Below are 57,254 nucleotides of genomic sequence, written 5' to 3' on the forward strand. Positions count from 1 at the left end.
AGCGGGTGACCAGCGGCAGGCTCTCGTGCACCTCGACGACGGGCAGTGCCTCCAACGCGCGTACGCCCTTGACCTGGAGCACCGCTGGGCCGCCGAGCCGGGCGGCCCAGCGCGGGGCCGCGACCAGCACATGTTCCTCGTCGCACAGCGGGGTGGCGGCCAGCAGCCGCCCCCGGGGCCGGGCGGTGGTGATGGCCAGGTCGTGATGGCCGGCGCCCAGCCCCTCGAACAGCTCCTCGGCGCTGCCGAAGGCGCAGCGCACCGCCAGGCCCTGGGTGACCAGGGTGGTCAGCGCGGGCAGGGCGCGCAGCGCGGTGAACTCCGGGGGGCCCGCGAGATGCAGGGTGCGCAGCGCCGAGCGGTCGTCCAGACCCGCCTCGGCGATCTCCACCAGGGCGTCGAGGTGCGGCGCGGCCTTGTGGGCGAGTTCGTCCCCGACGGTGGTGGGGATGACGCCGCGCGCCGTACGGAGGAACAGGGGGCGGCCGAGCTGCCGCTCCAGGGTGCGTATCTGGCCGGTGACGGCGGGCTGGGAGAGCCCGAGCAGTCCGGCGGCGCGGGTGAAGGACCCGGCGCGGTGAACCGCGACAAAGGTGCGTAAGAGGGCCAGATCCATGCGGTTCCCCTCGCCTCGTCGAGCCCCGAACGCATGCCAACTATAAATATGCCGATAGGTCCATGTCGCTACTGTGATTGGACACTGACGCTGAGTCAACTAGCCTTGTTCGAGCGGTTCTCCACGAGAAGAACCGGGGCGTCTCAAGCCACGAGGGGGGAGGCTTGAGACGCCCGCACAGGCATACCCGCCCGCTTTCAGCCACCCGCCCCGGTGCTTGCCGTGCCCGATGCGGCGTCCGTGGCCCTGCCCGTGCCCGATGCCGCGTCCGTGTCGGATGCCGTGTCGAGCGCCCGCAGCACATCCGCGATCAGATCATCCGCGTCCTCCGCGCCCACCGAGAACCGGATGAAGCCCTCGGGTACCGCGTCGCCGCCCCACCGGCCGCGCCGCTCCGCCGTGGAGCGCACCCCGCCGAAGCTGGTGGCGTCGTCCACCAGCCGCAGCGCGGTCAGAAAGCGCTCCGCGTGCTCCTTGTCCGGCAGGGTGAAGGAGACCACGCAGCCGAAGCGCCCGCCGCGCATCTGCCCGGCCGCCACCCGGTGGGAGGGATCGGTCGGCAGACCGGGGTGGCGCAGTCCGGTGACCTCGGGGCGGTCGCGCAGCGCCTCGGCGAGTGCCAGGGCGGTCTCCGCCTGGCGGTCGACGCGCAGCTGGAGGGTGGCCAGGGAGCGGTGGGCGAGCCATGCCTCCATGGGGCCGGGGATCGCGCCCACCGTCTTGCGCCAGGCCCGCACCTCAGCGGCGAGCCGTGGATCGCGGCAGGTCACATAGCCGAGCAGTACATCGCCATGGCCGGTGAGCGCCTTGGTGCCGCTCGCCACGGCGAAGTCCGCGCCGAGCTCCAGCGGGCGCTGGCCGAGCGGGGTGGCGAGGGTGTTGTCGACGGCGACCAGTGCGCCCCGGGCGTGCGCGGCCTCGGCGAGCCGGCGGATGTCGCAGACGTCCAGTCCGGGATTGGACGGGGTTTCCAGCCACAGCAGCTTCGTCCGGTCGCCCATGGCGTCCAGGGGGGCCAGCTGGGCGTCCTCGCCGGTCGGGGCGGTGCGCACGGTGACCCCGTAGCCCGTCAGCCGCTCGATCAGCGCCGGGAGCAGCTGATAGCCGTCGGACGGCAGGACGGCCGCGTCGCCCTGGCGCAGCTGCGACAGCAGTACGGCCGAGATCGCGCCCATGCCGGACGAGAAGACGACTGTCTCGGCGTCGGTGCCCGGCGACTCCAGTTCGCTGATCGCCCGCTCCAGCAGGGACCAGGTGGGGTTGGCGTCCCGGCCGTAGGTGTAGGGGCCGACGGCGTCGCCGGGGAGGTGGTAGTGGGCGGCGAAGACCGGGCCCGGCAGCGTCGGCTCGTACGCCTCGGCCTCGGGCAGTCCGGCCCGTACGGTGCGGGTGCCGTCGCCGGTCATGTGGATTCCTTCCCCGCGTCCGGGCCGTCGGCGGCCGACGCGTTCTCGGCAGTGGCGCTCTCCGCGGCCTTCCCTGCGTTCTCCACGCCCTTCTCCGCGCCCGTCCCCGAGGCGTCGACGGCCCTGGCGACCGCGTCCAGCAGCCCGCCGCTCGCGGCCTCGATCATCTCCAGGCACTCCTCGAAGTCGTCCAGCCCGCCGAAGTAGGGGTCCGGCACATCGAGGCCGCCCAGCGCGTCGTGGTCCGCGTCCGGGTCGTAGCTCCGCAGCAGCCGCACCTTCGCGGCGTCGTGCGGGGTCGGCGCGAGCGCGCGCAGCTCGTGCAGGTGGCCGCTGTCCAGGGCGATCACCAGATCGAGGTGATCGAACCACTCGACCCGGAACTGGCGCGCGATGTGATCCTGTTCATAGTCATGGGCGGTCAGTACGTCGATGGCGCGGCGGTCGGCCCCGTCGCCCTCGTGCCAGGGTCCGGTGCCCGCGCTGTCCACCTCGACGAGGCCGTCCAGCCCGGCCTCCACGGCATGGGCGCGGAAGACGGATTCGGCCATCGGCGAGCGGCATATGTTGCCGGTGCAGACAAAGCAGACGCGGTAGGGCGACGGGTCTCTCATGCCTTCCATCATCTCCGGCCGTGATCAGTCCTTGTCATCGGGCAGCACGACATGCAGGGCCCACGCGACTATGGAGACGATCAGGCCACCGAGCACCGCCGTGCCGAAGCCGTCGACATCGAAGCTCAGGTCCAGCTTTCCGGCCAGCCAGGAGGTCAACAACAGCATCAAGGCGTTGATCACCAGCGTGATCAGCCCGAGGGTCAGGATGAACAGCGGGAAGGCCAGCAGTTTGACGATCGGCTTGACCACCACGTTCACCACGCCGAAGACCAGTGCCACGAGAATGAGGGTGAGCGCTTGGCGGCCGGTGTTGTCACCGGTCAGCGTGATGTCCTTGAGCAGCCAGATGGCGACGCCGAGGGCACCGGCGTTCGCGATCGTCTTGACGAGAAAATTCTTCATGGTTGAGATCGTCGCAGACAGGCCCCGGCGCAGGCAGGGGCACCGTAGGCATGGGTCAGGCAGGGGTGGAGAGGCGAATGAAGGCGTTCCGGCTGGATGAGCTGGAGGCGGAGCGGGCCGCGAACGACGGCGCGTATTTGCAGTTCCTGCGGGAGCGGAACATGTCCGTGGGGCTGTACGCGCTGAACGCGGGCCAGGCCGATCCGCAGTCGCCGCACGGCCAGGACGAGGTGTACGTCGTGATGAGCGGCCGGGCGTCGGTCACGGTGGGGATGGAGACGACACAGGTGGCGCGGGGCAGTGTGGTGTACGTCCCGGCGGGCACGGCGCACAAGTTCCACCACATCACCGAGGACCTGAGGGTGCTGGTGGTGTTCTCGCCGCCGGAGGGCTGAGCCGTCCGGCCGGTCCCGTAGGGGTCCGGTCAGGGGAGGACGGGGGGCGCGGGCCACCCGCGCGCCTCCGTCCCGTCCTAGCATCGACGGCAGGGAAGACCGGCCGTCGGCGTCCGGACCCACGGCTCGGAGAGAAAGCAGGGAGTCACGTGACCACGAAGGGGATATTCCAGGGCTTGCCGTGGTGGGTGACCTGGATCGCGATACCGGTCCTCGTCCTCGCCGTGTTCGGCGGCCTGATCATGAGTGTGATCGGGTTCGTGGTGAGCCTCGTCTTCAAGGCGCTGCTGCTGGTGGTGCTGATCGCCGGGCTGATCTACGTCGTACGGAAGTTCACTTCCTGACCCGCCGCGCGGCGCCCGCCGCGTCCCCCGGGGCCTGACGCGTCCCCCGGCGCCCGGCGCCTCACCCGGGGCCTGACGCGTCCCCCGGCGCCCGGCGCCTCACCCGGGGCTGACGCGTCCCCGCAGGCCCTGAGGGGCCCTTCCGTGCGCGGATACGCCGCGCGAGGGATACCGCCGGGGCGGGAGCACCGCCCGGCGCCACCCCTGCCGTTACAGTGCGAGTCCTCGGCGTTCTTCCTTCGGCGTCCGCCTCGCAACAACCCCCCGGGGGTGCCTGTTGACGACAGCGATCTTCGATACGGCCGGTGCGCCGGCCCCGATCTCCCGCCCACCGGGCCCGCGCCGTCCGCGCCGCCCGGCCCCGCGGGTCTCCTCACGGCAACACTGGCCATTTTCGTTCCCTCACACGAGGCAAACCGACTCCGCAGCGCAATCGAGTCGCTACGCTCCAGAGTCGGCGAAGCGCAAACAACCCGGGGCGGCGAACGATGCGTGAGATGCGTGACACAGTTCAGGCGGAAGTGACGATGACCTTCCTGGTCTCGCAGGATCTCTCCTTCCGGATCCCGGTCGAGCTGTCCTACGACAGCAGCGACCCCTATGCCGTGGAGATCACCTTCCATTTGCCCGGTGACGCGCCGGTGAGCTGGGCCTTCGCGCGGGAGCTGTTGCTGGACGGGTTGAGCAAACCCACCGGCGAGGGGGATGTGCGGATCGCCCCCGCCTCCCCCGAGGGGCTCTCGGATGTCTTCATCAGACTCCAAGTCGGTTGTGAACGGGCCCTGTTCCGAGCCGGGGCCGCTCCGCTGGTGGCCTTCCTCGACCGGACGGACCGGGTGGTGCCTTTCGGCCAGGAGCCGGCGGCCTGTGACCCGGTCGGCGATCTCGACGCCGAACTCCACCGCATCCTGGCCGAGGACCGGTACGCGGGCTGAGGGCCGGCTGCGCGGCGGGCCGAGGCCCGGTGTTGCGCCATGGCCGAGCTGACGGGCGGCATGCCCGTCGCCTCAGCGCCGCCTCGCGTCGGCGCCCCGCTGGCTCTGCGCTCCGTCGCCTCAGCGCCCCTTCGCCCGGCGGCGCCGCCCGCGTCCGCCCCGGCCGGTCCGGGGCGCCTGGGTCACCTGCGGCGCTTGTCGCGCTTGTGGCGCCTTTGGCGCCTGGGAGCCACCCGTGTCGGCCACCCGCTCCGCGCCGCCGTCCGCCGCCGGGGTGCGGTCCGCGGAGACCACGAGTACCGCCAGCGCGGTGGTCACCGGCACCGAGGCGACGAGCCCGATGCTGCCCACCAGCGTCCGTACGATCTCCTCCGCGACGATCTCGCTCGTGGCGACCGTCCCCACCCCGCTGTCCGCGATGGAGAACAACAGCAGCAGCGGAAGCGACGCGCCCGCGTACGCCAGCACCAGGGTGTTCACGACGGAGGCGATGTGGTCCCGCCCGATCCGCATCGCCGCCCCGTAGAGCTTGCGCCGGGACGTGGTCGGGTCCGCGTCCCTCAGCTCCCACACCGCCGAGGTCTGGGTGACCGTCACATCGTCCAGCACGCCCAACGACCCGATGATCACGCCCGCGAGCAGCAGCCCTCGTATCTCGATGTTCGGATAGAGGCCGTGCACCAGCCCGGTCTGGTCGTCCGTGTTGCCGGTCAGGCTCGCCCAGCCGATGAACAGCGAGCCCAGCACCCCGATCAGCAGCAGTGACACCAGTGTGCCGAGCACGGCGACCGACGTACGCGCCGTCAGCCCATGGCACATGTACAGCGCGAGAAGCATGATCGCGCTGCCCCCGACGACCGCGACCACCAGCGGATTGGAACCCTGGAGTATCGCCGGGAGGATGAACAGGGTCAGCACCCCGAAGCTGATCGCCAGCGCCACCAGCGCGAACACCCCGCGCAGCCGCCCCACCACGACGACCGCGAGTGCGAACAGCCCCGCCAGCAGCGCCATCGGCATGGACCGGTCGACGTCGGACACGGAGTACTGGAGTTCCTTGGGCGCCTTGGGGGCGTACGCCAGCTTCAGCTCCTGCCCGGCGCTGAAGTGGCGCGAGGCGTTGGGCTGGACGATTTCGGGGAAGGTGCGGCCTTTGTCCTTGCCCGAGGTGACCTCGATCGTGGCCTTCTCGCAGACGCTCTTCTTCCCGCCCTGCCCAGAGGACCCGGAGCTCCCGCCCTGCCCGGGGGCGCCGCTCTGGGCGGCGCCGTCCTGGCCGGGCTCGGTGGGCGCCTGCGGCTGGGCGTTCACATCGGCGCAGTTCACCTCCTCGACCCTCACCACCCGTCCGGCCACGGTCGTCTGGTCGAAGCCGAGACCGCTGCGGCCGTGCGCCTTGTGGTCGGGCGTGCCGCCCGGCCAGAGCACGATCAGACCGGCCACGACGGCGACGGTGAACGGGATGAGCACCGCCGCGATGATCTTGCGGAGGTGCGCGGAGACAGGGGTGGCGGGGCCATGGCCGTGGGAGTGGCCATGGGAATGTCCGTGGCCGTGGCCCTGTGCCTGCTCGGAGGGGTGGGGCTGCTCGGGCGGGTGGTCCTGCTGGATGGCGGTCACCGTCGCATCATCGCAAGAGATGTGGGCCCCCTGTTCAGCGCTGTGGATAAACCGTTAGCGTGGTGACGAACCTTTGCAATCGCGGGAGCTCGGAGCACCGGGCTGAGAGGGCGCTGACGCTGATAGCTGCGCCGACCGCTGAACCTGTTACCGGGTAATGCCGGCGTAGGGAGTGGGTCTCATGACTCAGCAGGATGCACCATCGCGCGCCGAGACGGCCGAATTCGGCTGGCATAAGGGATATGTCACGGGTTCGCGCCCGGACCTCCAGGTCCCGGTCCGCCGCGTGCACCTCACCAACGGCCAGGATGTGACGCTGTACGACACCTCCGGCCCGTACACCGACCCCACCATCGAAACGGATGTCCGCCGCGGCCTGGCGCCGCTGCGGCAGAACTGGATCGTCGCCCGCGGCGACACCGAGGAATACGCGGGCCGTCCCGTCCGCCCCGAGGACGACGGGATCAAGCACACCTCGCCCCGCGGGGGGCTGCGCAACCTCGACGCGGTCTTCCCCGGCCGTCCGCGCCAGCCGCGGCGCGGCCGTCCGGGTGCCCCCGTGACCCAACTCGCCTATGCGCGGCGGGGCGAGATCACGGCGGAGATGGAGTACGTGGCGATCCGCGAGAACGTCTCCCCCGAGGTGGTCCGGGAGGAGATCGCGGCGGGCCGCGCCGTCCTCCCGGCCAATGTGAACCACCCGGAGATCGAGCCGATGATCATCGGCAAGCGATTCCTGGTGAAGGTCAACGCCAACATCGGCAACTCCGCCGTCACCTCCTCCATCGAGGAGGAGGTCGAGAAGATGACCTGGGCGACCCGCTGGGGCGCCGACACGGTCATGGACCTCTCGACCGGCCGCAACATCCACACCACCCGCGAATGGGTGCTGCGCAACTCCCCGGTCCCCATCGGCACCGTGCCGCTCTATCAGGCGCTGGAGAAGGTCGACGGCAGGGCCGAGGAGCTGACCTGGGAGATCTACAAGGACACGGTCATCGAACAGGCCGAGCAGGGCGTCGACTACATGACCGTCCACGCCGGCGTCCGACTGCCGTACGTCCCGCTGACCGCCCGCCGCAAGACCGGCATCGTCTCGCGCGGCGGCTCCATCATGGCGGCGTGGTGCCTCGCCCACCACCAGGAGTCCTTCCTCTACACCCACTTCGAGGAGCTGTGCGAGATCCTCGCGGCGTACGACGTCACCTACTCGCTGGGCGACGGACTGCGCCCGGGGTCGATCGCCGACGCCAACGACGAGGCACAGTTCGCGGAGTTGCGCACCCTCGGTGAGCTCAACCGCATCGCCAAGGAGCACGGCGTCCAGACGATGATCGAGGGCCCGGGCCATGTCCCGATGCACAAGATCAAGGAGAACATCGACCTCCAGCAGGAGGTCTGCGAGGAGGCCCCCTTCTACACCCTGGGCCCCCTCACCACCGACATCGCCCCCGCCTACGACCACATCACCTCGGGCATCGGCGCCGCGATGATCGCCTGGTGGGGCACGGCGATGCTCTGCTACGTCACCCCCAAGGAGCACCTGGGCCTGCCGGACCGCGATGACGTCAAGACCGGCGTCATCACCTACAAGATCGCCGCCCACGCGGCCGACCTGGCCAAGGGCCATCCGGACGCCCAGGCATGGGACGACGCGCTCTCCGACGCGCGCTTCGAATTCCGCTGGGAGGACCAGTTCAACCTGGCCCTCGACCCGGACACGGCCCGCTCCTTCCACGACCAGACCCTCCCGGCGGAACCGGCCAAGACGGCACACTTCTGCTCGATGTGCGGGCCCAAGTTCTGCTCGATGAAGATCTCCCAGGACATCCGCCGCGAACACGGCGGCGCGATGGACGCGGTGGAGGCGGAGGCGGAGGCCGGTATGGCCCAGAAGTCCAAGGAGTTCGCGGAGGCGGGGAACCGCGTGTATCTGCCGATCGCTGACTGAGGCGCGCACGCGTAGGCCGGAATCGCGGATGAAACCCGGCAAAGTGGCGCCTGCGGATTGAACCAGGCGATACGCTACGGGGTGGGTCCGAAGCCGCAACTTCTGTTTGCGACTTCGGACCCTCTTCATGCCGCTACGCGGGCGGAAGCTCAGCCACGTAGACCGGGTTGCCGCCGTCTGTCAGCCCGTTCTGACGGATGCAGCGGTGTTCCTGGAGAAACCGCAGACAGTCGTGCACCCGCTGCCGGGTGAGCCCCGTCTTGTCCGCGAGCGTCTCCAGTGAGTGGCCGACCCGGCCGGCTTCCGCCAGCGTGGGAAGGATGTAGACGGCCACCGCCCAGACGTCCTCGGTGATGCTCAGCCGGGCCTTCCACTGTGCGAACAGGTCCTCCGTCCTGAGCCTCAGCTCCCGCTTGTCCGCCTCGGGCTCCGCGCCCGGTCGGCAGCCCAGGGCGTCGAGGATCCGTGACCATGCCTGCTCGGACCGGTGCAGGGAATCCAGTACCTCTGTGTGGAAGCGTTCGGTCCGCATCTCCAGTCGGACGATCGCGTCCATGAGCTCGCTCGGTGGCGTGGGGCGGGAGACCTCGGAGACCTCCAGCGCGTATGAGCCCTCGCGTTGGACGGTGGCGATCACCCTTGAGACCCACTGTTTGAAGGGCAGGCACGCGGGCTTGGTGCAGCCGTTCACCAGGAGGATAAGTCCTTCGAGATCGACGAGCTGCAAGTCTCGGCGCCATTCCCTACCTGCGGGAATGCTGAGACTGTGACTTCCAGTCACAGTCTCGAGAGACTCTCGCCGCTCCTCCGGCACATGGTCGAGCAGAGCCTTTCGCGTCGTGGTGTAGCCGAGCTCTCGGCACACATCGGCGGCGGGGAACCAGTGCTCTCCGTTGGGCAGGGTCAACCTTCGGACCCGGGCCCCCGTGGCCGCGTAGACGAAGTCGTTGACGTCCATGGCGTCGTGCCGGGCAGACGGGCCCGGCGGTGTGTTGTGTTTGCGCATCGCGCATCACCTCCACCAATGGACGCTAAACATCACCACCCCTCAATTCCCCCGAATAGGCGGAAATTCCCTCGATCGGTGGATAATTATCCGATGAGTGCGGCGACGACCCGGTTGGTCATCTCCTCCTGTGTGGTCAGGGGCGTCGGGGTGTAGGACAGGACGAAGCGGAGGTCCAGGTCGCGGGTGGCGAACATGCGGGTGCGGTAGCCGGGGGTCTCGCCGGTCTTGCCCCAGAACATCACGCCGTCCACCGTGGCCGTCTGGAGGCCCAGGCTGTAGCGGGCGGGGCTGCCGTCCAGCATGCGTACGGAGTCCGGGGGCAGGGTGAAGAGCTTGTCCAGGGCGTGGGGCGGCAGCAATGCGCCGGAGAACAGGGCGTGCTGGAAGCGGAACAGGTCGTCGACGGTCGAGACCAGCTCGCCTTCGCCCCAGGCGGAGGACTGGTTGTACACGGTGACATCGCGCAGTGAGCCATCCGTCATCCGTAGATAGCCGTGTACATGCGGGCCGCGGAGGCGGGGGTCCTGGCCCGGCAGCAGGGTTCTGGTGAGGCCCAGCGGGTGCAGGACGCGGGACGCGATGGCCTGGCCGTAGGGGCGGGCGGTCAGCTTTTCGATGAGCAGGGCGAGCAGTACGTAGTTGATGCCCCGGTACTCCTGTTTGGTGCCCGGGGCGAACTTGAGCGGATCGTGCGTCACCGTCTCGACCCACTCCCGCGGTGTCCACCGGTCCCATCGATGCTCCAGGACCGCTTCCGGAGTGCTGTCGTCCGGAATTCCCCGGTGGTCGGGGAGTCCGCTGGTGTGGTTGAGCAGCTGGGCCACGGTGATGCGGCGGGCGAAGGCGGCGGGCAGCAGGTCCGGGACGTAGCGCCCGATGGGGGCGTCGAGCTCCACCCGTCGTTCGGCCCACAGCTGGAGGACCACGGTGGCCACGAACGCCTTGGTGACGCTGCCCGCGCGGAACCGGTCATCCGGGCGCACGGCCCGTCCGCTGTCGATGTCGGCCGTCCCCGCCGTGCCGTACCAGCCGTCTCCCCGGCGGTCGACGCGCAGTTGGGCCGAGGTGGCGGGCGGGTGGGAGAGATCGCTGATCGCGGCCTGGAGGGCGGCGTCGTCGGACGCGGTCGTCGATGCGGTCGTCGATGCCGTGGTCGATGCCGTGGTCGATGCGGTGGTCCTCGTCGCCGCGCGGGCGCCGGTGCCTCCGGCCACGGCCAGCAGCGTCCCGGCCGCGCAACCGCCGATGAGGGTACGTCGGGTCAAGGAAGTCATGGTCAGCCATGCTGTCGAGGCCGCCGCGCCCGGCCATCCGGGATGACCCGCACCCGTACCCCTATCGCACCCGCACGGTGCCCGGACTCGCACCCGGGCCCGGCCCCTGGCTAGTCCGGCTGGTGCTCCGGCCCGCCGTAGTCGGGGCTGGTGTAGTCCGGGCTGCTGTAGCGGGGGCGGGCCTTGGGGCCTTCGCCGTCGGTGCTGAAGCCGGGGCGGCTGTAGCCGAGGTGGGGGGTGCGGTTGATCGCCTCGGGGTTGACCGGGACGTACGCGGAGGGCGACGGGGCCGAGGGGTTGGCCAGGGCCTCGCGGAGGAACGGCAGGATGCCGCGCTCCAGCAGGGCATCGCGCCAGACCTCTCTGGCGCGGTCCACCTCCTCCAGCCGCTCGCTGCGCGCCTCGCCGCGGATCGCGCTGGAGCCGTTGCGCAGCGCGGTCAGGAGCAGTCCGACGGCGGCGATCAGGATGGCCGCGGCGGTCAGCGCGGCGAAGAACCAGCCCGCGGTGACCATCGGCTGGGCGATGGACGGGGTCGGATCCAGGACGTTGAGGACGTAGCCGACGATGAGGAAGATGATCGCGGCGGTGCCGGCGAGCACCGGGGCCAGCACCGCGAGCATGGCGACGAGCCCAGCCCCCGCGGCGTCCTGCATCGCGCCGGCGAGCCCCACCGCGCCGTCCGGCTGCTCGCGCTCGGCCACGTCCCCGGCGAGCGGGAAGAGCGGGGCGGGCTCGCGCAGTTTGGCGCGTGTCTCGCGGTAGGTCTGGTACTCGTCGGCCGCGCATGCCGCTATCGCGGCCGATGCCCCGAGCGCCATCGTGCGCAGCTGCTCGGCAGTGAGCCGCTGCCCGAGACCGCTGAGGTCCGGGCGACGGTCCGCGGTGCGCAGTGCCTCGTCGAGAACCCGCTCGAACTCCGGGCGGTCCTCGGTCAGCAGGTGCGGAGCGCTTTTCATGGTGCATCCCCCGATGCTCCGTAGGGCCGTGACGACCGGCTTTCGCCGGGCGGTCAGGCGGAAACGGAGGAGAGCCTGCGACGGATAAGCCGATGGTAGAGCCGATCCGGCGCGGGGTGACAGCAAGTTTCCCGAATTGCTTCCGCGCCGGTGAAACCCTCTATCTGCCCCAAGCGGCGTCCGCTGAATCCTCAGTTCGCCAGGGGAAGTTGAACGACCAGCAGTTTTCCGGCCATGGTGATGCCGCCGTCCATGGCCACGGCGAGATTGTCCGCGTAGACGTGCGGGCCCTCGACCGCGGGCGAGCCGCCGTCCTCGCCGTCCTCGGAGCCGACCTCGCCGAGCAGATACGGGATGGGGCTGTGGCCGTGGACGATGCGCTCCCCGCCGTACGTGTCGAGCAATTCGCGGGCCGCCGTGGGCCCGGCGTCCTCGTCGCGGAAGGCGAACCGCTTGGTGAATTTGCGGAACAGATCCCAGCACTCGTCGGCGTCGCTGCGCTGGAGCGTCTCGGTGACGGTGTCGTTGACGGCCTCGATCGAGTCGCCGTACTCCAGATAGGCGGTGGTGTCGGAGTGGACCAGCAGATGGCCGTCCTCCTCCGCCATCGCGTCCAGCCGGGACATCCACTGGAGGTGGTGGTCCTCGAGCCGCTCCATATCGCTGCGCTGGCCGCCGTTGAGCAGCCAGGCCGCCTGGAAGGAGGCCGTTCCGGCACCGGAGTTGACCGGCGTGTCACCGAACCGCTTGGCGCCGATCAGCAGCAGCTCGTGATTGCCCATCAGCGCCTTGCAGTAGCCGCCCGCGGCGGCTGCCTCGGCGGAGAGCTGCATGACCAGGTCGATGACGCCGATGCCGTCCGGGCCGCGGTCGGTGAAGTCGCCGAGGAACCACAACCGGGCGTTCCCCGCGGACCAGTTGCCCTTGGCGTCGATCAGGCCCTCGGCGGCCAGCGCCTCGCGCAGCTCCTCGTGGTAGCCGTGGACATCGCCCACGACGTACAGCGGGCCGGGGCCCTCGTCCTGGGCCAGCGGGCCGTCCTCGGGCTCGGGCACCGGGGTGAGCGCCACGGTGGGACGGTCCTGCGGCGGGACGAGCTGGGTGTCCTTGATGGTGTGCCCCGGGCCCAGGATCGGGAGCCGCTCGGTCGGGGTGTACTCGGCCGGCAGGGGCGTGGGTGCGTCCGGCGCCCGGAGCGGGTGCGCCGGGAGCCGGTGCGCCCGGAGCGGGTGCGCCGGGCGCGGGCTCCTCCGGCGCGGGAGCGGGCTGCGGCACCGGCGCGGCGGTGCCCGGCGCTCCGGGCGCGGACCCGGGCTCCACGGCTCCGGGCGCGACCATGCCGGGCGGGGTGTACGCCCCGTACGCGAGCACAGGAGGGATCGCAGCCGTGGTCCCTGCCGTGGCTTCCAGACCGGCCCCCTGAGTCATCGACCCCTCCACCATCACGCCGCCGTGCCACCTTGTGGACCTTGCCTGGTCGACGGCGGTCCGCGGTGTCGTCCGCCCATCATAGGAATGACCGTGAGGGCTTGTGACGCACCAGGGTGCCGTCAATCGCAGCTCGCTCCTGCTTCGTCGGACTTTTATCCCGGATTGGCCCAGTAGGGGAAGCCCATTGGCCTCAGGTCCTCCTCGGGTCATCCTTGAGTCGCCCTCAGGTCAGCCTCCAGCGCGGCTGCGCGGGGCGCTGACCGTCGTACGCGGCGGACGGCGCTGTGAGGACGTCCGCACCATCAATTCGGTGGGTATGACCTGCTCAACGGGTTGGTCGGTGTCAAGGCCCTCGATGGCGTCGATGAGCAACTGGACGACCGCCGTGCCGATCCGGCGGGGTTTGAGTGAGAGGGTCGTGATGGGCGGCTCGGTGGTGCGGTAGACGGTCGATTCGCTACAGCACACCAGCAGCAGATCGTCGGGGACCCGCAGTCCGTAGCGGCGGGCGGCCGCGAGCAGATCGGTGCCGTTGGGGTCGAAGAGGCCGTAGACCGCGTCGGGGCGGTCGGGGCGCGCGAGCAGCCGGTCGGCGGCGACGGCACCGGCACAAGGGTCGTGGGCCGGGTACGCCTCATAGACCGGATCCTGTCCCACCCGTTCGCACCACTGGAGGTACGCCGTGGTGGACAGCCGGGTGTAGGTGTCGGTGGAGGTCCCGGTGAGCAGTCCGATCCGGCGGGCGCCGGCCTCGGCGAGGTGGTCGAGCAGCCCCAGCACCGCCGCCTCGTGGTCGTTGTCGACCCAGGCGGTGACGGGGAGGGCTCCGGCGGGGCGGCCGTCGCTGACGACGGGGATGCCCTGGCGTAAGAGCTCGGTGACGACCGGATCGTGGTCGGAGGGGTCGATCACCACGGTGCCGTCGAGGGCGACGTTGGACCACACGTCGTGGCGGGAGGTGGCGGGGAGGATGACGAGGGCGTAGCCGCGGGCCAGCGCGGCGGAGGTGGCGGCCCGCGCCATCTCGGCGAAGTAGGCGAACTCGGTGAAGGTGAAAGGTTCATCCCCGTACGTGGTCACGGTCAGGCCGATGAGGCCGGACTTGCCGGTACGGAGCGTGCGGGCCGCTGCGGACGGGCGATAGCCCAGCCGCTCGGCGACCTCGCGGACATGGCGGCGGGTGGCCTCCGGGAGCCGGCCCTTGCCGTTGAGCGCGTCGGAGACGGTCGTGATGGAGACCCCGGCGGCGGCGGCCACGTCCCGGATGCCCGCCCGCCCTAACCGGCGGCCGGCCGACCGGCTCACCTGGTGCTTCCCTGCTGCTGTCATGGCCAGCCGATAGTAGGGCGCGGGTGGGAGGGTTGCGCGATTCCGCCATCGGTATTCGGAAGGCACGTTTCTGCATGAACGCCTTCACCAATTCCCTTGGAAGTGAAGCCAGTTGGGGGTTCCACCGGGCCTCTGATCGCCCCTGGCATATCCGCGCCTGGTGATTGATACATGTCTCGAAGAGGTCTCAACTCACCTGCACGGGTGATGCGCGCCACGGCGCTCGCCACCGGCGCGCGTGAAAAAGCGGGGCGCTCCCCCCGGTGGGTACGCGGGCGCCGGGGGCGGATACGCGGCGGCGCCCGGCGGGTACGCGAGACGGGGGAATCCTCATAAGGTGTGCAGTATTGCCGTGTGCGAACGCTGTGCACGGCCCGGGACAGGATGGGTCGAGGAGGACTGTCGGTGACCGAGAAGAGCCCCAAGCTGCGCGCCGCGCTGGACGGCATTCCGACGTACAAGCCCGGTAAGCCGGCGGCCGCGGGCGGCCCCCTGGCCTTCAAGCTCTCCTCCAACGAGAACCCCTATCCGCCGCTGGCCGGGGTGCTGGAGACCGCCGCGAACGCCGCCGCCTCCTTCAACCGCTACCCGGACCTCGCCTGCACCGCGCTGATCGCCGAGCTGGCGAGCCGCTTCGACGTACCGCTGGAGCATGTGGCCACCGGAACCGGCTCGGTCGGCGTGGCCCAGCAGCTGGTCCAGTCCACGGCGGGGCCGGGCGATGAGGTGATCTACGCCTGGCGGTCCTTCGAGGCATATCCGATCATCACTCAGATCGCCGGGGCGACATCGGTGCGGGTCCCGCTGAACGAGGCCGAGGAGCACGACCTGGAGGCGATGGCGGACGCCATCACCGACCGCACCCGGCTGATTTTCGTCTGTAACCCCAACAATCCGACCAGCACCGTGGTGCGCCGGGCCGCGCTGGAGCGGTTCCTGGACCGGGTGCCGTCCGATGTGCTGGTGGTGCTGGACGAGGCGTACATCGAGTTCATCCGGGACGAGCGGGTCCCCAATGGGATCGATCTCTACCGGGACCGGCCGAACGTGTGTGTGCTGCGCACCTTCTCCAAGGCGTACGGCCTGGCAGGGCTGCGGGTCGGCTTCGCGATCGCCCATGAGCCGGTGGCGGCGGCGCTGCGCAAGACCGCGGTGCCGTTCGGCGTCAGCCAGCTCGCCCAGGACGCGGCGGTGGCCTCGCTGCGCAGCGAGGACGCGCTGCGGGAGCGGGTGGACGCGCTGGTCACCGAGCGGGGCCGGGTGTGGGAGGCGCTGACCGCCCAGGGGTGGACGGTCCCGGACTCGCAGGCGAACTTCGTCTGGCTGCGGCTGGGGGAGCGCACCGCCGACTTCGGAGCGGCATGCGAGGCGGCGGGTGTGGTGGTCCGTCCGTTCCCGGGTGAGGGGGTGCGGGTGACCATCGGCGAGCGCGAGGCGAACGAGATCTTCCTGCGGACGGCGGAGGAGTACCGCAAGGAGCTCTGAGCCGGGCGGGTCGCAGCCGCCCGCCGAGGTCCGCATCGGTAAGGGCCTCACAAGGGGCCCAACGGCCTTCCCGAGAGGTGCGCAGCATACCCATAGGTGTCCCATTCGCCCCCTACCACCCCCGGTGGGAGGGGGCGAAGCCATGTGCGTATCATTGCTTGTGAATGTGAATACGTTCACAAGCTCGCTTCGCGGGCAGGCACGACCGTAAGGAGAGATTCAGGTGAATCTGGCTCTGGCGCCGGAGACGCTGGCCCGATGGCAGTTCGGCATCACGACCGTCTACCACTTCCTCTTCGTGCCGCTGACGATCTCTCTCGCCGCGATCACGGCGGGTCTGGAGACCGCCTGGGTCCGCACGGGCAAGGAGAAGTACTTCCACGCCACCAAGTTCTGGGGGAAGCTCTTCCTGATCAACATCGCGATGGGTGTGGTCACCGGCATCGTGCAGGAGTTCCAGTTCGGCATGAACTGGTCGGACTACTCCCGCTTCGTCGGTGATGTCTTCGGCGCCCCGCTCGCGATGGAGGCCCTGCTGGCCTTCTTCTTCGAGTCCACCTTCATAGGTCTGTGGATCTTCGGCTGGGACAAGCTGCCCAAGAAGATCCACTGCGCCTGCATCTGGATCGTCGCGCTCGGCACGATCCTCTCGTCGTACTTCATCCTGGCCGCCAACTCCTGGATGCAGCACCCGACCGGCTACACCATCGACAAGGCCACCGGAAAGGCCCAGCTCACCGACATCTGGGCGGTGCTGACCCAGAACACCACCCTGGTCGTGGGCTTCCACACGCTGACCGCTGCCTTCCTCACCGGCGCCGCCTTCATCATCGGGATCTCCTCCTTCCATCTGCTGCGGGCCAAGCGCCGCCGGGAGCGCGGCGAGGAGCTGGGCGAGCAGCGGAAGAAGCAGATCGGGGCGATGCGGGCCTCGCTGCGGGTGGGCCTGGTGGTCGCGGTGATCGCGGGGCTCTTCACGGCGATCAGCGGTGACCAGCTCGGCAAGGTGATGTTCGAGCAGCAGCCGATGAAGATGGCGGCGGCCGAGGCCCTCTGGGACACCCAGGCGCCCGCGCCCTTCTCGGTCTTCGCCGTGGGCGATGTCAGCAAGGGGCACAACAGCGTCGAGCTGGAGGTCCCCGGGGTGCTCTCCTTCCTGGCGCACAGCAACTTCACCGACGCCGTCCCCGGTATCAACGACATCGCCCAGCGGGAGGCCGACGCCTACGGCGGTCAGCCCGATGACTACATCCCCAGCATCTTCATGACCTTCTGGGGCTTCCGGCTGATGATCGGCTTCGGGATGACCTCGTTCGTCGCCGGGCTGATCGGGCTGTGGACGACCCGCCGCAAGCGGTGGCTGGCGCCCGCGTTCCGCACCGGCGAGGACGAGGTGCCCCGGCTCATGCTCACCAAGAAGCGCGAGATGAGCCCGCTGCTGTCCACCTGGTCCTGGCGGATCGGCATTCTCACCATGGGCTTTCCGCTGATCGCCAACTCCTTCGGCTGGATCTTCACCGAGATGGGCCGGCAGCCGTGGGCGGTCTACGGGCTGATGAAGACCGCCGACGCGGTCTCCCCCGGCGTCAGCCGGACCGAGGTGCTGATCTCGCTCGGCGTCTTCACGCTGCTGTACGGGGTGCTCGCGGTGATCGAGATACGGCTGCTGACCAAGTACGCCAAGGCCGGACCGGACACCGACGAGAAGCCGCCCGCCAAGGACCCGAAGCTGCGGCTGCCCTCGAGCGGTCCGGGTGGCCGGGGCGGTCCGGGTGGTCCTGGCAGTCCGGAGGGCGGGTCCGCCGCCGAGGACGAGGACGCCGACAAGCCGCTGACCTTCGCGTACTGACGGCCGTAGAGGATCACCGGAGAGGATCATGCACCTTCACGACTTCTGGTTCCTGCTGATCGCCTTCTTGTGGACGGGCTACTTCTTCCTGGAGGGCTTCGACTTCGGCATCGGCGTGCTGACCAAGCTGCTCGCCCGCGACCGCACCGAGCGCCGGGTCCTGATCAACACGATCGGGCCGGTGTGGGACGGCAACGAGGTCTGGCTGATCACGGCGGCCGGGGCGACCTTCGCCGCCTTCCCCGACTGGTACGCGGCGCTCTTCAGCGGCTTCTATCTGCCGCTGCTGGCCATCCTGGTCTGCCTGATCCTGCGCGGTGTCGCCTTCGAGTACCGCCACAAGCGCTCCGAGGACCGCTGGCAGCGCAACTGGGAGCATGCGATCTTCTGGTGCTCGCTGCTGCCCGCGTTCCTCTGGGGAGCGATCTTCGCCAATCTGGTGCACGGGGTGCCGATCGGCCGGGACGGCAACTACGCGGGTGGTCTGTCGGATCTGCTCACGCCGTACGCCCTGCTGGGCGGTGCGGTCACGCTGGTGCTGTTCACCTTCCACGGCGCCGTCTTCGCCGCGCTCAAGACGGACGGGGACATCCGGGCGCGGGCGCGGCGGTATGCGGCCCGGCTCGGGCTGGCCACCGTCGTGGTCGCGGTGCCGTTCCTGCTCTGGACGCAGGGCGACAGCGGGAACGCCCGGAGCCTGGTGGCGGTCGTCATCGCGGTTCTGGCGCTGGCCGCGGCGCTGATCATGAACCGGCGGGGGCGTGAGGGCTGGGCGTTCGGGCTGTCCGGGGTGGCCGTCGCGGCAGCCGTCGCGATGCTCTTCCTGGCGCTCTTTCCCGACGTCATGCCCTCCTCGCTGGACCCGGCGTGGAGCCTGACGGCGGCGAACGCCGCCTCCAGCCCCTACCCGCTCAAGATCATGACGTGGGTCGGCGCCATCATGCTGCCGCTGATCATGGCTTACCAGGCGTGGACGTACTGGGTCTTCCGCAAGCGCATCGGCACCCGGCACATCCCCGCCGCCCACTGACCCGGGTGCGGTGTTTCACGTGAAACCAATCGATCCTCGGCTGCTGCGGTACGCACGGGCCACCCGCTTCTTCCTGGCCGCCTCCGTGGCGCTGGGCCTGGCCGGAGCGGGACTGGTCATCGCGCAGGCGATGCTGATCGCCGAGATCGTGGTGGGCGCCTTCCAGCGGGGCGACGGCGTGACGGCGCTGACACTTCCGCTGGGGCTGCTGGCGCTGGTCGCCGTCGGCCGGGCGGCCGTCTCCTGGCTGACCGAGTTGGCCGCCCACCGGGCCGGTGCGGCGGTCAAGTCGGAGCTGCGGCTGCGGCTGCTGGAGCGGGCCGTACGGCTGGGGCCGAGCTGGCTGGACTCCCGGCGGACCGGTGAACTCACCACCCTCGCCACCCGGGGCATCGACGCGCTGGACGACTACTTCGCGCGCTATCTGCCCCAGCTGGGGCTGGCCGTGGTGGTGCCGGTGGCGGTGCTCGCCCGGATCGTCACCGCGGACTGGATCTCCGCGCTGATCATCGTCGCCACGCTGCCCCTGATTCCGCTGTTCATGATGCTCATCGGCTGGGCTACCCAGTCCCGGATGGACCGTCAGTGGCGGCTGTTGTCCCGGCTGTCCGGGCACTTCCTCGATGTCGTGGCCGGACTGCCCACCCTCAAGGTCTTCGGCCGGGCCAAGGCCCAGGCCGCATCGATTCGTGCGATCACGGGTGACTACCGGCGGGCCACGCTCAAGACGCTGCGGCTGGCCTTTCTGTCCTCGCTGGCCCTGGAACTGCTCTCCACGGTGTCGGTCGCGCTGGTCGCGGTCGACATCGGGATGCGACTGGTGCATGGCGAGATGGACCTCTTCACCGGGCTGGTGGTGCTGGTGCTCGCCCCCGAGGCGTATCTGCCGCTGCGGCAGGTGGGTGCGCAGTACCACGCGGCGGCGGAGGGGCTGACCGCGGCGGACGAGGTCTTCGCGGTGCTGGAGCGCGAGCCCTCGGGGGCGGGCGGCTCGCCCGCCCCCGACGCTCGGGGTGCTGGGCTGGCGCTGGACGGGCTGGTGGTCCGCCACCCCGGACGCACCGAACCGTCCCTCGCCCGGACCTCGTGCGAGATCCGCCCTGGGGAGACCGTCGCCGTGGTGGGCCCCAGCGGCGCGGGGAAGTCGACCCTGCTGAACGCCGTGCTGGGCTTCGCGGCGCCGTATGAGGGCCGGGTGCTGATCGGGGGCCGGGACCTGGCCTCCCTGGACCCGGAGAGCTGGCGGCGACAGATCGCCTGGGTGCCCCAGCGCCCGTACCTCTTCGCCGGGACGATCGCGGAGAACGTCCGGCTGGCCCGGCCGGACGCCGACGACGAGGCGGTACGGGCCGCCCTGCGGGACGCGGACGCGCTGCGTTTCGTCTCCGCGCTGCCGGACGGGATCGAGGCCCGGCTGGGCGAGATGGGCGCCGGGCTCTCCGCGGGCCAGCGGCAGCGGATCGCCCTGGCCCGCGCCTTCCTGGCCGACCGCCCGGTGCTCCTCCTGGACGAGCCGACGGCGAACCTGGACGGCGAGACGGAGGCGTCTGTCGTCGAGGCGGTGCGCCGGCTCGCCGAGGGCCGTACGGTCCTTCTGGTCGTCCACCGCCCGGCACTGCTGCCGCTGGCTGACCGGGTGCTGCGTCTGCCGGGGCCCGACCTGGGCTCTGGGGCTGCTCGCGGTGGGCAGGCCGCCCTGCCTGCGGTGGGGCGTGCGTTGGCGGCGGGTGGCGTCCGCCCGGGGCCGACTGTCGCTCTCCGGTCCGCCTGCGAGGACCGGCGCCGCCGGTCCGTCGCGTGTGCGGACGGGCTTCTGGATGCGGAGGCGTGTGGGTCCGCGCCAGGCGCGGGTGCGGAGGCGCGGTTCGGTTCCGGGGCCGCCGGTTCTGATGGGTTGCCCCCGCTGCTCGCGGATCGGCCCGCGCCGGTGGTGGACGCCCCGCGCGCGGCCGGGCGCCCGCGCGCGGGGGCGCGGGGGTCCGTGCCGGAGGCGGTCGCGGGGGTGGAGCGGCCACGGGCCGCCGAGGCCGGTGGCGCGCATGAGCCGATGGCGGACGCGACCGCGGGTGTGGAGCGGACGCCCACCGCGCATGAGGCGACGGCGGACGCCGGAGCCGGTGGGCGGCTGGGCGAAGTGCGGTACGGGCCGGACGGTACGGGCGTGAGCGTGTCGGGTGGCTCCGCCGTGTCGGACGGCCTGAGCGTGTCGCACGGCACGGCCGCGTCGTACAGCTCGGCCGCGCGCCCACGCCGGGGCGCTTTGGCGCGGGTACGGCGGGCCGCGCGCGGGGCGCGAGGGCGGTTTGGGCTGGCGCTGGTGCTCGGGAGCCTTGCCCTGCTGAGCGCGGTCGGGCTGATGGCCGTTTCCGGGTGGCTGATCTCGCGGGCCGCGCAGCAGCCGCCCGTGCTCTATCTCATGGTGGCGGTCACCGCGACCCGGGCGTTCGGGATCGGCCGGGCCGTCTTCCGCTACGCCGAGCGCCTGGTCTCGCACGACGCCGTGCTGCGGGTGCTGGCCGAGCTGCGGGTCGCCGTCTACCGGAGGCTGGAGCGGCTGGCCCCCGCCGGGCTCGGCCGGACGCGCCGCGGCGATCTGCTCTCCCGGCTGGTGGCCGACGTGGACACCGTGCAGGACTACTTCCTGCGCTGGCTGCTGCCCGTCGGCACCGCGCTGACCGTTGGCGCGGCCTCGGTGGGCTTCGTCACCTGGGTGTTGCCCGAGGCCGGGGCCGTGCTGGCGGCGGGGCTGCTGGTGGCGGGGGTCGTGGTGCCCGCCGTGTCCGGGGCGCTCGCGCGGCGCGCGGAGCGGCGGCTGGCACCGGCGCGCGGTGCGCTGTCGGCGCAGGTCGTGGATCTGCTCGCGGGTGCGGCCGAGTTGACCGTCGCGGGCGCGCTGCCGCGCCGGGTGGACGCGGTGCGCCGGGCCGACGGGGTGCTCACCCGGATCGCCCGGCGGGCGGCGGCGGCCGCCGGTACGGGCGCCGGGCTGTCCGCGCTGGTCTGCGGGCTGACCGTGGCGGCCGCGGCGTGGGTGGGGGTACCGGCCGTGGCGGACGGCCGGATCCACGGGGTGTGGCTGGCGGTCGTGGTGCTGACCCCGCTCGCCGCCTTCGAGGCCGTCGCGGGGCTGCCGCTCGCGGTGCAGCACCGGCAGCGGGTGCGGCGGGCCGCGGAGCGGGTGTACGAGGTGCTGGACGAGCCGCTGCCGGTGCGCGAGCCGGACGAGGCGGTGGGCGAGCCGGACGAGGCGGGGCGCGAGGAGGCGGGGCACGAGGAGGCGCCGAGCACGCCGTATCCGCTGGTGCTGCGCGGGATCACCGCCCGCCACCCGGGGCAGTCCGTCCCCGCCCTGGACGGGTTCGGGCTGGAGCTGCGCCCGGGCCGCCGGGTCGCGGTCGTCGGGCCGTCGGGGGCGGGCAAGACCACCCTCGCCCAGGTGCTGCTCCGCTTCCTGGACACCGAGGGCGGTACGTACACCCTGGCGGGCCGGAACGCCGCAGCCCTGGACGGGGACGCGGTGCGACGGCTGGTCGGCCTCTGCGCCCAGGACGCCCATGTCTTCGACAGCTCGCTGCGCGAGAACCTGCGGCTGGCGCGCCCCGGCGCGAGCGATGACGAGCTGCGCGCGGCGCTGGCCGCGGCCCGGCTGCTGGACTGGGTGGACGGGCTGCCGAACGGCCTGGACACGCTGGTCGGCGAGCAGGGCGCACGGCTGTCCGGCGGTCAGCGGCAGCGGCTGGCACTGGCCCGCGCGCTGCTGGCGGACTTCCCGGTGCTGGTCCTGGACGAGCCCGCCGAGCACCTGGACCTGCCCACGGCCGACGCCCTGACCGCCGACCTGCTGTCGGCGACCCAGGGGCGCACCACCGTCCTGATCACCCACCGGCTGGCGGGCCTGGACGCGGTGGACGAGGTGATCGTCCTCGACGGCGGCCGCGCGGTCCAGCGCGGGACGTACGCGGAACTGGCCTCGGCCGAGGGTCCGTTCCGCCGGATGCTGGAGCGTGAGGCGGTGGAGGGCGGGGTCCTGGTGGGTGCTGGGTAGCGGGGTGGGGGAAGGGGGCTGTCCGGCGGGTGTTGTCGCCTGCGGCGGGCTGTTCCCCTCCACGCCCCTTCCCTGAACTGGGGCTTCACCCCAGGCCCCGGGGTCTGGGGCGGAGCCTCTGTCGTGTGGTTCGGCGGGCACGGGGTCGTGCGGGGCCGGGGTGCCGGCAGAAGCGGTGCCCAGCGTTCACAACAGGGCGTTTACCTGCGGTATTCATTAGGCTCGACGCATGGCGGCCGCTGCCCCCTCCCCCGACCCCCTGGACGTGGCCGCGGAGGCGACCCGCGGTCTGCGGGGGCTGTCCACCGAGCTCACGGCGCGGCTGCCGCGACTGCTGGAGGCCATGCGCTCGCTCGGCACGGGGCCGGACGCGCACACCGTCCTCGACCGGATCGTCCGTACCGCGGCCGAGCTGGTGGGCGCGCGCCGTGCCGCGATCGGGGTGCACCACACCGCGGGCGACGCCGCCGCTGGCCAGGGACTGGCCGATGTGGTCACGTACGGCGTGACAGAGGCCGACCGGGAGCGGTGCGCGGAGCTGCTCGCCGACGCACGCCGCACCGGAAAGCCCTCGACCAGCGGGCCGTCGGGCCCGTCCCAGCCGTCGGGCTCGCCTCAGCCGTCGGGCTCGTATCTCAGCGTTCCGCTGCGCGTCGGGGAGGAGAGCTTCGGCATCCTCTGCCTCGCCGATAAGCGGGGCGGCGGTCCGTTCACCGACTCCGATCGGCATCTGGTCGAGGTGCTGGCGACCGAGGCCGGGATCGCCATCGGGCACACCCGCGTCCAGGGAGCCACCCGGCAGCGCGAGCGCTGGATCGAGGGGTCGGTGGCCGTCACCCAGGCGGTGCTGTCCGGCGGCGCCGGGGACGGACCGGCCGTGGTCGCCGAGAAGGCCCGGGAGCTCGCGGGCGCGGCGGTGGGCATCGTGCTGCTGCCGGAGGACGGCGGTGACGGCCTGAAGGCCGTGGCGGTGGCCGCCGATGAGCGATCCGGGCTGCTGGGCGCGGTGCTTCCGGCCCGCGCTCCGGCCGTGCCGAGGCTGTTGGCCGGGCAGCCGGTCCTCATCGAGGACCCGGCCGCGGACCCGCTGCTCGGCACCGGCGTCCCCGGGCGCTACGGGCCGAGCATGATGGTGCCGCTGAGCAGCGGGGACCGGGTGCTCGGCGTGCTGGCCACCGCGCGGGAGCGGGACGCCGACCCGTTCACCGCGACCGAGCGCACCCTGGCCGCCCAGTTCGCGGCGCAGGCGGCGGTCGCGCTGGTGCTCGCCGAGGCGCAGCGCGACCGGGAGCGGCTCGCGGTCCTCGAGGAGCGCGACCGGATCGCCCGCGACCTCCACGACCTCGTCGTCCAGCGGCTCTTCGCCACCGGGATGCTGCTGGAGAGCGCGGAGCGCCAGTCGGACGCGCCGGAGGTACGGGAGCGGATCGAGCGGGCCGTCGAGGAGCTGGGTGCCACCATCCAGGAGGTACGGACGGCGATCTTCGCGTTGCAGCAGACCCCGCCCGAGACGCCGCCCGGGCTGCGCGGCCGGGTGCTGCGAGAGGTCAGGGCCGCCGCCGTGCCGTTGGGTTTCCAGCCGTCGCTGACCTTCCTGGGCCCGGTGGACGACCTGGTCGTGTCGGTGACCGGCGCCCATCTCGTCGCGGCACTGCGCGAATCGCTGTCCAACGCGTTCCGGCATGCCCGGGCCGAGCGGATCGAGGTGGTCGTCGACGCCAGCGCGCGGCTCGCGGACGGGCGCCCGGCGGTCCGGCTGACCGTCGCGGACGACGGGGTGGGCGTGCCCGCGGACGGTCGGCGCAGCGGCCTGACCAACCTGGCACGGCGGGCCGAGGCACTTGGCGGATCGAGCACCTTCGGCCCCGGCCTCGGGGAGGACGGCCGCGGCACGACAGTGGCGTGGGAGGCACCCCTGCCGAGCGAGGACGCCTGACGGCCGTTACCGAGTGCGGGGTCTGAGCGGCCGCTGCCGGGTGGGGTCTCCCTCAGGGGGCGCTGTCGGACGAGGTGCCGCTGTCGGGCGGGGTACCGCTGTCGGGCGAGGTGCCTGAGGCGCCGCTGCCGGGTCGGGGGCCCCACGGCCGCCAACCGGGAGGGGCCTGGGGCCTGTTGCCGAGCGAAGGTGCTTTACGGGGCGCTGCCGGGCCGGGGCCTGACCGGCCGGTGGCCGGGCCAAGAGCTCGACACGGCGTTGGGCCGGTGACAGGGCGTCGTGGGGCGGGGGTTGTCGCCCGCCCGGCCCAACTGCTCACCTACGCGGTCCAACTATCGGCTTGTCAGAGTGCGGATCACTCGAACCGTGGATGAGATGAGGCTCGCGGGCCGCTCGGTCCTTCGTATCCCTTCGCACTCCGCGACAGCTTGTTGGCCCGACGCGGGGAAGGAAGTCATGACGTGAACAGCCAGAGCCCTACTCCTCATCGTTCCCGGGCGCGCCGCCGGGTCCTCTTCGCCTCCGTCGCGACGGCGGCGGCTCTGTCCAGCCAGCTGCTGACCATGTCGCCCGCCGCCTCGGCGGATGACCCCGCCGGGTACGGCCGTCCCAAGCCGCCCAAGCCGCCGACCGTTCTCCACGGGGTGCAGGAGTTCACCGCGGACGGCACCTTCACGCCGCCCCCGGGGGTCACCTCGGTGCACATCCAGGCATGGGGTGCGGGCGGTGGCGGTGGCGGCGGTGGTGGCGGCAGCAGCGCCGCCGTGGGCGGCACCGGCGGTGGCGGCGGGTCCGGCGGCTTCACCTGGTGCGTCATCTCGGTCGCGCCGTTCGCCACCTACACGGTGGACCTGGGCACCGGCGGCACCGCGGGTACCGGTGGTCCCGGTGGCACCACGACCGGCACCGCGGGTACGACCGGCGGCCCCGGCACCTCGACGACCCTGGCCTCCATCAGCGGTAACCAGCTCACCGCCACGGGCGGCACCGGCGGTGGCGGCGGTGGCGGCGCCACGACCGCCCCGGGTACACCGGGCGCCGGCGGCATCGGCGGCACGGGTAGTAGCTGCAACAGCATCTACGCGGTCAACCGGACCGGCGAGAACGGCGAGTCCGGCGCGCTCGGCGGCGAGGGCGGCGACGCGGTCGACGGCATCGTGCAGCTGCCCCCGACGAACACCAGCGAGGGCGGTAACGGCGGCGCCGGCGGCGGCGCGGGCGGCGGCACCACCCCGGGCGGCACGGGCGGCAACGGCACCGCGGGCGGCAACGGGTACGCCGTCATCTTCTGGTAAGCCGACTCCGGTCGGACACGAACGCCCCCGGCCCCGCGGCCGGGGGCGTTGCCGGGTGCCGGGTGCCGGGTGCCGGGTGCCGCGGTCGGGGGCAGTTCCGTGCCGTTGTACGGCTATCCGGCTATCCGGCCAGCATCCGCTCTATGACGACGGCGACGCCGTCCTCGGTGTTGGCGCCCGTGCGGTGGGTGGTCGCGGCGAGCACGTCCGGATGGGCGTTGGCCATCGCGTACGAGGTGCCCGCCCACATCAGCATCTCCAGGTCGTTGGGCATGTCCCCGAACGCCACGACCTCCGAGGCCGAGATCCCGCGCTCGGCACAGCACCGGGCCAGGGTGCTGGCCTTGCTGACCCCGAGACCGCTGACCTCCAGCAGGGCGGACGGGCTGGAGCGGGTGAAGTCGCCGTGGGCCCCGGCCACCGAGCGGGCCAGCTGGAGGAAGTCGTCCGGCGCCAGCTCGGGGTGGTGGGCGAGCAGCTTGAGGACCGGCATGTCGGCGTGCGCGAAACCGTCGTGGAGCAGCTTCTCGGCGGGGGCGACGATCGCGCCCGGGTCGAGGTGGAAGGGCGGGTACTGCGGTTCGTAGAAGATCCCGCCGCTGCGTTCGACCGCGAAGGACGTGCCCGGGGCCGCCTCGCGCAGTGCCTCCACGATGGCGAGGGCCCGGTCCGTGGCGAGCGGACGGACCTCGACCGGCAGCCCGCCCTGGTGCAGATCGACGACGGCGGCGCCGTTGGCGCAGATCGCCAGGCCGTGGCCGTGCACATGGGCGCTGACGACGTCCATCCAGCGGGCCGGACGGCCGGTGACGAAGAACACCTCGATGCCGGCCCGCTCGGCCGCCGCGAGCGCCGTCACGGTGCGGTCGGAGACCGTCTTGTCGTCCCGCAGCAGGGTGCCGTCGAGGTCGGTGGCGATCAGCCGGGGCCGGGCCGGGACGGGGCGGAAACGCTCTGGGGCCGGGGTGTTCGGCCGGTCGGTCGCAGGAGTCACGGAAACATCCTCCCGCATATGCCGCTCATCGGTGGGGGCACGGTGCTCGGGTGGGCCCGCCAAGCGTCCCGTCGGTAAGGCTCGGTGCGGCTCTAGGGTGCGGCTCGGTACGGCTCGGTGCGGCCCGAGGATGCGGCTCGGTACGGCTCGGTGCGGCTCGGTACGGCGTTGTCACACCCACCGCTTAGGCTCGCGGTATGCGAGTGAGCACCGTGATCCTGCCCATCCACCGCTGGTCCGAGGGCGGCCGGAAGACATGGCAGCGCGCCGAGGAGCTGGGTTTCCACGCCGCGTACACCTACGACCACCTGTCCTGGCGCAGCTTCCGTGACGGCCCCTGGTTCGGGGCGATCCCCACGCTGACGGCGGCCGCCGCGGCGACCTCACGGCTGCGCCTGGGCACCCTCGTCACCTCCCCGAACTTCCGGCATCCGGTGACGCTGGCCAAGGAGCTGATCACGCTGGACGACGTCTCCGGCGGGCGGATCACCCTCGGTATCGGCGCGGGCGGATCCGGCTTCGACGCGACGACGCTGCTGCGCGGCGGCGAGGAGCCGTGGTCGCCCCGGGAGCGGGCGGACCGGTTCGGCGAGTTCGTCGAGCTGCTCGACCGGCTGCTGACGCATGACGCGGTGACGTACGAGGGCACGCACTACAGCGCGTACGAGGCGCGCGACATCCCCGGCTGTGTGCAGCGGCCGCGGCTGCCGTTCGCGGTGGCCGCCACCGGTCCGCGCGGGCTGCGGCTCGCGGCGCGGCACGGCCAGGCATGGGTGACCACGGGCGATCCGAAGATCTCCGAGACGGGCACCCCGGCCGATTCGCTGGCCGCCATCGGCGGTCAGATCGACCGGCTGGGCAAGGCGTGCGCCGAGGCCGGGCGGAACGCCGACGACCTCGACAAGATCTTCCTCACCGGCTTCACCCCGGATGGCACCGGGCCGCTGAGCTCGGTGGACGCCTTTGTGGACTTCGCCGGACGCCATGCCGAGCAGGGCATCGAGGAGATCGTGCTGCACTGGCCGATCCCCGATTCGATCTTCGCGGCCGACCTCGGGGTCTTCGAGAAGATCGCCACGGAGGGCGCGGCCCAGATAGCGGGGTAAGCGGCGCGGGCAGTACGGCTCGCAGGAGAAAGGGCGACAGCGCGCGGCGCGGATCGCCCGATAAGCGGCAGAATCGGGTATAGAGCCTTTGGCGTCGCGTCACTGGGGAGGCATCCCATGCCGCATACCCGCTATGCCCCGGACCGTGGGCTGACCACGCGCATGGTCACGACGATGTTCTTCATCGGGCTGCTCTATGTGGTCTTCATCGGCGTGCTGCTCGCCCTGTTCAAGGGCGCCTGGCCGCTGATCGTGATCATCGCGGGAGGGCTGTTCGTGGCGCAGTTCTGGTTCAGCGACCGGATCGCGGCGTTCAGCATGGGCGCCCGGGAGGTCACCCCGCAGCAGGCCCCCGAGCTGCACGGTGCGGTGGACCGGCTGTGCGCGCTCGCGGACATGCCCAAGCCCCGGGTGGCCATCGCCGACACCGATGTGCCGAACGCCTTCGCCACCGGCCGCAATCAGCGCAACGCCCTGGTGTGCGCCACCACGGGCCTGCTGCGGCGGCTGGAGCCGGAGGAGCTGGAGGGCGTGCTCGCCCATGAGCTGTCGCATGTGGCGCACCGCGATGTGGCGGTCATGACCATCGCCTCCTTCCTCGGGGTGCTGGCGGGCATCATGACCCGCGCGGCGCTGTGGGGCGGGCTCAGCCGTGGCAGCCGTAACAACAACGTGGGCATCGCGGTGCTGCTCATCCCGCTGATCAGCGCCGTGGTCTACGCGATCAGCTTCCTGCTGACAAGGCTGCTGTCCCGCTACCGCGAGCTGTCCGCCGACCGCGCCGGCGCGCTGCTGACCGGGCGGCCCTCGGCGCTCGCCGCCGCGCTCACCAAGGTGACGGGGCAGATGGCCCGGATCCCGACCCGGGACCTGCGCAAGGTCGAGCCGTACAACGCGTTCTTCTTCGCGCCCGCGCTCTCCGGGGAGAGCGTGAGCCGGCTGTTCTCCTCGCATCCGACGCTGGAGCGGCGGCTGGACCAGCTCGCCCGGATCTCCACCCAGCTGGGCCAGGCGGGAAGGGGCTGAGGCATGAGGCTGCTGGACGCCATCCTGGGCCGCAGCAAACCGGTCCGCCCCGACCTCGACCGGCTCTTCGGGCTCCCGGGGGCCGCGGTCAGCCTGGAGGCGGGGGCCGGGTTCACCCCGACCGGCCGGGGCTCGGTCTGCTTCGCGAGCGTGGAGGGCGGCGCCTTCTCCCAGCTCCAGCGGGATGTGCGGGAGCTGCTGGACGCGGATACGGAGCGGGGCGGGGTGCCCGTGGAGTTCAGCCAGGACGCGTACGGCTACACCTGGCTGCTGGCCAGGCAGCGGCCGGACGATGTGGCCTCGCTCGTCAACGATCTGCACGCGGTCAACTCACTGCTCCAGGACGGGGGGTTCGGCCCCCAGCTGCTGTGCTCGCTGATCGGCTTCCAGGACGCGGCGGGGCGTTCGCTCGCGCTGGTGTACCTCTACAAGCGCGGCACCTTCTACCCCTTCGCGCCGCTGCCGGGCGCCGCCGAGAAGCGGGACAACGCGCTGGAGCTCCAGACGCGGGCGCTGCTCGGGGACGATCTGCGGATCGAGGAGGACCTGAGCCGCTGGTTCCCGGTCTGGGGCGCACCCGGCCTCTGACGCTCCCGTTCCCGGCCGGAAGGCGGGCGGGCCAAACGGCCCGTCAGGCATAGGACAGGGCTCGCAGGGCACGTTCTACCTTCGACATCCCATGACGGAATGTGACCTGACGCCCGGGGGAGGGTCAAATGAGTTACTTGCGCGGATTCCTGCCATGGATCGCCCTGGCGATCGTGTCCACGCTGGGCTGGCAGTGGGGCGCGCTGGCCGGGCTGGTGCTGGGCGCGGCGATGCTGATCCGGGCCCGTAAGGCGGGCCTGGCCGCCGACGCCCTCATCCTCGAGTGCAGCACGGTGGCCTTCTTCACCGCGCTGACGGTCTTCGCCTTCGCCCGCCCCGACAGCGGGCTCAAGGACTACGTCGGCGCGCTGGCACTGAGCTGGCTGGCCGTCACCGCCTGGACGACGCTCGCCGTCGGGCGGCCCTTCACCACCGGTATCGCCCGGCGCCAGGCACCGCCCGAGGTCTGGGACACCTATGCGTTCCGGCACATCAACGTGGTGATCACCCGGGCCTGGTCCATCGCCTTCACCCTCTCCGCCGCGGCCATGGTCGTGGTCGTCTCGGCCGGTCTGGGCGTGGTGGCGGCGCTGGTGGCGCAGTTCGCCGGGTTCGTCCTTCCGGCCCTGTTCACCGCGTGGTACCCGGGATGGGCACGGTCCCGGCTGGCCCCGGCCGCACATCGGGCATAAGCTCCCGGACCGGCTGTGGATACCCTTGGTAACCCCCTCCGGTCGGGGCCTGTCCCCTACGGGCGCGTCAGACCCGAGGACGAGGCGAATCCCACCGTCTGGAGTGACGCCGCCTGTGTCTCACACCACTACCGTCGAACGCGTGACTGTGATCGCCACCGAAAGTCTGAGCAAGCGGTTCCCCCGCGTCACCGCGCTCGACCGGCTGTCCGTCGACATCGCACCAGGAGTCACCGGCCTGGTGGGTGCCAACGGCGCCGGTAAGTCCACGCTGATCAAGATCCTGCTCGGGTTGTCCCCCGCCAGCGAGGGCCGCGCTTCCGTGCTCGGCCTCGATGTGGCGAAGGACGGCAGCGCCATCCGCGAAAGCGTCGGCTATATGCCCGAGCACGACTGTCTGCCGCCCGATGTCTCGGCGACCGAGTTCGTCGTCCACATGGCGCGCATGTCCGGGCTGCCGCCGTCCGCGGCCCGCGAGCGCACGGCCGACACCCTGCGCCACGTCGGGCTGTACGAGGAGCGGTACCGCCCCATGGGCGGCTACTCCACGGGCATGAAACAGCGGGTCAAGCTCGCCCAGGCCCTGGTGCACGACCCGCGCCTGGTGCTGCTGGACGAGCCGACCAACGGACTGGACCCGGTCGGCCGCGACGAGATGCTCGGGCTGATCCGCCGCGTGCACACCGACTTCGGCATCTCGGTCCTGGTCACCTCGCATCTGCTCGGCGAGCTGGAGCGCACCTGCGACCACGTCGTGGTCATCGACGGCGGCAAGCTGCTCCGCTCCAGCTCCACCAGTGACTTCACCCAGGCCACGGCCTCGCTCGCGGTCGAGGTGACCGACACCGCCGACCACCCGGACGGCACCACGGCGCTGCGTACCGCGCTCGACCGGGCCGGGCTCACCGTCCAGCCCGCCGGCCGTGGCGCCGACGGGTCGCCCGGCTCCGACCATGTGCTGCTGGTCGACGTCGCGGGCGAGGAGACGTACGACACGGTCCGCGACACCATCGCCGACCTCGGCCTCGGCCTGGTCCGCATGGAGCAGCGCCGCCACCGCATCGCGGAGATCTTCCGGTCCGACGACGAGGACACGAGCGCCGCGGACGCGAGTCCCGCGGACGCGAGCCCCGCGGACGCGGACGCCGCCGCAGGGGCCGCCGCGAACGCCGCCGCAAGCGCACACGGGAAGGGAGGTGCCGTCGATGCCGCCTGAGACCGTGACCCAGCAGCGCGCCGACGTCATTCACAACATCGGCTACCGCCACTACGAGGGCCCGCGCCTCGGCCGCGCCTACGCCCGCCGCTCGCTCTTCTCCCAGAGCCTGCGCGGCGCCTACGGCCTCGGCCGCTCGGCCAAGTCCAAGGTCGCGCCGATGCTGCTGTTCGCCGTGATGTGCATGCCCGCCGCGATCATCGTCGCGGTGGCCATCGCCACCAGCGCGGACGAGCTGCCCGTCAAGTACACCCGCTACGCGATCATGCTTCAGGCCGTCATCGGCCTCTACACCGCCTCCCAGGCGCCACAGTCCGTCTCCCGGGACCTCCGCTTCAAGACGGTCCCGCTCTACTTCTCGCGGCCCATCGAAACGATGGACTACGTGGTGGCCAAGTTCGCCGCCATGGCCTCCGCGCTGTTCATCCTCACCGGCGCGCCCCTGCTGATCCTCTACGCCGGGGCGCTGCTCGCCAAGCTGGACTTCGCCGATCAGACGAAGGGCTTCGCACAAGGACTGGTCTCCGTGGCTCTGCTCTCGCTCCTCTTCGCCGGCATCAGCCTGGTCATCGCCGCGCTCACCCCGCGCCGCGGTTTCGGCGTCGCCGCCGTCATCGCCCTGCTGACCATCTCCTACGGGGCGGTGTCCGCCGTCCAGGCCATCGCCTGGGACCAGGGCAACACCGGCCCGGTGAGCTGGATCGGGCTGTTCTCGCCGATCACCATCATCGACGGGGTGCAGACGGCGTTCCTCGGTGCCACCTCGTCCTTCCCCGGCGGGGTCGGCCCCGGCACCGGGACCGGGCTCGTCTACGTCCTCGTTCTCCTCGGCCTGATCGCCGGCTCGTACGGGCTGCTGATGCGCCGCTACCGAAAGGTCGGCCTGTGACCACGATCGCCATCGACAACGTCTCCCGCTGGTTCGGGAACGTCGTGGCCGTCAACGACGTGACCATGGACATCGGCCCCGGTGTCACCGGGCTCCTCGGCCCCAACGGCGCCGGCAAGTCCACCCTCATCAACATGATGGGCGGCTTCCTGGCCCCCTCCACCGGGTCCGTGACCCTCGACGGCGCCCCGATCTGGCGCAATGAGCAGGCGTACCGCCACATCGGGATCGTCCCCGAGCGGGAGGCGATGTACGACTTCCTCACCGGCCGCGAGTTCGTGATCGCCAACGCCGAGCTGCACGGGCTGCCCGATCCCCGCGCCGCCGCCCGTAAGGCGCTCGACACCGTCGAGATGGACTACGCGGGCTCCCGGAAGATCGCCACGTATAGCAAGGGCATGCGCCAGCGCGTGAAGATGGCCTCCGCGCTGGTGCACGAGCCGTCGGTGCTCCTCCTGGACGAGCCGTTCAACGGCATGGACCCCCGGCAGCGGATGCAGCTGATGGATCTGCTGCGGCGGATGGGCGCCGAGGGCCGCACCGTGCTGTTCTCCTCGCACATCCTCGAGGAGGTCGAGCAGCTGGCGGCGCACATCGAGGTGATCGTCGCGGGGCGGCACGCCGCCTCCGGCGACTTCCGCAAGATCCGCCGGCTGATGACGGACCGTCCGCACCGCTATCTCGTCCGGTCCAGCGACGACCGCGCGCTCGCGGCCGCCCTGATCGCCGACGCGTCGACCACCGGTATCGAGGTCGACGCGAGCACCGGCGTCGACGGCGGGCTGCACATCCAGGCGGTGGACTTCGCCCGCTTCACCGAACTGCTGCCCCGCGTCGCCCGTGACCAGGGCATCCGGCTCCTCACGGTCTCGCCCTCCGACGAGTCCTTGGAAAGCGTCTTCTCCTACCTCGTCGCGGCCTGAAAGGAGCCCACAGCGATGTCCTCGCTCTACCACCCCACCGTCGCGCGGCTCACCTACCGGGCCCTGCTCGGCCGCCGCCGTGCGCTGATCCTCTTCACCCTCCCCGGTCTGCTGCTGATCATCTCGCTCGCCGTACGGCTGCTGACCGGCGCGGACGACGACACGGCCGACGCGATCCTGGGCGGCTTCGCGATGGCCACCATGGTTCCGCTGATCGGCGTGATCGCCGGTACGGGCGCGATCGGCCCGGAGATCGACGACGGCTCGGTCATCTATCTGCTGGCCAAGCCGGTGAAGCGGCCGACGATCATCATCACCAAGCTGATCGTGGCGATCGGCGTGACCGTCGCCTTCTCCGCGATCCCCACCCTGCTCGCGGGCTTCGTGCTGAACGGCAACGCGAACCAGCTGGCCGTCGGCTACGCCGTCGCCGCCGCCGTGGCCTCCGTCGCCTACAGCGCGGTCTTCCTGCTGCTGGGCACCGTGACCCGGCACGCGGTGATCGCGGGGCTGGTCTACGCCCTGGTCTGGGAGACCTTCTTCGGCAGCCTGGTCGCCGGGGCCCGCAAGCTCAGCGTGCAGCAGTGGGCGCTGGCGCTCGCGCAGAAGGTCGCGGACGGCGATGTGATCACGTCGGACGTCGGCCTGGCGACCGGCGTCATCCTGCTGCTGGCCGTGACCGTGGCCGCGACCTGGTACGCGGGCCGCAAGCTGCGCACACTGACCCTCGCGGGGGAGGAGTGATCACGGAGTGACCACGGAGCGACCACCCGCGTGAGGTGACGCCGGAGGGGGCCGCCCAGCGGTCCGTGCGCGCCTTACGGTCGCCATCGCGCCGGGACGGCGGAGCGGCCTCCGGTGGTCTCCGCGGTGGCGGCGGTCGTCGTGACGACCGCCGCCGCGGTGTGTCCGGGGGCCGCGTTGGCCTGGTCCAGGGCGGAGGCCACGGCCGTGGACGAGCCGAGCAGGACCGTCGCCGCCACACAGGCCACGGTCCAGGGGGCCCGCAGCAGCCGCCGCCAGGGCCGCCCGGCGCCACCCGCGGTGGTGCGCGCGCCGCGGGTGGTCTTCGCCTCGTCCATGCCGCTCATGCCGCTCATGCCGCCCATCCCGTCCTCCGGTTCTCGTCGATGCCGTGACATCGAGAGTGGCGGCGGGACTTGTCGGTCGGCCCTCCATGGCCTGAGGGCAGGCTGTGAAGGCGCGGGGGGACGGACCTTCCGGACCGCTCAGGCACCGGGGGGACGGACCCTCCGGACCGCTCAGGCCCGGATCCTGCGGTCGCGGCCCGCGCCCAGGCCCAGCAGCGCCAGCGCCCCGCACACCGCCAGCATCAGCGTGAGCGGCAGCGCCCAGCCGCCGGTGGTCTGGTGCACCACGCCGAGCGCCAGCGGGCCCACCGCGGCCAGCAGATAGCCCCAGGTCTGCGCCATGCCGGACAGCCGCGCCGAGGTGTGGGCGTCCCCGGTCCGCAGCACCATCATGGTCAGCGCGAGCCCCACGGACCCGCCTTGGCCGACGCCTATCAGCGCCGCCCACACCCACGCCCCGGCGGCGGGGGCCACCAGCAGACCCGCGATACCGGCGCCCATCAGCGCCGCGACGGCGACGGCCAGCGTCCGCTGGGAGCGCATCCGCCCGGCGAGGGTGGGCACCACGAACGAACCGACCATCTGCAACATGGTGCTGAAGGCGAACACCAGCCCGGCCGCGCTCTTGCTCATGCCGTGGTCGGTGAAGATCGTCGGCATCCAGGCGATGCAGACGTACGCGATCGACGACTGCAACCCCATGAACAGCGTGACCTGCCAGGCCAGCGCGGAGCGGCTCAGCCTCGGCTCCACCCCCGACGTCGTCCTTACGGGCGTTGCCACGGGCGTCGCCGCGGGCTCGCCGTGGCGCGTGCCACGCCGCGCGAGCACCGTCTGCGGTATCCAGACCAGCGCCGCGACCGCCGCCAGCAGCGACCATGAGGCGAGCGAACCCCGCCAACCGCCCAGCGCGTTCTCCAGGGGCACGGCGGAGGCGGCGGAGACCGTCGCCCCGCCGATCATCGAGGTGGTGTAGAGCGCGGTCATTCCGGCGGCCCGGTGCGGGAAGTCCCGCTTGACCAGGCCCGGCATCAGCACATTGAGGAACGCGATCCCGCTGCCGACGAGGGCGCCCCCGGCGAAGAGCGCCATCACGGGCGGCGCCACCCGCAGCAGTATGCCGCCGAGCAGCAGCACCAGCGCGCTCAGCAGTACCGCCTCGGTGCCCCAGCGCCGGGCGAGCCGGGGCGCGAAGGGCGAGGCCAGGCCCATGAAGATCAGCGGAATGGTGGTGACCAGGCTGCCGGTGGTCGCGGACAGCCGGAAGTGGCCGCTGATCTCGCCGAGGAGCGGGGAAACCCCGGCGAGCGCGGCCCGCATGTTGAGCGACGCCAGCACGATGCCGATCAGGAGAAGCGCCGGGTGGGCCCGCAGGGCCCGCCGTGCGGCGGTCACCTCGGGGGTCGGCCGCAGATCCGTCTCGGCGTCCACGAGCAGGGGCTCGGCCTCGGGTCCTGGGGTGTGCGGGCGTGGCAAGAAGAACTCCGTTCACATAGTGGTGAGATGAGGCGGCTCATGTGGTGGTGAGATGAGGCGGCTCAGGTAGCGGTGGGATGGGGTGGCCGGGCGCCGTGACACCCGCCGGGAGGGGCCTCAGCCGGTGGCGAGCAGGGACTCGATGGCGCGTTTCGGCGCCTCCAGCAGCGCCCGAGCCGCCGCCTCGGCGGCCGCCGGGTCGCCGGAGGCGATCGCGTCGACCAGGGCACGGTGGTCGGCGGGGACGATGCTCGGCACCTCGCGGTCGCCGAGCGAGGCCACCAGCGAGTCCCGCACCGAGCTGCTGAACCAGCCGTAGGTCGCGCTCAGCGCGGCGTTGTGCGCGGCGTCCACCACGGCGGTGTGGAACTCGAGGTCATGGGTGGCATGCAGCTCGTGGTGGCCGTCGTCGGGCCGCTCCCCGCCCCGCGCGAACGCCTCGAGCGACTCCAGCGCCGCCCGCATCCGCCGCAGATCGGCCGGGCTGTGCCGGAGCGCGGCCAGCCGCGCCCCCTCCGCCTCCAGCGCGATCCGCAGCTCCAGCACATCCCGGATCCCGGCGCGCCGCACATCCCGCATGACCTCGGAAGGGTCGGTCGTGGACACCACGAAGGTGCCCTCGCCCTGCCGGGACTGCAACATCCCCGCGTGCACGAGGACGCGAACCGCCTCGCGGACCGTGTTCCGGCCGACCTGGAGCTGCTCGGCGAGGGCATGCTCGGTGGGCACGCGGTCCCCGACCCGCCACTCGCCCTCGGTGAGCTGCGCGCGCAACTGCTCCACCACGGTGTCGACCAGCGACCGCCGCCCCGCCGCCCGCAACGCCATCCCTGTCGGCTCCCTCACGTCTCGATTCACCCGGTTGCCCAGTCATCCTACAACTCCCACCCGGAAGCCCGGCGGGCAGGCGCCCGGCCCACGCCGCGAGGGGCGGGCGCCGTCGGGCGCCCGCCCCTCGTCGTACCGCTGCGGCCACCGCTCAGGCGTGGACCGGCTCCGACGGGGTCTTCTCGGGGGTCGGCTTCGGGGGTGTGCCGCCGGGGCCGCCGCGGACGACGGCGAGGACCAGGAGGCCCGCCGCCAGGGCCGCGATGCCGGCGATGACGCAGATGCGGTCGAGACCGGCCGCGAACGACTCGTGGACCAGAGCACGCGCCGCGTCCGCCCGGGCCGGGGGCGCGGCGGCGATCACGGCGTCGGCGTGGCCGCCGCTGATGGCCTCGGCGGCCTGCCCGGCCGCCCGGGCCGGGACGGTGTCGCCGCCGTCCACCATGTCCCGTACCCGCGTCGCGAACACCGTGCCCAGGACGGCGATCCCGAGCGCGTAGCCCATCTGCCGGAAGGTGTTCACCGCGCCGCTGGCCATGCCCGCACGCTCCGGCGGGGCCGAGCCGAGGGCCGCCGAGACCAGCACCGGCATGGCCAGGCCGATCCCCAGACCGGCCAGGGCCAGGCCGGGGACGAAGGCGGCCCAGTCCGAGTCCGGGGTCACCATCGCCGCGTTGACCAGCGCGCCCGTGCCCACCAGCAGCAGTCCGCCGCCGAGTGCCCGGCCGGGGGCGACCTTGTCCAGCAGCCGTCCGCCCGCCGCGCCGACGACCAGCGAGACGCCCGCCATCGGCGTCACCGCGAGCCCCGCCTGCACCGGGCTCATCCCGAGCACCGACTGCAACCACAGCCCGGCGTAGGTGAGGTACGGGAAGGCCGCCGCCTGGAGCAGCAGGGCCGCCGCCATCAGCACCGCGAACGTCGGGCGGCGCATCAGCCCCAGGTCCAGCAGCGGCTGCCGCTTCCCGCGCTCCAGCAGGACGAAGGCGACCAGCGCGACCGCGGCCGCCACCAGCGCGGTGACCGTGCCGGTGTCGGCCCAGCCCTCCTCGCCGCCGCGCATCAGCCCGTACGTCAGCGCCCCGGCGCACACCGTGAAGGAGGCGGCGCCCGGCCAGTCGATGCGCACCCCCGCCGCGCCGCGCGACTCCTCGATGGAGCGGACCGTGATCCACACCGCGATCGCCGTCAGCGGCAGATTGACCAGGAAGATCGCGCGCCAGTCGACATACTCGGTCAGCACCCCGCCCAGCACCGGGCCGACCGCCGCGGCCGCCCCGCTGGTACCGCCCCACACGCCGAAGGCGATACCGCGGTCGCGTCCTGAGTACGTGGCCATCAGCAGCGGGGTGTTGGTGGCGAACATGGCCGCGGCCCCCACCCCCTGCACGGCGCGGGCCGCGATCAGTACCCCGGCGTCCGGTGCCAGACCGCAGACCAGGGAGGAGATCGCGAACACCGCGAGGCCGACGAGATACAGCCGCCGCCGTCCGAAGAGGTCCGCCGCCGATCCGGCCACCATCAGCAGCGCGGCCAGCGCCAGCGCGTAGATGTCCATCACCCACTGGAGGGAGGTGAAGGACGCGTCCAGCCCACGTGCCACCTGGGGCAGCGCGGTGTTCACGATCGTGACGTCTATCAACAGCATGAAGTTGCCGAGGGTGATGGCGGCGAGCGGCCACCAGGATCTGCGCATGACTTACTCCGGGATCCGACATGTTCCGACAAAGGGAGGCGGGGCCGACCCCGAGGGCGGTTCCCGCGGCTCTTACGGTCGCCCCGGCCCCGCCGCTTCTCCCAGCCGGGCCCCGACCCGGCGGCGGTATCCGACAGCGGCTAGCTTGGGGCGGTGGAATCCGACGCGTACGACGACCTGGACCGGGCGCTGGTGCACGCCCTCCAGCTCGACGGCCGGGCCTCCTTCAGCCGACTGGCCGAGGTGCTGGGCGTCTCCGACCAGACCGTGGCCCGCCGCTACACCCGGCTGCGGACGACCGGGGCGATGCGGGTGCTGGGGCTCACCGACCCGGCGGCGGTCGGTGACGTGGTCTGGCTGGTACGGGTGCGGTGCCTGCCGGACGCCGCCCTGCCGGTGGCCGAGGCGATGGCGCGGCGGCCCGACACCTCCTGGGTGCATGTGCTCTCCGACGGCACCGAGGTCGCCGCGTCGACGCGGGCGGCGTCCGACCAGGACAGCGACGCCCTGCTGCTGCGCAAACTCCCGCAGACCCCAAGGGTCGTGGGGGTGAGCGCGCACTGCGTGCTGCATGAGTACTTCGGCGGGGAGCAGAGCCTGGTCAACAAGTCCGAGGCGCTGACGGCCGAGCAGATCGCGCGGCTGCGCACGCCCGCCCCGGACCGGTCGAAGGGCCCGCGCGGACCGGTGAGCGCGGGGGACCGCAAGCTGCTGGACGTCCTCGCGGGGGACGGCCGGGCGCCGCTGGCCGAACTGGCCGCCGCCACCGGCTGGTCGCAGTCGACGGTGCGCCGCCGGCTGGCCAATCTGCGCGCCGACGGCACCCTGTACTTCGATGTCGACTACTCCCACCGGCTGTTCAGCCAGGGCATCACCACCGCGATATGGCTGTCGGTACTGCCGTCGGAGCTCGCCGCCACCGGGCAGACGCTCGCGAACCACCCCGAGGTGGCGTTCGCATGTGCGACCACCGGAACGAAGAATCTGCTGGCGACCGTGGTCTGCGCCGATGTCCCGGCCCTCTACACCTATCTGACCACCCGTATCGCCGAGCTGAGCTCCGTACGGGACATGGAGACCACCCCGATCCTCCGCCGGGTCAAGGGCCCGGGGCCGCTGCTCACCCCTCCCTCCCGGGTGCCCTGGCGCGCCTCCTGAACAGGCCGTTCCACAGCGGTAGTTGGAGGAAACTCCGAAACTCTGGTGGTCGAACTCTGTTCATCTCTACGTCGATGTAGATCTTGACTGTTGTCAGGGACCTGGCGAACTCTTGGCGTGCGCTGGATCACACCGCGCCGTCCCCTCCCTTCGCCACAAGCTTTTGAGGGGGCGTCAGAAGTAAAAAACGGAGGGAACCCGAATGCGTCGCCTCGTCACGAGTCTCGCCGCCACCGCCGTCACCGCGGCGGCCACCATCGCCCTGGCCGCACCCGCGGAGGCGGTCCCCGCGGACAAGCAGCAGGTCCTCGCCAGCTGGACCCAGACCAGCGCGAGCAGCTACAACACCTGGCTCGCGGCGCGGAACAACCAGGGCGCCTGGGCCTCCTACCAGTTCGACTGGTCCACCGACTATTGCAGCAGCTCCCCCGACAACCCGTTCGGCTTCCCCTTCCAGACCGCCTGCGCCCGGCATGACTTCGGCTACCGCAACCACAAGGCGATGGGCATCTTCGACGCCAACAAGGCGCGCATCGACAGCGCCTTCTACGAGGACCTGAAGCGGGTGTGCAACGCCTACAGCGGTGCCACCAAGACGTCGTGCGACGGCACGGCCTGGACGTACTACCAGGCGGTCAAGGTCTTCGGCTGACCCGCCCCGCACCCGGCTGACGATCCCCGCGGCCGACCGCGATCCCCACTGAGCCCGGATGCCGGGCGGTCCGCCGAGGCGGCCGCACCGGCGTCCGGCCCGGCCGGTTCAGCCGCTCGCCGCTGCCGCCGGGAAGAGCCGCTCCAGCACCACGGCGATGCCGTCCTCCGCGTTGGACGCGGTGATCTCGTCGGCGACGGCCTTGAGGTCCTGGTGCGCGTTGGCCATCGCGACCGCGTGCTTCGCCCAGCCGAACATCGCGATGTCATTGGGCATGTCGCCGAAGGCGATCGCGTCGTCGGCGGTCATCCCCAGCCGGCGCGCGGCAAGCGACAGGCCCGTGGCCTTCGTCAGCCCCAGCGGCAGCAGCTCCACCAGCCCGGTGCCCGCCATCGTCACCCCGACCAGGCCCCCGGCGGCCGTCCGGGCGGCGTCCGCGAGCGCGTCGTCGCCCAGCTCGGCGTGCTGGATGTAGAGCTTGCTGATGGGCCGCGACCACAGCTCGGCCGGCTCCGTGAACGGCACCAGGGACATCCCGTCGTGGTCCATCCGGTACCCCTCGCCGAACAGCACCTCGCCGTCCAGCCCGTCGCGGGCCGCGGCCAGGAACAGCGGGCCGATCTCCGCCTCGATCTTCTCCAGCGCCAGCAGCGCCACCTGCCGGTCCAGCGTCACGGAGGTCAGCAGCCGGTGCTCGCCCGCGTGGTAGAGCTGTGCGCCCTGGCCGCACACCGCGAGTCCCTCGTAGCCGAGGTCGTCGAGTATGTGCCGGGCCACCGGGACGGTCCGCCCGGTGACCACGATGTGCGCGGCGCCCGCCGCGGTGGCCGCGGCGAGCGCGTCACGGGTCCGCGCCGAGACGGTGTGGTCGGGGCGCAGCAGCGTCCCGTCGAGATCGGTCGCGACCAAGCGGTACGGAAGGACGTCGCCGCCGCTCACCGCGCGACCGGTTCCAGGACCTCGCGGCCGCCGAGGAACGGCCGCAGCACCTCGGGCACCCGCACCGAGCCGTCGGCCCGCTGGTGGTTCTCGAGGATCGCGACGATGGTCCGGGTGATCGCGCACAGCGTGCCGTTGAGCGTGGCCAGCGGACGGACCCGCTTGCCCTCGCGCATCCGGATCGACAGTCGACGCGACTGGAACTCGGTGGTGTTGGAGGTCGAGGTCAGCTCGCGGTACTTGCCCTGCGTCGGGATCCACGCCTCGCAGTCGAACTTCCGGGTCGCCGACGAGCCCAGGTCACCCGAGGCCAGGTCGACCACCCGGAACGGCAGCTCCAGCGAGGTCAGCCACTGCTTCTCCCACTCCAGCAGCCGCTGGTGCTCGGCCTCGGCCTCCTCCGGCGTCGTGTAGACGAACATCTCGACCTTGTCGAACTGGTGCACCCGGAAGATGCCCCGGGTGTCCTTGCCGTACGACCCCGCCTCACGGCGGAAGCAGGAGGAGAACCCGGCGTAGCGCCGCGGCAGCTGGTCCACCTCCAGGATCTCGTCCATGTGGTACGCGGCCAGCGGCACCTCGGAGGTGCCCACCAGGAAGAGGTCGTCCTTGTCGAGGTGGTAGACGTCCTCGGCGGCCTGGCCGAGGAAGCCGGTGCCCTCCATGGCCTTCGGCTTGACCAGCGCCGGGGTGAGCATCGGGGTGAAGCCCGCCGCGGTGGCCTGCGCCATCGCCGCGTTCACCAGTGCGAACTCCAGCAGGGCGCCGATGCCGGTCAGGTAGTAGAAGCGGGAGCCGGAGACCTTGGCGCCGCGCTCGGTGTCGATCGCGCCGAGCAACTCGCCGAGCTCCAGGTGGTCCTTGGGCGCGAAGCCCTCGGCCTCGAAGTCGCGCGGGGTGCCGACGGTCTCCAGGACGGTGAAGTCGTCCTCGCCGCCGACCGGGACCTCGGGATGGACCAGATTGCCCAGCTGGAGCAGGAGCCGCTGGGTCTCCTCGGCGGCCACGTCCTGCTCGGCGTCGGCCGCCTTGACGGCGGCGGAGAGCTCGCCCGCCTTCTTCAGCAGCTCGGCCTTCTCGTCACCGGAGGCCTTGGGGATGAGCTTGCCGAGCGCTTTCTGCTCGGCACGCAGCTCGTCGAAGCGGACACTGGAGGACCTGCGCCGCTCGTCGGCGGTCAGGAGCGCGTCGACGATGCCGACGTCCTCTCCACGAGCGCGCTGGGAGGCGCGCACACGATCGGGGTCCTCACGGAGCAGGCGAAGGTCAATCACCCCCCCAGGTTACCGGTGGGACCTCGGGTACTCGACGCGATATTCCTTTGCGTCCGGTTTTGCCCCCTTTTGGGGCTGTGGGTAAACCGGGGAATTCCTGTGACGGCCGCCGTCAAGGAATGCCTCCGCATTCCCCGAAAAGGGGCAAAGAGGTGGCGCCGAGTCGACCTTCTTCCCTTGTGTACAGGGTGAGTTGGAGGTTGGTTGTCCACAGGCGTGGGGGGAATCCCCGAAGTTATCCACAGGCTGTGTGTGAGATCTGTGGATGTCGCAGTGATCGTTAAGGCCGCCCAGATGCTCGGCGATGGATTCCGCTATCAAACCGCGTTCACACACTCCACAAGAGAGGAATCCCTCACTCCAAAGAGCTGGTTGAGCGAATTGGGGTGACAAGTGCGGGATGTCGAGTGATGGCGGTCAATGCGCAGAGTGTCCCGATACGTCCGCTGTGCCGGATTGGTGATGTCGACTTATCCCCAGCGTGGACCATCAGCCTGTGGATAACTTTTCCGCAGCGATTCTGTTGACGGTCTCAGGCCCGGCCGTCCTGGCAGCGGGCCAGCCACTCCGCCGCCTCCGTGAACGCCTCATCCGACGTCCCGTGCCGCAGCGGTGCCATGTCCTCGGCCGTCACACCCGCCCGGGGGTACGAGCCCAGGAACCGCACCTTCGGGCAGATCCGCTTCAGCCCCATCAGGGCCGAGCCCACCCGCCGGTCGGTGATGTGCCCCTCACAGTCCACCGAGAAGCAGTAGCGGCCGATGCCCTCGCCGGTCGGGCGCGACTCGATCCGCATCATGTTGACCCCGCGCGCGGAGAACTCCTGGAGCAGCTCCAGCAGCGCGCCCGGGTGATCGTCACCGAGCCAGATCACCACGGAGGTCTTGTCCGCGCCCGTCCGGGCGGCGGGCCGGGCGGGGCGTCCGGCCAGCACAAAGCGGGTCATCGCGTTCTGCGCGTCATGGATGTCGGTGACCAGCGGCTCCAGACCGTACCTGGACGCCGCGAACTCGCCCGCGAACGCCGCGTCGTACCGCCCCTCCTGCACCAGCCGCGCACCGTCCGCGTTCGAGGCGGCCGACTCCCACACGGCGTCCGGGAGGTTCGCCGCCAGCCAGTTGCGCACTTGGGGCTGGGCCACCGGATGCCCGGTCACCGTCTTGATGTCCGTGAGCGCGGTGCCCGGCCGCACCAGCAGCGCGAAGCTGATCGACAGCAGCACCTCGCGGTAGATCATCAGCGGTTCGCCGGTGGCGAGCTCGTCGAGGGTCGCGGTGACCCCGCCCTCGACCGAGTTCTCGATGGGCACCAGGGCGGCCGCCGCGGCTCCGGAGCGCACCGCGTCGAGCGCCACCGGCACGGAGACCATCGGCACCAGCTCCCGGGTGGCGGCCTCCGGCATGGACCGCAGCGCGGCCTCGGTGAAGGTGCCCTCGGGGCCGAGGTAGGCATAGCGGCTGGCCGACATCACGGTCGCTCCCTGTGATCAGACGAGACCGCCACGATACCCGCGTCGGCACGGACCGCCGACCCGCATGGTGGACACCCGGATGGACGCTCGGATGGACACCCCGGTGGACGCCCCTTGGACGCGAGGCCCCGAGGCGGCTCGTCCCCTTTCCTATGCCTCCAAGAGTGCCTGACCCACGTACTCCCCCGGGGCGCAGCCCGGAGGCACCGCGAACAGCGCGCTGGCCTCGTGCCGCAGGAACCGCGACAGATCGTCGCCCAGGTCCAGCTTCCGCTGCACCGGCACGAACCCCTTCATCGGATCCGCCTGCCAGGCGATGAAAAGCAGCCCGGCGTCCGGTGCCCCGTCGTCGCGGAAGCCGTCGTGGTACGAGAAGGGCCTGCGCAGCATCGCGGCGCCCTGGTTGGACGCGGGCGCCGCGACCCGTACGTGGGCGGCGCCCGCGATGGCCAGCGCACCGTTCCCGTCGACCTTGTCGAGCCGAACCGGGGTCGTCTCGGTGCCGCCGGACAGCGGGGCGCCGTCGGACTTGCGGCGGCCGACCACCTTCTCCTGCCGCGCCAGGGAGAGGTGGTCCCAGGAGTCCAGCAGCATCCGGACGCGCCGGACGACCGCGTAGGAGCCACCCGCCATCCACGCCGGCTCGCCCTTCTCCGGTACGAAGATCCGCCGCTCGAAGTCGTCGTCGGTCGGCTTGGGGTTGTTGGTGCCGTCGATCTGGCCCATGAGGTTGCGGGTGGTCATGGGATGGCCGGTGGCGCCGGGGGACCGGTTGAAGCCGCTCATCTGCCAGCGCAGCCGGGCCGTGTCCGCGGCCTCGCGCTGTAGGGCGCGCAGCGCGTGGAAGGCGACCAGCGCGTCATTGGCGGCGATCTGGATCCACAGATCGCCGTTGCTGCGCTTGGGGTCGAGTGCGTCGGAGACGAAGTCGGGAAGCGGGGCGAGTGCCTCCGGCAGCTTGTCCTCGACTCCCGCCTTGCCGAAGAAGGTCCGGCCGAAGCCGAAGGTGACCGTAAGGGAGGAGGGACCGGCGTCGAGCGCGATCCCGGTGTCGTCCGGTGGGGCCTCCCCCGCCATCAGCTCCTTCGCCGTCCGCGACCAGCGGCGCAGCAGTGCGGCGGCCGCCTTACGGTTCGCACCGGGCGCCAGGTCGAAGGCGAGGAGATGGCCGTGGGCCTGGAGGGGGGTGGTGATGCCCGGCTGGCGCCTGCCGTGGAAGGGCACGGCGGTCGCGCCCAGCGAGCTGAGGGGTACGGGTGCCTCCCGCGTCGCCTCGGACGCGTAGGCCCCGGCGGCTCCGCCGGCGACCAGTCCGGCCGCTCCGGCGGCGCCCGCCGAGCCCAGCAGACGCCGCCGGGAGATGCCGGACGAGGGTGGTTGCTCTGTGGTCATTGAGCGACTTTCACGTTCCTGGTCTCCGTCACCTGGTCGATGTCGGAGGTACGTACGGTAAGGGAGAGCTGCCAGGTGCCCGCCATGGGGAGCTGGACGGTCTTGGCGCTCCAGTGCCCGGTCGAGAGACGCTCGAGCGGGATGCGCAGCGGCCCGATCCCCTTGCCCTTGAGCGTCAGCGACAGCTTGACCTCGGGCACGTCCACGGGGCGGTCGGCCAGGTCGGTGGTGAAGACGTGCAGCGCGTTGTCACCGGGCAGGGCGGGTTCGATCATCACCACGGCCTTGCCGCGGCCGCTCTTGGGGCCCGTGTTGTAGGGGATCAGCACGCTCACCGGGTCGACGTTCAGCTGGTCGGCGGGCTTTGTGGTGGCCGCGCCGGCCTGCTCGGTTTCGGCCCGGCCGGGCTGGGTGCCGCTGAGCACGGTGGCCACCGCGAGCAGCACGACGGCCACGATGGTCTCGGCGAGCACCGACCGGCGCAGCCCGCTGCGCTCGCGGTCGGCGTCGCGCTCCCGCAGGGTGGCGGTCTTGTCCTTGGCGGCCCGCTGACGGGCGAGCTGGGCGGTGCGTACGGGATCGCCGTCGGCGGCGCCGGTACCGGGGCCGCCGCCCGACTCGGTTTCAGCGTCGGCAGGGGTGTCGGCAGGGGCGTCGACGGCCGCGTCGGCCGCACCGGTGTGGACCGGCCGCGCGGCCTTCACCGCCGCCTTGGCCCCGGCCTTGGTCTCCTCGGCCGTGGCCGCGACATCGGCCTCGGCACCGCTCTCCGCCTCGGCACCGCTCTCCGCCTCGGCCTCCGCGTCCGTCACGGCCTCCGCCTCATCCGCCTCGGCCCCAGCCGCCCCCGTGGCATCCGTAAGGCGCCCGGTCCAGCGGCGCGAGATGGCGGCGATGCCCACGAGCACCGCCACCAGACCCACCTTGACCAGCAGCCATCGCCCGTACTCGGTGTCGGTCAGCGCGCCCCAGGAGCCCACCTGCCGCCACGACTGGTACAGCCCGGTGACCACCAGGGCGACGACCGAGCCGAAGGCCAGCCGCGAGAAGCGGCGCACGGCCGCCCGCTCGATCGGCTCGCCCGCCCGGAGCGTCACCGCGAGCGAGGCCAGACCGCCCAGCCATACCCCGACCGCGATCAGATGGATCACGTCCACCGGCATGGCCAGCTGCCGTTGCAGGCCCACCGAGGCGTGCTCGGCCATCGCCCAGGTCGCGGCGAGCCCCACGGCCATCACGGTGCCGCCGAAGCCGAGCCCGAAGGCGAGGTCCTGGCGGCGCCGCGCGTCCGCCTCCCCCTCCCCGGTGCGCCGGGTGTACGAGCCGAAGAGGACGGCCAGGAAGACCGCCGCCGCGCCGAGCAGCAGCAGCCGGGACAGCAGCGCCGCGCCCGGCTTGGTGGACAGCACATCGCCCAGCCTGCCGAGGTCGAGGATGCCGCCGATCCCCTCGCCGTCGGTGTACGGCCCGCGCAGCAGCAACAGCAGCAGGCTGGCCGTGAAGACCGTCACCCAGCCGCCCACGGCGATCTTCCGCACCGGGCGCGAGGACCGGCAGAGCCCGGCGAACACACAGCCGCCCACGAGCGCCGCGAAACCGCCGTAGGCGGCGTACCGGCCGATCCCGTAGAGCGTGCTGACGGTGGAGTCGGACGCCTCGCCCGTGGGCACCTTCGCCTTGGTCTTGGACGGGGCGCCGATGGAGAAGGTGAACGCGCCGCTCACCGGGTGGCTGTCCTCGGAGACCGCCTTCCACGCCACCGTGTAGGTGCCGTCCGGCAGTCCGGAGTGCAGCCCGGCGGCGGCGGTCGACGACTTGCCGTCGACATGGGCGGTCTTGCCGGTGTCCACGCGCTTGCCCTTGGGGTCGAGCACGCGCACCGAGTCGCCGGAGAGCAGCACGCCCTCCGAGAAGTTCAGCGTGACCTCCCTGGGGGCGGTCTTCACCACCGAGCCGTCGGCGGGGTCGGTCGAGGTGAGCGCGGCATGCGCGGACGCGGAGTTCGCGCCCGCGGTCAGCGCGCACAGCAGCGCCGCGAGCAGGGTGCCGCAGATCGCCATCAGCCGCCGGGCGGTCGCGGTGGTCCGGGTGGGAGTCGCGGTGGGCCCGGCGGGGGCCAGGGAGGTCAGCGAGGGCATCGGGCGTCAGTCCTTGGGGCGGTACGTCGTCGGCTCGACCGGGACTTGGATCTCGATGGGGTCGGAGGTGGCGAAGTGAAGGGTGAAACTGACCCTCTCACCGACCTTCGGCCGGTGGGTGAGGTTTGTCAGCATCAGATGATCTCCGCCGCTGGTCAGCTCGAGCCGGCCGTCGGCCGGGACATCGAGCGAGCTCACCTGCTTCATCCGGTTGCCCTTGGTGGTGTGCAGGGTGACCTCGGAGGCGAGCGGGGTGGTGACGGACGTGAGCTCGTCGGCGCCGCCACCGGCGTTCCGTACGGCCAGGTAGCCCGCCGCCATGTCGTCCATGGGCGGCCGCGAGACATAGGCGCCGCTGACGGACAGCTTCGGGGCGCCCTTGTGACCCGCGTGGTCACCGCTCCTCCCGCCGCCGCTGTCCTCGCTCCCGCAGGCGGCGAGCGCGGTGGACAGACCGACGGTGAGGACCACGGCGGCCGCCTTACGGATGCCGGGGCCCGCCGCCATCACGGGTTCCGCCCCTCGATGATCTTCGGCAGATCCTTGGCGTAACGGTCCGCCGTGGCCTCCGTCGTGTAGATCCAGTGACCCTTGTCGTCCTTGGGCGAGAAGCCGATCACCTCGGCGCCATGGCTGACGGTGATGCTGCCGTCCTTCTCCTTCTTCGGCTTCTCGATGAAGATGCCCAGCGGCCGCGCGGCGGCCTCGATGGTGTTGAAGTCGCCGGTAAGGCCGACGAAGTCGGTGCCGCCCTGGGCGTCCAGCCAGGAGCGCATCCGCTTGGGGGTGTCACGGGCGGGGTCGGTGCTGACGAAGACGACCCGCAGCTTCTCCCGCTCGGCCTTGGGGAGCTTCTTCACCGCGATGCCGACGTTGCTCATGGTCAGCGGGCAGACGTCGGGGCAGTGGGTGTAGCCGAAGAAGAGCAGGGTGGGCCGGCCCTTGGTCTCCTTCAGCAGGTCGTACTTCTTGCCGTCGGTGCCGGTGAGGACGAGGTCGGGCTTGGCCTTCGCCCGGTCGAGGACGATGGCCTGCCCCGACCTCTGGCCGCCCTTGACCTCGGCGGCGGCGTTGTCGCCCTTGCCCCCGTCGTCCGAGCCGCCGCAGGCGCTGAGGGTGAGCGCGGCGGTGGCGACGAGCGCGGTGGCCAGGATTTTGGTGCGCATGGAGCTGTTCTCCAAAGAGGGGGGGTGGATCGGTGGCGCGCGGGGGCGGCGGGCGCGAGGGCCCGCCGCCCCCGCCGGGATCACACGGCCGGTTCAGGAGCCGTGGTCACCGGCGGTACACGCATGCGGTGGAGGGGCAGGCGGTCAGGCGGAGCGGCGGCGGCTGGCGACCACGCCGAAGACGGCACCGGCGGCGCCGATGACGATGCCCGCGATGCCCAGCACCCGGGCGGTGGTGTCGCTGCCGCCCTCGTCGTCCGAGGTGTCCTTGGAGGCGGAATTCTCCGCTCCGGCCTTCTCGGAGTCCTTGTCCTGGCCCGACGCCGCGGCGGCGCCATCGGCGTCCGAGCCCTCGGCCGGGGCGACCAGCTTGAGCACCGGAGCCGGGTTCTCGGGCTCGGCGGCGCCCTCCTTGGGCTCCTCGATCCAGCGCACGACCTCCTTGTTGTCGTACGTCTGGAGGGCCTTGAAGGCGAGCTGGTCGGCGTCGTCGGGCAGCTGGCCGACCGAGAGCGGGAACTGCTGGAACATCCCCGGCTCGATCTTGCCGCCGGTCCAGGTGACCTTGGTGACCGCCTCGCTGATCTTCTCGCCGTGCATCTCCATGGGCTTGGCGAGCTTGGACTTGGTGACCTTGACGTCCCAGCCGGGCACCGGCTGGGGCATCACCGAGGCGAGCGGGTGGTCGGCCGGGAGGGTCACCTCGAGCTTGACGGTGGAGGAGTCGTCGCGCTCGTTGGGCACCTTGAAGTTGATGGTGCTGTAGCCGCCCTTCTCGGCCTGACCGGGCTGCACGCTCACGTGCGCGAAGGCCGGGCCCGCGGTGAGCAGCACCAAGCCGCCCGCGGTGAGGGCTCCGAGGACCGGCAGACGGCGAAGACGCATGGCGTTCATGTCAACACTCCAGGAACAGGAATGATCAGATGGGTGGGTGCGCGTACGGCGACGTCACGGCCGCCCTCCGGTCCCGCTGGAGGAGCGTCGCTTCGGTCAGGCCGCGAGGTCGCAGACCGGCGGTCCCCGCCTGATCACGCTGTGCTGGAGGACGAGGGCGGTCGTCCCGCCCTCGTCCCGCTCGGCCGTGCGCGGACGGCACGGCCCGCCGTAAGGCGCCTGCGAGGGGGCCAGGAGCACCCGTACGAGCCTCAGGGCGGCGCGCAGCGCCCGTACGAGCGCGGCCTCCGCGACCCCTCGGGCCCCGTTCACCGACAGCCGCACCGCCCGCCATACGGCCATCTCGCCCCGGCGCAGCAGCCAGCCGATGGCCAGCGCGGCGAGCAGATGGCCCAGGGTCATGGGCAGCGAAGGCAGCAGGCTCTCCATCCCGGCCGCCTGCCCCGCGGGGGCGGTGGACGCCGACATGACGTGCGGGCCGCCGTGCGCGGCGGACGGGTCGATGCCCGCGTGGGTGACGATCCGATGGGCCGTCGCGGCGTCGAGCCGTCCGGGGCCCGACGCGCACAGCAGCTTCGCGGCCAGGCCGATCACATGGCCCTGGGCGGCGTCGGCCCGATGGGCGGCCTCCTCGGCCGCCGCGGCCCGGTCCTGCCCGAGCGCGAAGAGCGCGTGCAGCGCCAGCTGCCCGACGGCCAGCACGGCCGCGATCCCGGGCAGCGACCGCTCCCGCCCGGCCAGGGACAGCGCCACCGTGAACATCGCCGCACAGCCCACGCCCAGCGTCCAGAGCGGCACGGTGGCGCAGGAGCCCAGCACGTGCCCCGTCGCGGACAGCACGACGCAGACCGCGGTGAACACCGCGGCCCGCAGCATTCGCAGATCGGCGCCGGCACGGGCGACAGGGGAAGCCATGGCCGCGCCATCATCCCACTGGGCGGACGCGTTACCTACGGCGGGTGGGGCGTACCGGCGCACACCGGGACAGGCCCATACACCGGTTCGCGCATCGAGCGCGTCCGCTGAATGAGCGGAGTCACGTCAATAACACGCTTACGGACCATGGACCCAGGCAATACGTAACGGTATGTCGAGCCGCGGCCGGGAGGCTGGAGCATGAGCATCTGGTGGTCACTCCATTTGCCCCGCGAGGCGGCGAGCGTTCCGCTCGCACGACGACTGCTCCTCGGCACCATGGAGACGGCCGGAGTGGATCCGGAGATCTCCTACGATCTGTCGGTCGCCCTCTCCGAGGCGTGTGCGAACGCGGTGGAGCACGGGGGTCGCGACGGCACGGGCGGGGATTATCGAGTCACGGCCTACATCGACGGCGACACCTGCCGTATCGAGGTCACCGACTCCGGTCCCGGCTTCGCCGGACGCGGCACCGTCCGCCGCGAGGCCCGCACCCGGAACGAGCGGCGTCCGGCGGGCGCGCCGAGGCCACAGCAGCCGCGCAGTCCGGCCCCGCCACAGGCGGAGCACGGACGGGGGCTCTTTCTCATCGAGGCCCTCACCGACCATGTCCGCTACCGCGACCGGCCGGGTCGCGGCGGGGTGGTGGTGAGCTTCGACAAGATTCTCAAGTGGCGTGAAGGAGCGCTGCTGAGGGCGTCATAACCGCCCCGAGGCCAGGGAAGTCCGTTCGGGCGGCTCAACGTCAGGTGGCCGCCCCGGCCTCAGAGGCCGTCCGTTCGGGCGGCAGGGCGCGGCACAGCGCGTCCAGCGCCCCCGCGAACGAGTGCTCGGGCGGGGTCGCGTAGCCGACCACGAGCCCGTCGCGATGCGGCGTGGTGGCGTCCGGATGGCGGTAGCCGCCGAGGCCGTCGAGCGCCAGCCCCTGCCAGGCGGCGGCGCGCAGCGCGGACCGCTCGGTGCCGGGCGGCAGCTCCAGCACCGCGTGCAGACCGGCCGCGATCCCCGAGACGCGGATATGGGGCGCGCGTTCGGCGAGGGCGGCGACGAGCTGGTCCCGCCGACGGCGGTACTGCTGGCGCATACGGCGCACATGGCGGTCGTACCCGCCCGATTCGATGAAGTCCGCGAGGGTCAGCTGATCGAGGACGCCGGTCCAGCCCTCGCGCTCCCCCTTGGTGGCCAGCAGGCCGTCGACCAGATGGTCCGGCAGCACCATCCAGCCCAGCCGCAGCGCCGGGGAGAGGCTCTTGCTGACCGAGCCGAGGTAGAGCACCCGGTCGGGGTCGAGGCCCTGGACGGCGCCCACCGGACCACGGTCGTAGCGGAACTCCCCGTCGTAGTCGTCCTCCAGCACCAGACCGCCCCTCTCCCGCGCCCAGGCGACCGCCGCGGCCCGCCGCTCGGGGTGCAGCGGACCGCCGGTGGGGAACTGGTGGGCGGGGGTGAGCAGGGCCGCACGTACGCCGTCGAGGTCGGCCAGTGCGTCCGTAAGGGCGCCATCGGCGTCCAGGGGCAGCGGGACCGTACGGATCCCGGCGGATCGCAGCAGCGAGCGGTGGAAGGCCAGGCCGTAGGACTCGACGGCGATCCGGGGCCGCAGCAGCCGGGTGTCGCTCAGCAGCCGCACCGCGTGCGCGAAGCCCGCGCAGACGACGATCCGCTCAGGGTCGGTGCGTACGCCGCGGACGCGGGCGAGGTACTCGGCCAGGGCGCGGCGCAGCTCCGGGCGGCCGCGCGGATCGCCGGGGCCGAACGCCTCGTGGGGCGCGGCGGCCAGGGCGCGGCGGGCCGAGGTGAGCCAGGCGGTGCGGGGGAAGGAGGCGGCGTCCGGCTGGCCCTGGAGCAGGTTGTGCACCGGCCGCGGGGCGGGCCGGGGCCCGCGACGGCCGCCCGGAGCTGCGCCGCGCCTTTGCCGACTACCTCGGCCGGGGGCTCGGCGGGGTGGTGGCGGCGGTGCCGGGCGGGGTGCCACCCGGGTGCCGGAGCCCTGGCGGGCGGTGAGCCAGCCCTCGGCGACCAGCTCGGCGTAGGCGTCGGCGACCGTGTTCCGGGCGATGCCCAGGTCGGCGGCGAGGGAACGGTAAGGCGGCAGCCGGGTCTCCGGGGCGAGCCGCCCCTCGCGGATGGCCTCGCGCACCGCGGCCATCAGGGCGGTTCTGCGGCTGCCCGCGCGGGTGAGCTCCAGATGGAGGTCACTGCCGAGGATCTCCGCCGAATTGACCCATGAATCCGCCATGGAAATGCACCCTACAGAGGGTCGCTTAGCGGCCTAATTTCATTCCCATGACGACTTCGACACCGACCCAGACGGCGACGACCCAGACGGCCGCGACGACACAGACGACGACACAGACGACGACACAGACGACGGCACGGACCGCGACGGCTGCCCAGACCGCGACAGCGCCCCAGACCGCGACGGCGTCGCGGCAGACGACCGGGCGGGTCGACTTCGCGAAGGCGGCCCCCAAGGCGTTCAAGGCGCTGATCAGCCTGGACGCGGCCGCCCGCGAGGGCCTGGACCCGGCTCTGGTGGAGCTGGTGCAGATCCGCTCCTCCCAGCTCAACCACTGCGCCTACTGCCTCCATATGCACACCACCGACGCCCATGAGGCGGGCGAGAGCAAGGAGCGCATCGCCCTGGTGGGGGTCTGGGAGGAGGCCGGGGAGGCCGGGTTCTACACCGAGAAGGAGCAGGCCGCCCTGGCGCTCACCGAGGCGGTCACGCTGCTGCCCGGCGGCGTCCCGGACGAGGTCTACGAGCGGGCCGCCCGGCACTTCGAGGAGCGGGAGCTGGCCCAGCTCATCGCACTCATCTTCACGATCAACTCCTGGAACCGGATCGCGGTGACCACCCGCAAGGTGCCGGGGCGGCACTGAGCCCCGTGGGGAGCGGCACCACCGCTCCCCACGGGACCCACACGCTCAGGCGATGAGCCGCCGCCGGACGGCCGTCCTCAGCCGGTGAGGCGGGCCATCCACGCCTCGACAGCATCGGCGGTACGCGGCAGCGCGGCCGACAGCACCCGGTTGCCGTCCTCCGTCACCAGGATGTCGTCCTCGATCCGGACGCCGATGCCCCGGTACTCCTCCGGCACGGTCAGGTCGTCGGGCTGGAAGTACAGCCCCGGCTCGACCGTAAGGCACATACCGGGCTCCAGGGTGCCGTCCACATAGGTCTCGGTGCGGGCCACGGCGCAGTCGTGGACGTCCATGCCGAGCATGTGGCCGGTGCCGTGCAGCGTCCAGCGGCGTTGCAGCCCCAGCTCCAGCACCCGCTCCACCGGGCCCTCGACCAGGCCCCACTCGACGAGCTTGGTGGCGAGGACGTGCTGGGCGGCGTCGTGGAAGTCGCGGTACTTCGCACCCGGCCGGACCGCGGCGATGCCCGCTTCCTGGGCCTCGTAGACCGCCTCGTAGACCTTGCGCTGAAGCGGGCTGTAGGTGCCGTTCACCGGCAGGGTGCGGGTCACGTCGGCGGTGTAGAGGGTGGTGGTCTCCACGCCCGCGTCCAGCAGCAGCAGATCGCCGGAGCGCACCGGGCCGTCGTTGCGCACCCAGTGCAGCGTGGTGGCGTGCGGGCCCGCGGCGGCGATGGTGCCGTAGCCGACGTCGTTGCCCTCGACCCGGGCCCGAAGGAAGAACGTTCCTTCGATATAGCGCTCCGATGTCGCCCGCGCCTTGTCCAGAACCTTGACGACGTCCTCGAAGCCGCGGGTCGTCGAGTCGACCGCCGCCTGGAGCTGCCCGATCTCGAACTCGTCCTTGACCAGGCGCTGCTCGCTGAGGAAGACCCGCAGCTCCTCGTCGCGCTCACCGGTGACCTTGTCGGTCAGGGCGGCCTCAAGACCGGCGTCGTGACCGCGCACGATACGGACCGGGCCGGTGGCGTCCCGGAGCTCGTCGGCCAGCTTGCGGACGTCCCTGGCGGGCAGGCCCAGCCGCTTCTCGGCCTCCGTGAGGCTGAGCCGGCGGCCGACCCACAGCTCGCCCTGGCCGTCCAGCCAGAACTCGCCGTTCTCCCGGTCGGAGCGCGGCAGCAGATACAGCGTCGCGGTGTGGCCGCCGCCCGCCTCGGGCTCCAGCACCAGGACACCGTCCTCGGTCTGGTCGCCGGTGAGGTACGCGTACTCGGTCGACGCGCGGAAGCTGTAGTCCGTGTCGTTGGAGCGCGTGCGGAGATTGCCCGCAGGGATGACCAGGCGGTCGCCGGGGAAGCGCGCGGACAGCGCGGCGCGGCGGCGGGCGGTGTGCGGAGCCTGTGCGAGGGGCTCCAAGTCGTGCTGCTCGGTGTCCGCCCAGCCGGACCGCATGCTCGCGGCGAGCTCGTCGGAAACGCCTGGGTACAGGCCGTTCTTCCGCTGCTTGATGGGCTCCTCGCCTTCCGGGGTCTCCGGGGCTTCGGAAGTGGGCTCCTCGGTCACGTCTTCCTCCTCGAACTGGACCCCTCCCATCGTATGTGCGGGGCCAGACGGCGGGGAGGGCCCGAGGCGCCGGGGGACCACGGCTCCAGTGGGGTCGTGGTTCCGCTCGAGCCGCGGCCGTGAGGAGCACCCGTAAGTGTCTGTAAGGGGCCACGTCCGCAAGGGGGCCATGTCCGTGAGGGGGCCACGTCCGTACGGAGGCCATGTCCGCAAGGAGGCCGTGTCCGTAAGGGGGCCACGCGTCAGCCTGCGCAGGCCACGCCTCAGTCGAAGTGCGCCACGAGCAGGACGAGGTCCTCGGTGCCGTCCTCCGAGGGCCGCCCCGCGGAGGCCGCCGGACCGTCGGGGAGCACCGTACGGAGCACATGGTCGGCGAAGGCGTCCGGGTCGCCGCGGACGCCCTTGGGAGCGCTCGCCGCGGCCGTGTGCAGCCGGGCGAAGGCCCGGTCCATCGGCTCCCCGGTGCGGTGGAGCAGCCCGTCGCTGTAGAAGAGGAGGGTCTCTCCGGAGGACGGTGTGACCTCCACGCTGGGCGCCTCCCAGCACGAGAGCATCCCCAGCGGCGCGGACAGGGTGGTCTCCACGAACTCGGTGCGCCGCTCCCCGGTGAGCAGTGGCGGGCAGTGCCCGGCCCCGGCCAGCACCACCTTGCGCGTCCCGGGCTCGCAGTAGGCGAAGAGGGCGGTCGCGGAGCGGGCGGGCTCGGTGAGCCGTAGCAACAGCTCCAGGTCGGACAGCACGGCGACCGGGTCCTCGCCCTCCATCACCGCGTACGCCCGCAGCGAGGCCCGCAGCCGCCCCATCGCGACCACGGCGCTCGGCCCGGCGCCGGAGACCCCGCCCACCGAGAGCCCGAGCGCCCCGTCGGGCAGCGGCAGCGCGTCGTACCAGTCCCCGCCGCCGCGCGGGCCGGGGTGGTGGCGGACGGCCAGGCGCACCCCGGGGACGCGGGGCAGCCGGGTGGGCAGCAGCTCCTCCTGGACGGTCGCGACGGCGGCGCGGGCACGGGAGAGCTCGATCAGCCGGGCGATGTGGGCGGCGGCGTACTGGCAGTACAGGCCCACGAGATGGCGCTGGCGCTCCGCCGGCTCGGCGGGTTCGTCGTAGAGCCAGGCGGCTGCGCCGAGCCGCCCGGAGGGGCCGTCGGCGCCCATGGCGGCCGTAAGGCCGGACGAAGGCGCGGCGGCCGGTGCGGTATCGCGCCCGTGGTCGGTGCTGGGGACCGGGCGGGGGACGGGCGGGGCGTCGGCGACGCTCGTCGTCCCGGGGACGCTCGTCGGTCCGGAGCCGGGTACGCCCGGGACGCCGGAGGCCGGGTGGTCGCCCGCGTCTGCCGGGGAGCCGGTGCCGGTGCCGGACCCGTCCACGCCGGGGGCGGGCGCCGGGATGGCGGAGAGGCCGGGTGTGGTGCGGGGGGTGGCGCGGAAGGGGTCCAGCGGCACGGCGTAGCTCGCGGAGAAGCCGAGCCGCGCGGCCACCTCGCGATGGCGCGGGTCGAGATCGGCCTCACTGGCGATATCGGGGTGGGCCACATCGGCGCGCCGCTCGCCGCCCGCCTCGGGCAGCCCGTCCAGGAGATGGCCGGCGGAGGCGGAGCCGCGCGGGATGGTCTCGATCTGGCCGAGGTCGGCGTGGCCGAGACCGAGCCCCACGGTGATCACCGGGCCGAGCCCGTCGGCCGGTTCGAGCGCCACCAGTCCGCGCCGGGCGCCGACCAGGGACGCGCCCGCGCGCAGCAGTTCGCGCAGCGCCTCGTCGAGGGAGTCGGTCCGGACCAGCCGCTCGGTGAGCTCATGAAGGGTGGTGAGGTCCGAGACCCAGCCCGCGAGCCGGTCCTGGACACCGGAGTTGGGTGCGGCCAGGGGCGGTGTGACGGGGTCGGCAGTTTGCGTGGGCGAGGGGAGGGAAGGATCGATTCCAGCCACTTTCGGCGCGTGGGGCGCGTTCATGGCCCGCTGCCTTCACCCGCCGGGTCCGGCTCGCTCAATAGCATCGCAAACCCCCTGTCGTGCTGCGCCGCTACTGTGCCGCTACTGTCTCCAGATGTACACGGAGCGCAGATGCGATGTCCAGCATTGTCCCGGTGGTCTTGTTGGTGTCTGGGGGGAATTGAACTTGGCTGAAAAAAAGTCGTTAGGCTGTCCCTTCGAGGTCGACTGACGTCGTTCTACAGCGCGTCGTCTCCACCGCGGCGGGTACACATCGGAGAGGGGCAGGGGCAGTTCGGATCGCCCCGGAACCCCGCGGCCGGTCCAGGCGTCATAGACCACAACGGCCGCGCCCATCCCCGAGTGGCGAGGAAGGCACCAACCGGACGGCAAGCGCCATGCGCGCGCCACCCCTCGCCACGTTCCACGCTCGGCCTGCGGCGTGAT

Annotated in this window: 48 protein-coding genes and 2 pseudogenes (1 of these 50 running past the window's edge); 22 read left to right on the forward strand and 28 right to left on the reverse strand. The window is 72.0% G+C overall.

Features of this window, described 5'->3' with window-relative positions:
- The 4 genes from ABD329_RS11410 to ABD329_RS11425 all read right to left on the reverse strand — a co-directional run.
- A protein-coding gene (locus tag ABD329_RS11410) for a LysR family transcriptional regulator (RefSeq protein WP_198280518.1) crosses the window boundary here: on the reverse strand, positions 1-616 show its 5' portion. The gene continues 281 nt to the left of window position 1, outside the view; 616 of the gene's 897 nt are visible here — the first part of the coding sequence; it begins with the start codon at positions 614-616; its stop codon lies beyond the left edge, outside the window.
- A gap of 197 nt (positions 617-813) precedes the next feature.
- Complete coding sequence (locus ABD329_RS11415) at positions 814-2,022, reverse strand: cystathionine gamma-lyase (RefSeq protein ID WP_198280517.1); 1,209 nt, start codon at positions 2,020-2,022, stop codon at positions 814-816.
- Entirely contained in the window at positions 2,019-2,636 is a 618-nt protein-coding gene (locus ABD329_RS11420) for a low molecular weight protein-tyrosine-phosphatase (protein ID WP_198280516.1), read from the reverse strand. The genes ABD329_RS11415 and ABD329_RS11420 overlap by 4 nt, the downstream gene beginning before the upstream one ends.
- A gap of 24 nt (positions 2,637-2,660) precedes the next feature.
- Entirely contained in the window at positions 2,661-3,041 is a 381-nt protein-coding gene (locus tag ABD329_RS11425; protein ID WP_020870012.1) for a phage holin family protein, read from the reverse strand.
- 77 nt (positions 3,042-3,118) lie between these two features.
- Here ABD329_RS11425 and ABD329_RS11430 point away from each other — a divergent pair, with 77 nt between their 5' ends.
- The 3 genes from ABD329_RS11430 to ABD329_RS11440 all read left to right on the forward strand — a co-directional run bounded on the left by ABD329_RS11430 (position 3,119) and on the right by ABD329_RS11440 (position 4,715).
- Positions 3,119-3,436, forward strand: coding sequence for a cupin domain-containing protein (locus ABD329_RS11430; RefSeq protein WP_037954683.1), 318 nt, complete (start codon positions 3,119-3,121; stop codon positions 3,434-3,436).
- Between the two features lie 149 nt (positions 3,437-3,585).
- The gene (locus tag ABD329_RS11435; protein WP_020870014.1) at positions 3,586-3,780 is read left to right on the forward strand and encodes a DUF5326 family protein; all 195 of its coding nucleotides are present in this window, start codon (positions 3,586-3,588) and stop codon (positions 3,778-3,780) included.
- Positions 3,781-4,277: 497 nt separating this feature from the next.
- Positions 4,278-4,715, forward strand: a complete 438-nt coding sequence (locus ABD329_RS11440; RefSeq protein ID WP_037954688.1) for an SsgA family sporulation/cell division regulator — start codon at positions 4,278-4,280, stop codon at positions 4,713-4,715.
- A 120-nt stretch (positions 4,716-4,835) separates the two neighbouring features.
- Here ABD329_RS11440 and ABD329_RS11445 read toward each other — a convergent pair whose 3' ends face one another.
- Positions 4,836-6,335 (reverse strand): YibE/F family protein, encoded by a 1,500-nt coding sequence (locus ABD329_RS11445; RefSeq protein ID WP_344316305.1) that lies wholly within the window; start codon positions 6,333-6,335, stop codon positions 4,836-4,838.
- A 181-nt stretch (positions 6,336-6,516) separates the two neighbouring features.
- Here ABD329_RS11445 and thiC point away from each other — a divergent pair, with 181 nt between their 5' ends.
- Positions 6,517-8,286: a phosphomethylpyrimidine synthase ThiC gene (gene thiC / locus ABD329_RS11450; RefSeq protein WP_198281533.1), complete on the forward strand. Its 1,770-nt coding sequence runs from the start codon at positions 6,517-6,519 to the stop codon at positions 8,284-8,286.
- Positions 8,287-8,419: 133 nt separating this feature from the next.
- Here thiC and ABD329_RS11455 read toward each other — a convergent pair whose 3' ends face one another.
- The 6 genes and pseudogenes from ABD329_RS11455 to ABD329_RS11480 form a co-directional block, all read right to left on the reverse strand.
- Complete coding sequence (locus tag ABD329_RS11455) at positions 8,420-8,977, reverse strand: helix-turn-helix domain-containing protein (RefSeq protein WP_309142942.1); 558 nt, start codon at positions 8,975-8,977, stop codon at positions 8,420-8,422.
- A 9-nt stretch (positions 8,978-8,986) separates the two neighbouring features.
- Positions 8,987-9,292, reverse strand: a pseudogene (locus ABD329_RS11460) (BRO-N domain-containing protein); the annotation flags it as partial.
- A gap of 86 nt (positions 9,293-9,378) precedes the next feature.
- The gene (locus ABD329_RS11465) at positions 9,379-10,569 is read right to left on the reverse strand and encodes a serine hydrolase domain-containing protein (RefSeq protein ID WP_214665680.1); all 1,191 of its coding nucleotides are present in this window, start codon (positions 10,567-10,569) and stop codon (positions 9,379-9,381) included.
- Positions 10,570-10,679: 110 nt separating this feature from the next.
- A complete protein-coding gene (locus ABD329_RS11470) occupies positions 10,680-11,528 on the reverse strand; it encodes a hypothetical protein (protein WP_344316306.1) in 849 nt (282 codons plus the stop codon).
- A gap of 191 nt (positions 11,529-11,719) precedes the next feature.
- Positions 11,720-12,956: pseudogene (locus ABD329_RS11475) on the reverse strand (metallophosphoesterase).
- Between the two features lie 231 nt (positions 12,957-13,187).
- On the reverse strand, positions 13,188-14,288 hold the full coding sequence (locus ABD329_RS11480; RefSeq protein WP_138914833.1) for a LacI family DNA-binding transcriptional regulator: 1,101 nt from the start codon (positions 14,286-14,288) through the stop codon (positions 13,188-13,190).
- Between the two features lie 405 nt (positions 14,289-14,693).
- Between ABD329_RS11480 and hisC the strand changes: the two genes are divergently transcribed.
- The 6 genes from hisC to ABD329_RS11510 all read left to right on the forward strand — a co-directional run bounded on the left by hisC (position 14,694) and on the right by ABD329_RS11510 (position 25,928).
- Positions 14,694-15,773: a histidinol-phosphate transaminase gene (gene hisC / locus ABD329_RS11485; RefSeq protein WP_309142804.1), complete on the forward strand. Its 1,080-nt coding sequence runs from the start codon at positions 14,694-14,696 to the stop codon at positions 15,771-15,773.
- A gap of 223 nt (positions 15,774-15,996) precedes the next feature.
- Complete coding sequence (locus tag ABD329_RS11490) at positions 15,997-17,622, forward strand: cytochrome ubiquinol oxidase subunit I (protein WP_198279015.1); 1,626 nt, start codon at positions 15,997-15,999, stop codon at positions 17,620-17,622.
- 28 nt (positions 17,623-17,650) lie between these two features.
- On the forward strand, positions 17,651-18,652 hold the full coding sequence (gene cydB / locus ABD329_RS11495; RefSeq protein WP_198279014.1) for a cytochrome d ubiquinol oxidase subunit II: 1,002 nt from the start codon (positions 17,651-17,653) through the stop codon (positions 18,650-18,652).
- Positions 18,653-18,671: 19 nt separating this feature from the next.
- Complete coding sequence (cydD, locus tag ABD329_RS11500; protein WP_344316307.1) at positions 18,672-22,697, forward strand: thiol reductant ABC exporter subunit CydD; 4,026 nt, start codon at positions 18,672-18,674, stop codon at positions 22,695-22,697.
- A 229-nt stretch (positions 22,698-22,926) separates the two neighbouring features.
- Positions 22,927-24,633 (forward strand): sensor histidine kinase, encoded by a 1,707-nt coding sequence (locus ABD329_RS11505; RefSeq protein ID WP_198275963.1) that lies wholly within the window; start codon positions 22,927-22,929, stop codon positions 24,631-24,633.
- A 461-nt stretch (positions 24,634-25,094) separates the two neighbouring features.
- Entirely contained in the window at positions 25,095-25,928 is an 834-nt protein-coding gene (locus ABD329_RS11510; RefSeq protein WP_198275964.1) for a hypothetical protein, read from the forward strand.
- A gap of 121 nt (positions 25,929-26,049) precedes the next feature.
- Here the strand turns inward: ABD329_RS11510 and ABD329_RS11515 are convergent, their stop codons facing one another.
- On the reverse strand, positions 26,050-26,922 hold the full coding sequence (locus ABD329_RS11515; protein WP_198275965.1) for a Cof-type HAD-IIB family hydrolase: 873 nt from the start codon (positions 26,920-26,922) through the stop codon (positions 26,050-26,052).
- Between the two features lie 197 nt (positions 26,923-27,119).
- Here ABD329_RS11515 and ABD329_RS11520 point away from each other — a divergent pair, with 197 nt between their 5' ends.
- The 8 genes from ABD329_RS11520 (at position 27,120) to ABD329_RS11555 (ending at position 34,106) form a co-directional block, all read left to right on the forward strand.
- Positions 27,120-28,028: an LLM class flavin-dependent oxidoreductase gene (locus tag ABD329_RS11520; protein WP_198275966.1), complete on the forward strand. Its 909-nt coding sequence runs from the start codon at positions 27,120-27,122 to the stop codon at positions 28,026-28,028.
- 117 nt (positions 28,029-28,145) lie between these two features.
- The gene (htpX, locus tag ABD329_RS11525; RefSeq protein WP_044572729.1) at positions 28,146-29,054 is read left to right on the forward strand and encodes a zinc metalloprotease HtpX; all 909 of its coding nucleotides are present in this window, start codon (positions 28,146-28,148) and stop codon (positions 29,052-29,054) included.
- A gap of 3 nt (positions 29,055-29,057) precedes the next feature.
- The gene (pspAB, locus tag ABD329_RS11530; protein WP_198275967.1) at positions 29,058-29,642 is read left to right on the forward strand and encodes a PspA-associated protein PspAB; all 585 of its coding nucleotides are present in this window, start codon (positions 29,058-29,060) and stop codon (positions 29,640-29,642) included.
- 128 nt (positions 29,643-29,770) lie between these two features.
- Positions 29,771-30,334 (forward strand): hypothetical protein, encoded by a 564-nt coding sequence (locus ABD329_RS11535; protein WP_198275968.1) that lies wholly within the window; start codon positions 29,771-29,773, stop codon positions 30,332-30,334.
- A 115-nt stretch (positions 30,335-30,449) separates the two neighbouring features.
- Positions 30,450-31,550: an ABC transporter ATP-binding protein gene (locus tag ABD329_RS11540; protein WP_198275969.1), complete on the forward strand. Its 1,101-nt coding sequence runs from the start codon at positions 30,450-30,452 to the stop codon at positions 31,548-31,550.
- Entirely contained in the window at positions 31,540-32,439 is a 900-nt protein-coding gene (locus ABD329_RS11545; protein WP_198275970.1) for an ABC transporter permease, read from the forward strand. Before ABD329_RS11540 ends, ABD329_RS11545 begins: the two co-directional genes overlap by 11 nt.
- Entirely contained in the window at positions 32,436-33,362 is a 927-nt protein-coding gene (locus ABD329_RS11550) for an ABC transporter ATP-binding protein (protein ID WP_198275971.1), read from the forward strand. Before ABD329_RS11545 ends, ABD329_RS11550 begins: the two co-directional genes overlap by 4 nt.
- A gap of 15 nt (positions 33,363-33,377) precedes the next feature.
- Entirely contained in the window at positions 33,378-34,106 is a 729-nt protein-coding gene (locus ABD329_RS11555) for an ABC transporter permease subunit (protein WP_037957473.1), read from the forward strand.
- 74 nt (positions 34,107-34,180) lie between these two features.
- Here ABD329_RS11555 and ABD329_RS11560 read toward each other — a convergent pair whose 3' ends face one another.
- From ABD329_RS11560 to ABD329_RS11575, 4 genes are all read right to left on the reverse strand, one after another.
- A complete protein-coding gene (locus tag ABD329_RS11560; RefSeq protein ID WP_425574314.1) occupies positions 34,181-34,462 on the reverse strand; it encodes a hypothetical protein in 282 nt (93 codons plus the stop codon).
- Between the two features lie 162 nt (positions 34,463-34,624).
- The gene (locus tag ABD329_RS11565; protein ID WP_198275972.1) at positions 34,625-35,929 is read right to left on the reverse strand and encodes a CynX/NimT family MFS transporter; all 1,305 of its coding nucleotides are present in this window, start codon (positions 35,927-35,929) and stop codon (positions 34,625-34,627) included.
- A gap of 117 nt (positions 35,930-36,046) precedes the next feature.
- Positions 36,047-36,757 (reverse strand): FadR/GntR family transcriptional regulator, encoded by a 711-nt coding sequence (locus tag ABD329_RS11570; RefSeq protein WP_198275973.1) that lies wholly within the window; start codon positions 36,755-36,757, stop codon positions 36,047-36,049.
- 151 nt (positions 36,758-36,908) lie between these two features.
- A complete protein-coding gene (locus ABD329_RS11575; protein WP_198275974.1) occupies positions 36,909-38,453 on the reverse strand; it encodes an MFS transporter in 1,545 nt (514 codons plus the stop codon).
- A gap of 153 nt (positions 38,454-38,606) precedes the next feature.
- On the opposite strand from ABD329_RS11575, the gene ABD329_RS11580 reads away from it, so the two are divergent.
- The gene (locus ABD329_RS11580; RefSeq protein WP_198275975.1) at positions 38,607-39,611 is read left to right on the forward strand and encodes an Lrp/AsnC family transcriptional regulator; all 1,005 of its coding nucleotides are present in this window, start codon (positions 38,607-38,609) and stop codon (positions 39,609-39,611) included.
- A gap of 202 nt (positions 39,612-39,813) precedes the next feature.
- The gene (locus ABD329_RS11585; protein ID WP_198275976.1) at positions 39,814-40,263 is read left to right on the forward strand and encodes a phospholipase; all 450 of its coding nucleotides are present in this window, start codon (positions 39,814-39,816) and stop codon (positions 40,261-40,263) included.
- 108 nt (positions 40,264-40,371) lie between these two features.
- On the opposite strand, the gene ABD329_RS11590 is transcribed toward ABD329_RS11585, so the two are convergent.
- From ABD329_RS11590 to ABD329_RS11630, 9 genes are all read right to left on the reverse strand, one after another.
- On the reverse strand, positions 40,372-41,202 hold the full coding sequence (locus ABD329_RS11590) for an HAD family hydrolase (RefSeq protein ID WP_198275977.1): 831 nt from the start codon (positions 41,200-41,202) through the stop codon (positions 40,372-40,374).
- The gene (gene serS / locus ABD329_RS11595) at positions 41,199-42,476 is read right to left on the reverse strand and encodes a serine--tRNA ligase (RefSeq protein ID WP_198275978.1); all 1,278 of its coding nucleotides are present in this window, start codon (positions 42,474-42,476) and stop codon (positions 41,199-41,201) included. The genes ABD329_RS11590 and serS overlap by 4 nt, the downstream gene beginning before the upstream one ends.
- Positions 42,477-43,008: 532 nt before the next feature.
- The gene (gene pheA, locus ABD329_RS11600; protein ID WP_198275979.1) at positions 43,009-43,944 is read right to left on the reverse strand and encodes a prephenate dehydratase; all 936 of its coding nucleotides are present in this window, start codon (positions 43,942-43,944) and stop codon (positions 43,009-43,011) included.
- A gap of 153 nt (positions 43,945-44,097) precedes the next feature.
- Complete coding sequence (efeB, locus tag ABD329_RS11605; protein ID WP_198275980.1) at positions 44,098-45,339, reverse strand: iron uptake transporter deferrochelatase/peroxidase subunit; 1,242 nt, start codon at positions 45,337-45,339, stop codon at positions 44,098-44,100.
- Entirely contained in the window at positions 45,336-47,477 is a 2,142-nt protein-coding gene (locus ABD329_RS11610; RefSeq protein ID WP_198275981.1) for a copper resistance CopC/CopD family protein, read from the reverse strand. Before ABD329_RS11610 ends, efeB begins: the two co-directional genes overlap by 4 nt.
- A 6-nt stretch (positions 47,478-47,483) precedes the next feature.
- Positions 47,484-47,984 (reverse strand): copper chaperone PCu(A)C, encoded by a 501-nt coding sequence (locus ABD329_RS11615; protein WP_198275982.1) that lies wholly within the window; start codon positions 47,982-47,984, stop codon positions 47,484-47,486.
- A complete protein-coding gene (locus tag ABD329_RS11620) occupies positions 47,984-48,643 on the reverse strand; it encodes an SCO family protein (protein WP_198275983.1) in 660 nt (219 codons plus the stop codon). The genes ABD329_RS11615 and ABD329_RS11620 overlap by 1 nt, the downstream gene beginning before the upstream one ends.
- A gap of 144 nt (positions 48,644-48,787) precedes the next feature.
- The gene (locus ABD329_RS11625; protein ID WP_198275987.1) at positions 48,788-49,528 is read right to left on the reverse strand and encodes a YcnI family copper-binding membrane protein; all 741 of its coding nucleotides are present in this window, start codon (positions 49,526-49,528) and stop codon (positions 48,788-48,790) included.
- 105 nt (positions 49,529-49,633) lie between these two features.
- Positions 49,634-50,452: a hypothetical protein gene (locus ABD329_RS11630; RefSeq protein WP_198275984.1), complete on the reverse strand. Its 819-nt coding sequence runs from the start codon at positions 50,450-50,452 to the stop codon at positions 49,634-49,636.
- A gap of 201 nt (positions 50,453-50,653) precedes the next feature.
- On the opposite strand from ABD329_RS11630, the gene ABD329_RS11635 reads away from it, so the two are divergent.
- Entirely contained in the window at positions 50,654-51,157 is a 504-nt protein-coding gene (locus ABD329_RS11635) for an ATP-binding protein (protein WP_121824507.1), read from the forward strand.
- 40 nt (positions 51,158-51,197) lie between these two features.
- Here the strand turns inward: ABD329_RS11635 and pdxR are convergent, their stop codons facing one another.
- On the reverse strand, positions 51,198-52,691 hold the full coding sequence (gene pdxR / locus ABD329_RS11640) for a MocR-like pyridoxine biosynthesis transcription factor PdxR (protein WP_344316309.1): 1,494 nt from the start codon (positions 52,689-52,691) through the stop codon (positions 51,198-51,200).
- A 47-nt stretch (positions 52,692-52,738) separates the two neighbouring features.
- On the opposite strand from pdxR, the gene ABD329_RS11645 reads away from it, so the two are divergent.
- Complete coding sequence (locus ABD329_RS11645; RefSeq protein ID WP_198281772.1) at positions 52,739-53,335, forward strand: carboxymuconolactone decarboxylase family protein; 597 nt, start codon at positions 52,739-52,741, stop codon at positions 53,333-53,335.
- Between the two features lie 77 nt (positions 53,336-53,412).
- Here the strand turns inward: ABD329_RS11645 and ABD329_RS11650 are convergent, their stop codons facing one another.
- Together ABD329_RS11650 and ABD329_RS11655 are read right to left on the reverse strand one after the other, a co-directional pair.
- Positions 53,413-54,909 (reverse strand): aminopeptidase P family protein, encoded by a 1,497-nt coding sequence (locus ABD329_RS11650; RefSeq protein WP_198281773.1) that lies wholly within the window; start codon positions 54,907-54,909, stop codon positions 53,413-53,415.
- 233 nt (positions 54,910-55,142) lie between these two features.
- Positions 55,143-56,828 carry a GAF domain-containing SpoIIE family protein phosphatase gene (locus ABD329_RS11655; RefSeq protein ID WP_344316310.1) on the reverse strand — a complete coding sequence of 562 codons (1,686 nt, stop codon included), beginning with the start codon at positions 56,826-56,828 and terminating at the stop codon, positions 55,143-55,145.
- Between the last annotated feature and the right edge of the window lie 426 nt (positions 56,829-57,254).

Source organism: Streptomyces javensis (assembly GCF_039525925.1).
GTDB classification, from domain to species: domain Bacteria; phylum Actinomycetota; class Actinomycetes; order Streptomycetales; family Streptomycetaceae; genus Streptomyces; species Streptomyces asiaticus.

Coding starts and splice junctions, on each gene's coding strand:
- ABD329_RS11645 (WP_198281772.1), top strand. CDS start 52,739: ATGACGACTTCGACACCGACCCAGACGGCGACGACCCAGACGGCCGCG.
- ABD329_RS11480 (WP_138914833.1), bottom strand. CDS start 14,288: ATGACAGCAGCAGGGAAGCACCAGGTGAGCCGGTCGGCCGGCCGCCGG.
- ABD329_RS11570 (WP_198275973.1), bottom strand. CDS start 36,757: ATGGCGTTGCGGGCGGCGGGGCGGCGGTCGCTGGTCGACACCGTGGTG.
- ABD329_RS11430 (WP_037954683.1), top strand. CDS start 3,119: ATGAAGGCGTTCCGGCTGGATGAGCTGGAGGCGGAGCGGGCCGCGAAC.
- ABD329_RS11505 (WP_198275963.1), top strand. CDS start 22,927: ATGGCGGCCGCTGCCCCCTCCCCCGACCCCCTGGACGTGGCCGCGGAG.
- pdxR (WP_344316309.1), bottom strand. CDS start 52,691: ATGGCGGATTCATGGGTCAATTCGGCGGAGATCCTCGGCAGTGACCTC.
- ABD329_RS11630 (WP_198275984.1), bottom strand. CDS start 50,452: ATGGCTTCCCCTGTCGCCCGTGCCGGCGCCGATCTGCGAATGCTGCGG.
- efeB (WP_198275980.1), bottom strand. CDS start 45,339: ATGACCACAGAGCAACCACCCTCGTCCGGCATCTCCCGGCGGCGTCTG.
- ABD329_RS11520 (WP_198275966.1), top strand. CDS start 27,120: ATGCGAGTGAGCACCGTGATCCTGCCCATCCACCGCTGGTCCGAGGGC.
- htpX (WP_044572729.1), top strand. CDS start 28,146: ATGCCGCATACCCGCTATGCCCCGGACCGTGGGCTGACCACGCGCATG.
- ABD329_RS11425 (WP_020870012.1), bottom strand. CDS start 3,041: ATGAAGAATTTTCTCGTCAAGACGATCGCGAACGCCGGTGCCCTCGGC.
- pspAB (WP_198275967.1), top strand. CDS start 29,058: ATGAGGCTGCTGGACGCCATCCTGGGCCGCAGCAAACCGGTCCGCCCC.
- ABD329_RS11470 (WP_344316306.1), bottom strand. CDS start 11,528: ATGAAAAGCGCTCCGCACCTGCTGACCGAGGACCGCCCGGAGTTCGAG.
- ABD329_RS11465 (WP_214665680.1), bottom strand. CDS start 10,569: ATGACTTCCTTGACCCGACGTACCCTCATCGGCGGTTGCGCGGCCGGG.
- ABD329_RS11585 (WP_198275976.1), top strand. CDS start 39,814: ATGCGTCGCCTCGTCACGAGTCTCGCCGCCACCGCCGTCACCGCGGCG.
- thiC (WP_198281533.1), top strand. CDS start 6,517: ATGACTCAGCAGGATGCACCATCGCGCGCCGAGACGGCCGAATTCGGC.
- ABD329_RS11535 (WP_198275968.1), top strand. CDS start 29,771: ATGAGTTACTTGCGCGGATTCCTGCCATGGATCGCCCTGGCGATCGTG.
- ABD329_RS11555 (WP_037957473.1), top strand. CDS start 33,378: ATGTCCTCGCTCTACCACCCCACCGTCGCGCGGCTCACCTACCGGGCC.
- pheA (WP_198275979.1), bottom strand. CDS start 43,944: ATGTCGGCCAGCCGCTATGCCTACCTCGGCCCCGAGGGCACCTTCACC.
- ABD329_RS11560 (WP_425574314.1), bottom strand. CDS start 34,462: ATGAGCGGCATGAGCGGCATGGACGAGGCGAAGACCACCCGCGGCGCG.
- ABD329_RS11650 (WP_198281773.1), bottom strand. CDS start 54,909: ATGGGAGGGGTCCAGTTCGAGGAGGAAGACGTGACCGAGGAGCCCACT.
- ABD329_RS11420 (WP_198280516.1), bottom strand. CDS start 2,636: ATGAGAGACCCGTCGCCCTACCGCGTCTGCTTTGTCTGCACCGGCAAC.
- ABD329_RS11615 (WP_198275982.1), bottom strand. CDS start 47,984: ATGGCGGCGGGCCCCGGCATCCGTAAGGCGGCCGCCGTGGTCCTCACC.
- ABD329_RS11625 (WP_198275987.1), bottom strand. CDS start 49,528: ATGCGTCTTCGCCGTCTGCCGGTCCTCGGAGCCCTCACCGCGGGCGGC.
- ABD329_RS11610 (WP_198275981.1), bottom strand. CDS start 47,477: ATGCCCTCGCTGACCTCCCTGGCCCCCGCCGGGCCCACCGCGACTCCC.
- ABD329_RS11440 (WP_037954688.1), top strand. CDS start 4,278: ATGCGTGACACAGTTCAGGCGGAAGTGACGATGACCTTCCTGGTCTCG.
- ABD329_RS11635 (WP_121824507.1), top strand. CDS start 50,654: ATGAGCATCTGGTGGTCACTCCATTTGCCCCGCGAGGCGGCGAGCGTT.
- ABD329_RS11655 (WP_344316310.1), bottom strand. CDS start 56,828: ATGAACGCGCCCCACGCGCCGAAAGTGGCTGGAATCGATCCTTCCCTC.
- ABD329_RS11620 (WP_198275983.1), bottom strand. CDS start 48,643: ATGCGCACCAAAATCCTGGCCACCGCGCTCGTCGCCACCGCCGCGCTC.
- ABD329_RS11575 (WP_198275974.1), bottom strand. CDS start 38,453: ATGCGCAGATCCTGGTGGCCGCTCGCCGCCATCACCCTCGGCAACTTC.
- ABD329_RS11545 (WP_198275970.1), top strand. CDS start 31,540: ATGCCGCCTGAGACCGTGACCCAGCAGCGCGCCGACGTCATTCACAAC.
- cydB (WP_198279014.1), top strand. CDS start 17,651: ATGCACCTTCACGACTTCTGGTTCCTGCTGATCGCCTTCTTGTGGACG.
- ABD329_RS11415 (WP_198280517.1), bottom strand. CDS start 2,022: ATGACCGGCGACGGCACCCGCACCGTACGGGCCGGACTGCCCGAGGCC.